Source organism: Bacteroides sp. AF39-16AC, assembly GCF_003602735.1.
GTDB lineage: Bacteria > Bacteroidota > Bacteroidia > Bacteroidales > Bacteroidaceae > Bacteroides > Bacteroides uniformis.
Map to the genome: position 1 here is coordinate 833 of NZ_QTLN01000025.1, position 57,671 is coordinate 58,503.

General features: G+C 48.8%; 42 protein-coding genes and 1 pseudogene (1 of these 43 cut by a window edge). 22 read left to right on the plus strand and 21 right to left on the minus strand.

The features are described 5' to 3' along the window. Positions 1-134 precede the first annotated feature (134 nt). A complete protein-coding gene (locus DW039_RS21115; protein WP_004291538.1) occupies positions 135-545 on the minus strand; it encodes a hypothetical protein in 411 nt (136 codons plus the stop codon). Positions 546-651: 106 nt separating this feature from the next. Here DW039_RS21115 and DW039_RS21520 point away from each other — a divergent pair, with 106 nt between their 5' ends. After that, positions 652-864, plus strand: coding sequence for a hypothetical protein (locus tag DW039_RS21520; RefSeq protein ID WP_007567577.1), 213 nt, complete (start codon positions 652-654; stop codon positions 862-864). 135 nt (positions 865-999) lie between these two features. Beyond that, entirely contained in the window at positions 1,000-2,421 is a 1,422-nt protein-coding gene (locus DW039_RS16935) for a sialate O-acetylesterase (RefSeq protein ID WP_044468314.1), read from the plus strand. A gap of 153 nt (positions 2,422-2,574) precedes the next feature. Here the strand turns inward: DW039_RS16935 and DW039_RS16940 are convergent, their stop codons facing one another. Next, positions 2,575-5,109 (minus strand): glycoside hydrolase family 9 protein, encoded by a 2,535-nt coding sequence (locus tag DW039_RS16940; protein ID WP_005831008.1) that lies wholly within the window; start codon positions 5,107-5,109, stop codon positions 2,575-2,577. Positions 5,110-5,448: 339 nt separating this feature from the next. Here DW039_RS16940 and DW039_RS16945 point away from each other — a divergent pair, with 339 nt between their 5' ends. From DW039_RS16945 to DW039_RS16955, 3 genes are read left to right on the plus strand one after another with little or no spacing between them, the layout of a single operon-like run. Next, positions 5,449-6,702 carry an AGE family epimerase/isomerase gene (locus DW039_RS16945; RefSeq protein WP_008662425.1) on the plus strand — a complete coding sequence of 418 codons (1,254 nt, stop codon included), beginning with the start codon at positions 5,449-5,451 and terminating at the stop codon, positions 6,700-6,702. A gap of 23 nt (positions 6,703-6,725) precedes the next feature. Continuing rightward, positions 6,726-8,600: a hypothetical protein gene (locus tag DW039_RS16950; RefSeq protein ID WP_229031923.1), complete on the plus strand. Its 1,875-nt coding sequence runs from the start codon at positions 6,726-6,728 to the stop codon at positions 8,598-8,600. 40 nt (positions 8,601-8,640) lie between these two features. Then, a complete protein-coding gene (locus tag DW039_RS16955) occupies positions 8,641-10,371 on the plus strand; it encodes a glycoside hydrolase family 9 protein (RefSeq protein WP_005831000.1) in 1,731 nt (576 codons plus the stop codon). 5 nt (positions 10,372-10,376) lie between these two features. Here DW039_RS16955 and DW039_RS16960 read toward each other — a convergent pair whose 3' ends face one another. Further along, a complete protein-coding gene (locus tag DW039_RS16960) occupies positions 10,377-14,282 on the minus strand; it encodes a two-component regulator propeller domain-containing protein (protein WP_120382163.1) in 3,906 nt (1,301 codons plus the stop codon). A 256-nt stretch (positions 14,283-14,538) separates the two neighbouring features. Between DW039_RS16960 and DW039_RS16965 the strand changes: the two genes are divergently transcribed. From DW039_RS16965 to DW039_RS16990, 6 genes are all read left to right on the plus strand, one after another. After that, positions 14,539-16,914, plus strand: a complete 2,376-nt coding sequence (locus tag DW039_RS16965) for a TIM-barrel domain-containing protein (protein WP_005830996.1) — start codon at positions 14,539-14,541, stop codon at positions 16,912-16,914. 211 nt (positions 16,915-17,125) lie between these two features. Next, a complete protein-coding gene (locus DW039_RS16970; protein ID WP_211475851.1) occupies positions 17,126-20,299 on the plus strand; it encodes a TonB-dependent receptor in 3,174 nt (1,057 codons plus the stop codon). Between the two features lie 24 nt (positions 20,300-20,323). Beyond that, positions 20,324-22,003 carry a RagB/SusD family nutrient uptake outer membrane protein gene (locus DW039_RS16975; RefSeq protein ID WP_057253926.1) on the plus strand — a complete coding sequence of 560 codons (1,680 nt, stop codon included), beginning with the start codon at positions 20,324-20,326 and terminating at the stop codon, positions 22,001-22,003. A 202-nt stretch (positions 22,004-22,205) separates the two neighbouring features. After that, positions 22,206-23,450, plus strand: coding sequence for an AGE family epimerase/isomerase (locus tag DW039_RS16980; protein WP_035447357.1), 1,245 nt, complete (start codon positions 22,206-22,208; stop codon positions 23,448-23,450). A gap of 5 nt (positions 23,451-23,455) precedes the next feature. Then, positions 23,456-25,984, plus strand: a complete 2,529-nt coding sequence (locus DW039_RS16985) for a glycoside hydrolase family 9 protein (protein WP_005830988.1) — start codon at positions 23,456-23,458, stop codon at positions 25,982-25,984. Continuing rightward, the gene (locus DW039_RS16990; protein WP_172679951.1) at positions 25,974-27,863 is read left to right on the plus strand and encodes a hypothetical protein; all 1,890 of its coding nucleotides are present in this window, start codon (positions 25,974-25,976) and stop codon (positions 27,861-27,863) included. Before DW039_RS16985 ends, DW039_RS16990 begins: the two co-directional genes overlap by 11 nt. A gap of 82 nt (positions 27,864-27,945) precedes the next feature. Here the strand turns inward: DW039_RS16990 and DW039_RS16995 are convergent, their stop codons facing one another. The 9 genes from DW039_RS16995 to epsC form a co-directional block, all read right to left on the minus strand. Further along, positions 27,946-28,755 carry a metal ABC transporter ATP-binding protein gene (locus DW039_RS16995; RefSeq protein WP_005830985.1) on the minus strand — a complete coding sequence of 270 codons (810 nt, stop codon included), beginning with the start codon at positions 28,753-28,755 and terminating at the stop codon, positions 27,946-27,948. A gap of 34 nt (positions 28,756-28,789) precedes the next feature. Then, complete coding sequence (locus tag DW039_RS17000; RefSeq protein ID WP_005830983.1) at positions 28,790-29,692, minus strand: metal ABC transporter solute-binding protein, Zn/Mn family; 903 nt, start codon at positions 29,690-29,692, stop codon at positions 28,790-28,792. 70 nt (positions 29,693-29,762) lie between these two features. Continuing rightward, positions 29,763-30,449, minus strand: coding sequence for a tRNA (5-methylaminomethyl-2-thiouridine)(34)-methyltransferase MnmD (gene mnmD, locus DW039_RS17005; protein WP_118931119.1), 687 nt, complete (start codon positions 30,447-30,449; stop codon positions 29,763-29,765). Between the two features lie 162 nt (positions 30,450-30,611). Then, positions 30,612-31,091, minus strand: a complete 480-nt coding sequence (locus tag DW039_RS17010) for a YqaA family protein (RefSeq protein WP_117879068.1) — start codon at positions 31,089-31,091, stop codon at positions 30,612-30,614. Beyond that, the gene (locus DW039_RS17015; protein WP_005834261.1) at positions 31,076-32,071 is read right to left on the minus strand and encodes a hypothetical protein; all 996 of its coding nucleotides are present in this window, start codon (positions 32,069-32,071) and stop codon (positions 31,076-31,078) included. Before DW039_RS17015 ends, DW039_RS17010 begins: the two co-directional genes overlap by 16 nt. Then, positions 32,072-33,346: a phosphoribosylamine--glycine ligase gene (gene purD, locus DW039_RS17020; RefSeq protein WP_117879067.1), complete on the minus strand. Its 1,275-nt coding sequence runs from the start codon at positions 33,344-33,346 to the stop codon at positions 32,072-32,074. It abuts the gene before it with no gap. A 183-nt stretch (positions 33,347-33,529) separates the two neighbouring features. Further along, positions 33,530-35,755, minus strand: coding sequence for a DPP IV N-terminal domain-containing protein (locus DW039_RS17025; protein WP_005838013.1), 2,226 nt, complete (start codon positions 35,753-35,755; stop codon positions 33,530-33,532). 20 nt (positions 35,756-35,775) lie between these two features. Continuing rightward, positions 35,776-37,275, minus strand: a complete 1,500-nt coding sequence (locus DW039_RS17030; RefSeq protein WP_120382164.1) for a THUMP domain-containing protein — start codon at positions 37,273-37,275, stop codon at positions 35,776-35,778. Positions 37,276-37,463: 188 nt separating this feature from the next. Next, positions 37,464-38,363 (minus strand): serine O-acetyltransferase EpsC, encoded by a 900-nt coding sequence (epsC, locus tag DW039_RS17035; RefSeq protein WP_120382165.1) that lies wholly within the window; start codon positions 38,361-38,363, stop codon positions 37,464-37,466. 220 nt (positions 38,364-38,583) lie between these two features. On the opposite strand from epsC, the gene cysK reads away from it, so the two are divergent. Further along, on the plus strand, positions 38,584-39,531 hold the full coding sequence (gene cysK / locus DW039_RS17040) for a cysteine synthase A (protein ID WP_120382166.1): 948 nt from the start codon (positions 38,584-38,586) through the stop codon (positions 39,529-39,531). A gap of 63 nt (positions 39,532-39,594) precedes the next feature. Here the strand turns inward: cysK and DW039_RS17045 are convergent, their stop codons facing one another. Further along, on the minus strand, positions 39,595-40,071 hold the full coding sequence (locus tag DW039_RS17045) for a pyridoxamine 5'-phosphate oxidase family protein (RefSeq protein WP_120382167.1): 477 nt from the start codon (positions 40,069-40,071) through the stop codon (positions 39,595-39,597). Between the two features lie 71 nt (positions 40,072-40,142). After that, the gene (gene rnr, locus DW039_RS17050; protein ID WP_120382168.1) at positions 40,143-42,287 is read right to left on the minus strand and encodes a ribonuclease R; all 2,145 of its coding nucleotides are present in this window, start codon (positions 42,285-42,287) and stop codon (positions 40,143-40,145) included. A gap of 226 nt (positions 42,288-42,513) precedes the next feature. Here rnr and DW039_RS17055 point away from each other — a divergent pair, with 226 nt between their 5' ends. From DW039_RS17055 to DW039_RS17065, 3 genes are all read left to right on the plus strand, one after another. Beyond that, a complete protein-coding gene (locus tag DW039_RS17055; RefSeq protein ID WP_034523299.1) occupies positions 42,514-43,452 on the plus strand; it encodes a cation diffusion facilitator family transporter in 939 nt (312 codons plus the stop codon). Positions 43,453-43,513: 61 nt separating this feature from the next. Next, positions 43,514-44,521 (plus strand): NAD(P)-dependent oxidoreductase, encoded by a 1,008-nt coding sequence (locus tag DW039_RS17060; RefSeq protein ID WP_005830955.1) that lies wholly within the window; start codon positions 43,514-43,516, stop codon positions 44,519-44,521. Further along, positions 44,512-45,477: a phosphatase PAP2 family protein gene (locus DW039_RS17065; protein ID WP_057253901.1), complete on the plus strand. Its 966-nt coding sequence runs from the start codon at positions 44,512-44,514 to the stop codon at positions 45,475-45,477. The genes DW039_RS17060 and DW039_RS17065 overlap by 10 nt, the downstream gene beginning before the upstream one ends. On the opposite strand, the gene DW039_RS21435 is transcribed toward DW039_RS17065, so the two are convergent. From DW039_RS21435 to dusB, 3 genes are all read right to left on the minus strand, one after another. Beyond that, on the minus strand, positions 45,474-45,599 hold the full coding sequence (locus DW039_RS21435; protein WP_005834280.1) for a hypothetical protein: 126 nt from the start codon (positions 45,597-45,599) through the stop codon (positions 45,474-45,476). The genes DW039_RS17065 and DW039_RS21435 overlap by 4 nt on opposite strands. A 10-nt stretch (positions 45,600-45,609) precedes the next feature. Next, positions 45,610-45,855 (minus strand): hypothetical protein, encoded by a 246-nt coding sequence (locus tag DW039_RS17070; RefSeq protein ID WP_155519597.1) that lies wholly within the window; start codon positions 45,853-45,855, stop codon positions 45,610-45,612. 104 nt (positions 45,856-45,959) lie between these two features. Beyond that, entirely contained in the window at positions 45,960-46,940 is a 981-nt protein-coding gene (gene dusB / locus DW039_RS17075) for a tRNA dihydrouridine synthase DusB (protein WP_005834282.1), read from the minus strand. 69 nt (positions 46,941-47,009) lie between these two features. On the opposite strand from dusB, the gene DW039_RS17080 reads away from it, so the two are divergent. Genes DW039_RS17080 through dprA form a run of 3 tightly spaced genes read left to right on the plus strand, consistent with a single transcriptional unit; the run spans position 47,010 to position 49,880 of the window. Then, positions 47,010-48,302, plus strand: a complete 1,293-nt coding sequence (locus DW039_RS17080; RefSeq protein WP_005830944.1) for a peptidase U32 family protein — start codon at positions 47,010-47,012, stop codon at positions 48,300-48,302. 31 nt (positions 48,303-48,333) lie between these two features. Next, on the plus strand, positions 48,334-48,750 hold the full coding sequence (locus DW039_RS17085; RefSeq protein WP_119979743.1) for a thioesterase family protein: 417 nt from the start codon (positions 48,334-48,336) through the stop codon (positions 48,748-48,750). Between the two features lie 11 nt (positions 48,751-48,761). Beyond that, entirely contained in the window at positions 48,762-49,880 is a 1,119-nt protein-coding gene (dprA, locus tag DW039_RS17090) for a DNA-processing protein DprA (RefSeq protein ID WP_120382169.1), read from the plus strand. 19 nt (positions 49,881-49,899) lie between these two features. On the opposite strand, the gene DW039_RS17095 is transcribed toward dprA, so the two are convergent. Beyond that, a complete protein-coding gene (locus DW039_RS17095) occupies positions 49,900-50,703 on the minus strand; it encodes a glycerophosphodiester phosphodiesterase family protein (protein WP_098032018.1) in 804 nt (267 codons plus the stop codon). 536 nt (positions 50,704-51,239) lie between these two features. Between DW039_RS17095 and DW039_RS17100 the strand changes: the two are divergent. The 4 genes and pseudogenes from DW039_RS17100 to DW039_RS17115 all read left to right on the plus strand — a co-directional run. Further along, positions 51,240-51,755: pseudogene (locus DW039_RS17100) on the plus strand (DUF3575 domain-containing protein); the annotation flags it as partial. Then, the gene (locus tag DW039_RS17105) at positions 51,731-52,735 is read left to right on the plus strand and encodes a DUF5119 domain-containing protein (RefSeq protein ID WP_120173010.1); all 1,005 of its coding nucleotides are present in this window, start codon (positions 51,731-51,733) and stop codon (positions 52,733-52,735) included. The pseudogene DW039_RS17100 and the gene DW039_RS17105, both read left to right, overlap by 25 nt. A gap of 45 nt (positions 52,736-52,780) precedes the next feature. After that, entirely contained in the window at positions 52,781-53,749 is a 969-nt protein-coding gene (locus tag DW039_RS17110; protein ID WP_120382170.1) for a fimbrillin family protein, read from the plus strand. Positions 53,750-53,893: 144 nt separating this feature from the next. Continuing rightward, a complete protein-coding gene (locus DW039_RS17115) occupies positions 53,894-54,757 on the plus strand; it encodes a helix-turn-helix transcriptional regulator (RefSeq protein ID WP_005834297.1) in 864 nt (287 codons plus the stop codon). Positions 54,758-54,895: 138 nt separating this feature from the next. On the opposite strand, the gene DW039_RS17120 is transcribed toward DW039_RS17115, so the two are convergent. The 3 genes in view from DW039_RS17120 to DW039_RS17130 are tightly spaced (at most 36 nt apart) and all read right to left on the minus strand, a layout consistent with a single transcriptional unit that may run on beyond the window. Next, positions 54,896-55,651: a succinate dehydrogenase/fumarate reductase iron-sulfur subunit gene (locus DW039_RS17120; RefSeq protein WP_005830925.1), complete on the minus strand. Its 756-nt coding sequence runs from the start codon at positions 55,649-55,651 to the stop codon at positions 54,896-54,898. 33 nt (positions 55,652-55,684) lie between these two features. Further along, the gene (locus tag DW039_RS17125; protein WP_120382171.1) at positions 55,685-57,631 is read right to left on the minus strand and encodes a fumarate reductase/succinate dehydrogenase flavoprotein subunit; all 1,947 of its coding nucleotides are present in this window, start codon (positions 57,629-57,631) and stop codon (positions 55,685-55,687) included. Between the two features lie 36 nt (positions 57,632-57,667). Further along, on the minus strand, positions 57,668-57,671 hold the final stretch of the coding sequence (locus tag DW039_RS17130; RefSeq protein WP_120382172.1) for a succinate dehydrogenase/fumarate reductase cytochrome b subunit. The gene runs 695 nt beyond the window's last position; 4 of the gene's 699 nt are visible here — the last part of the coding sequence; its start codon lies off the right edge, out of view; the stop codon is at positions 57,668-57,670.

Genomic DNA, 57,671 nt, shown 5'->3' on the forward strand with positions numbered 1-57,671 from the left:
TTTTATGCGGATTCAAGAGCTGAGGGAGTTGAGTTTCAAACTATCTTATCTGCCTCTCGTTTATCCGACATTTTTTTTATGCGTCTTTCTGTCGCATCGGTCGTTTTCGTTTCGGGTGCTTGAAAAGGTAGGGATTAGGGAATGCAAGGTTTTTCGGTCAAAATACTACCCGCAGGGCTGGAGATTTTTACCGAAAACAGGAGGCTTGACCTTGCTTTCCCGTCCAATCCCGGAATTACCTTTGCGCCCAGAACGAAAATGACTGACTGATGCGGCTTACTGAAAGGCGCAAAATGGAGGTAAACGAAAACAGAGGCAGATTGTGTAGAAAAAAACTTCAGGGGAAAATCCGTAAAAAAAAGAATCACCAAAAGGAAAAAGACATCACCGGAAGCGTGAAAAGGGCAAACCACAACAAAGGAAGTATGATTGTTTCCGATCCGACGGAACTTGTTCAGCCGGGTGGCAACAATCATTCTTCCCGGTTTGTCCGGCTGTGTGTGGGCGCCTGTTTCATTCATGGGGCAGGCTGACACACTCTGCATTCACTTTCCGCTTCCGGCAAAAGAGACAGCGAAAAAAGAAAAATCATTTGAAAACCCGTAAAAGCACCTCTTGGCATAGGCGCAAAAGAAAGGGGCATTGCTTCATCTGTCTAAACATCGTTTAGGCGTGAGGCAATGCCCTTTTCTCCAGCTATGCGGTAGTCGGCACACGTTTGTTCCAAACTCGTTTTGGGCAATGGTGTGCCGACGGACAATACCGCTTTTACGGAAAATTCTTATGAATGAGGGGATAAAAAACGGGAGTTTATATCAAAATCTCGAATTAAATAGCTACTTTTGCATACGAAGAGTTCTTTGAAGGTTACGCAACGCGCAGAAGGATAATGCAGTAGATAACTAACTAAATCGTAACCTATTACTATCAAGAGCAATTAACCTACGCTCATTTCCAATAAATTACACTCTTTTCGTAACTTCATGCAGCAAATATACTATGAAAAGTAAGACTCTTGCATTGATTCTATTATGTTGCGCCGCCTCGCTGGGCGCCAAAGTAAAGCTGCCTGCACTGGTAGGCGACAACATGATACTCCAGCAGCAGACTGAAGTGAAACTGTGGGGAACGGCTGCACCGAAAGCCGAAGTACGCGTCACGCCTTCGTGGAATGGACAGACAACGACTTGCCGTGCCGATAAGGATGGCCATTGGCTGCTTGCCGTGAAAACTCCGGCAGCAGGGTACACGCTTTATGAGATAACCTTTGATGACGGAGAAAAAACTACGTTGAAGAATATCCTAATCGGTGAAGTATGGCTTGCCTCCGGCCAGAGCAATATGGAAATGCCCCTGAAAGGCTTTGCCGGCTGTTGCATCATGAATGGAGCAGATGATATTATAGCTTCTGCCGAAAACAAAGGCGTGCGTATGTTCACCGTTTCCAAGCACCAGACTTATGAACCGCAAACCGACTGCAAAGGTAGCTGGAACATATCTTCCATAGAAACCGCACCCGATTTCAGTGCAACAGCTTACTATTTCGCAACTTCACTGAGCCGTGCCCTCCGTATTCCCGTGGGTATCATCAGCAGTGCCTACGGTGGAGCCACTGTGGAAGGTTGGATAAGCCGGGAGTTGCTGGAAAACTATCCGGACATTTCCCTCAACCCCGATTCCATCGAACGCCTGCACCCCATGCACCGCCCCATGCTGATGTACAATGCCATGCTGAAGCCGCTTCAGAACTATACCATAAAGGGATTCATCTGGTATCAAGGCGAGTCTAACGTAGGCCGTCATGAAACATACGCCGAGCGTTTGGCCGATATGGTGCAGCTGTGGCGCAAAGAATGGGGACTGGGCGAATTGCCTTTCTACTTTGCCGAAATAGCGCCGTACGCCTATGGAGGTACCCAGCAAGAGAAAGCTGCTTACCTACGTGAAGCGCAATTCCGTGCCCAAAGCCTGATTCCGAACAGTGCCATGATTTCTACAAACGACCTTGTAGAGCCTTATGAGATATACAATATCCATCCCCGCAACAAGACGAAGGTGGGCCAACGTTTGAGTTATCTGGCATTGAACCTCACCTATGGATTGAAGCAGATACACTGTTTCGGCCCACAATATAAGTCATGGACCGCTAAAGGCAATGAAGCCTGGGTCTCTTTCGACCACCTGGAAATGGGTATCTGCCGTAACTATGACCTTCGTGGCTTCGAAGTGGCAGGCGAGGACCGTGTGTTCCATCCTGCCGACAAAGTATGGCTGCACTGGCAGACGAATGAAGTGGTAATCTCTTCAGAAAAGGTATCCCATCCCGTCAGCGTGCGCTACTGTTTCCATGATTTCCAGATTGGTACGATGATTGGCGGAAATGAATTGCCTACCATTCCGTTCCGTACGGATAATTGGTGAAAGAATGGAAAGTAGATAAACACTTTCATTATACTATAATATTAGGCGCGGGTTACGCGGAATCCATGGATGCAGTAAACTAAATCCGTGAAATCCGTGTAATCCGCGCCTAAAAGAAAACATCCAGAGGGTTTTGTTCCCCCTCTGTCTTTCTTATTGTTTCAGCAACTGTTCTGCTGCAAGTACCAGGAACATATAGTGGGATGAACCTCCTCCCAGCACATATTCAGTTTGCTGCCAGAGGAACGGGAACGTGAGGAGTTCCGGGAAGTCGGGACGGATAAGAGCTGTACCGGAAATGACTCCACCGGGAATATACGACCAGTCTGCGCGGTTCAGTCCGTAGCCCACAGTGGCTGATTGTGCGCCGACACCCGAGGCGAAGGAAGCTTGGTTGGAGCCCGGGTGGCATCCGAGAATGAAGTTGAGGGCATTGAATACCGGTGCTTTCGGGAATATTTCCGGATAGGCGGTTGTCAGGAAGTAGTGCTGGAAGCCGAAACGCTGTATATCCCAGCCTGCACCCCAGATATGTGGACGGTAGGGAATGCCGTAAGGAGTCTCCTGCACTTGCTTGTTCAGCTCTTGTTCATATCCGGTCAGAGCTTTGCGGAAAGCGGTGGAGAAAGCTTTGGCTTTCTTGTTCTTCATTTGTGCAAACTGTTTTTCCACACGTGCCGTGTACCAGCCGATGCGGCCTATCTGCTTGATGATGAGCTCTTTGTTGTCCAGAATGAAGTCCATATAGGGTTGTTCGCCCGTGGTGAGGTACAGTTCTACGGCTGCCTGCACTTTGGGGAACAAGGCTCTGTTGTTGCCGTTTCCGGTAGAAGCATATACTTTGCGGGCAATGTCGAGACAATGTACACTCAATGTATCATTGAAGCCTTTCAATACGCGTGATACGGCAGCAAGTTGGGCGGCTGTCGACAGTTCTCGTCCGGGGTTGTCTTCTGTAAATATCCAACGGTCGTCTTCATTACCGATTTTTCCGTCCGTCATGGCGGCGGCATCACCCAGAAGTACGTATTGGCGAAGGTCGTTGCAGATGATTCCCCGGTAGAGACGTCCCAGTGCCAGGTAGCCGTTGACTACCGTAAGGGCGCCGTTCTCTACTTGTTGCAGCAAGTCATTCTTACCGTCGGGCTGGTGGATTTCCGTCACACGGTTTATCTGGTCGATGGAAGTCACGTCGAGATTCGGGTGGAAAGCTTCGTAGGCCAGTGCCAGGATATAGGATTCTCCGGCTTGGGATTCGATGCGGAGGTCAAAGTCTCCGGCATCGTGCCAGCCGCCTATGTTCACTCCGGGAACCACTTCACCCGGTTTGAACTTGGACAGGCCCTCTTTCTGGTCGTAGCCGTCGATATGATTGTGTGCCGGTGCCATCTGGGCATCGTCCATGTGGCAGCAGTCGTGCCATACGCGGTATTTTTCGTTGACGCGCATGTGGCACATCTGTACGGGAAGGAAGTATTCCAGTACGGGCTGCCATACGCCGCGGGCATATACGTCATTGTCGATGCGGAAGATAGGGGATACGGAGGTATCGTATTTAATCTTGTAGAGTCCCGGTTCCTTCACATCCGTGAAGTCCACCTTCAGATAGTTGTATCTCAGGAACTTGCCCCAATTGGCAGGAGTGACGTTCTTGACCACTTTCTCGCCGTCTGCGTCAATGCGGATGATTTGTGCCGTTTCCTTTCTATTGTCACGTATATCCATTTCGATGACGGCTTCCTTGTCCTGGGCGGGATGATAACCTATCTGTGAAGTCTGGATAACCGGCTGATACATCCAGTCGGCCACTACGTTCGGAGTGATAATCCATTTGACGGCCCCTTTGGTGACACCCGGTTTTATGTTGCTGCGCAGTACGAACCAGCCGTTATTGTGGTTCATACGCCCGTCAAACAGTTGTAGGTCACCACTCAATGATTCGATGGTTACTTTGTTGTAAGGGTCGTCGGGGCGGGAGGTAAACTTACGGCCTTTGGCATAAGGTTCGCTGATGATGTCGTCGGCCACAATCGGGCTGTAACCTTTTCCTATCAGTTTGTCCATGTCTGCCAGCGATTGCTTGCCGTCATGATAATTTCCCGTATGCAGATAGTTGGGTTGGGTTGTCATTAGGGGAGAGTTGGGTTGTTGCGGGAAGATGCCGCTCTGACCGTCCATAATCCAGGGCTTGCCGAAGAGGGAACCCGGGAAGAATTCAAGGTTGAAGCCCACTTTTCCGATGAATTCCTGGGGAATGGGGCGGTCAAGGTCTACGGTCACCTCTATGTTTTTACCTTTGCTTTCCACGTTTACCGTATATATAAGGTGGAGGTCCGGGTAAATCATCGGGTTGAATCCGGTGAGATGGCGTGAGGAGTCGGGATAGCACAGCGTGGCGGTGATGCTGTTGTCACCGAGCTTCCGGTCGAGCTGTTTCGGTACGGGCTGCCATTGTCCGGGTGTGGCTTCCAGACGGATATCTCCATTCGTCGCCACACGGTGTCCGTTCATGATGATACATACCCCTCCTTGGTGTCCTTCGGGATAGATATCATCAAAAGCCATGATGTCGACTCCCTGATTCTTGAAATAACCGGAGGATGTCAGCTTGAAGTCTTGCGCATGCAGCGCACTGCTGCCGCAAAGCAGTGCCAAGACTGATGCAAATAGGAAATGTTTCTTTCTCATAGTATCTATTTTTGAGTTACAAAATTTTCTACTAATATACGGACTAAAAAGGAAACGGATGGCTTTTGTTTGTAGCCAATAACGTTATGAAATGTGTCTTTTTCCTCTATTTTTATGATATTCATTGTTATATTTGTCAGACAATGGCGCTTGAGCTGCCGGATACCCACGTTTGAGCCAATAGAAGCTGATGTCTGGTAAAACAAGGACTCAGTACCCAAAAATAGCCTTTATCGGAACCAATTGTATCCCTTGAAAAAGGATGGCAATGAGTAGTGTCCATTTGTTTTTTTGTACATTTGCAATGTAACTATGGCTAACTCCTTAAATCGCTATATTATGAAACGTATGTTTTCCGTTTTTTTGCTGATTACAGTATGGTTGCTGGTTACACCTTTCCTGCAAGCACAGTCACACGTAGACAAGGTTTTAAAAGATGAAATAACCTCGGACTTGAAAGAGAATATCCTCTCTTTTTGGGAAAGATACAGCGTAGATTCTTCCGGAGGCTTTTATGGTTCATTGGGACGTGACGGTGCCCCGATAGCGGATGCTCCCAAAGGTGGTGTACTGAATGCCCGCATCCTTTGGACTTTTTCAACCGCCTACCGGATGTATGGCGATACTGCCTACCGTAAATTGGCTGACAGGGCGCAACGGTATTTCATAGATCACTTCATTGATTCGCAGTATGGAGGCGTATATTGGCTGATAAAAGCGGACGGTACCCCATTGGATACGAACAAGCAGACTTACGGCTGCTCTTATGCTATCTATGGGTTGTCCGAACATTTCAGGGCAACGGGCAACAATGAAAGCCTGCAAAAAGCCATAGAGCTTTATCGGATAATGGAGAGCAAAGTCAAAGATCCCGTAAATGATGGCTATATAGAATCCTTTACCCGCGAATGGGGAACTCCCCAAAAGCTGGGGTATGATGGAGATGGCATTGCTGCCAAAACAATGAATACACATATCCATGTATTAGAGGCATACACGGCTTTATATAAAGTATGGAAGGATAACAGCCTTTGCAAGCGCCTTGCAAAAGTAATAGACTTAATAACAACCAGGCTGTACAACCCACAAACACATCACTTGATATCATACTGTGATTTAAATTGGAATAATCTGGATGACATCGACTCTTACGGGCATGATATCGAAACTTCTTGGCTGCTGACGGAAGCTGCAGAGGCTCTGGGTGACCCGGAGGTTATCGGGAGGTGCAGGAAGGTAGCATTGGAACTTGCAGATGCTTCCTTGAAGGAGGGCATCAACCCGATGGGAGCTATGATGTATGAACGACATAAGGACAAAATCAGGAAGGACGCTTCCTGGTGGTGCCAAGCGGAAACTGTGGTCGGCTGTATCAATGCCTGGCAACTGACTGGTGAACAATCTTATCTGGACAGTGCCGTCCGCACCTGGAACTTCATCAAATCACGGATGATAGACAAGGAGTATGGTGAATGGTTCAGAACGGTGCTGGAAGATGGAACTCCCCGCTACAAGGAGCCTAAAGCAAGTATGTGGAATTGTCCTTATCATAACAGCCGTATGGGGTTTGAGATTGATACCAGACTGAAATGACAACCTTTTATAGATTTGATATTATGAAGAATTTACGAATTTTCCAGTTTGGAATAGTTGTATTGCTGTGTGGTATATTATCTCTGCCGCTTTCTGCCCAGACGGAAGTGATGGCATGGAGCAATATCACGGGTGTCCGCGTAGACGGTGAATTGATAGACTTTGAGTCATCCCTGCGTGTCGGAACCTTGAAAGGAGATATGGAGATTACCGGAAAGGAGAAGCAGGTCCGTCCCGTTTTCCATCGTGAGGGGAATATGCAGGAAGTGACGGCTACTCTGCGAGGTGTAAAGTTCCATCAGAAAGTGACCGATAAGGGAAAAGGCTTGGTGGAGATTTCTATTGATGCGCTGTCGGACACTACTTTGAACCAGGCAGCCTATTACTGTATTGCTTTAAGTCCGGAAAACTACATTGATGCCAAAGTAAGGGTAAGTGGCAGGAAGCTGACCGTTACTTCGGCCAATAGGAAGTTGGAATTCAAGTTCAATAAGTCTGTAAAGGCCACGGTTGAAAAAGAGTCTACCGGTACTGTTGTGTATATCTCGCTAATGCCGATTCTGAAAAAGGCTGGGAGAACAGCATTGTCTATGGAACTGCATGCTTCCGGAGTGATAGATCACAGTGACGCGGAAATTACATTGGATATGCAGAATCCGGGAAGTTTGTTTGCAGGCTTTGGAGGGAATTTCCGCCTGCAGAATCCTGCTGCCGACCCTAAAGTGATAGATTACTGTCTGGAAAACTTGCGCGTAGCTTATGGCCGTGTGGAATTTCCGTGGAGATTGTGGCAACCCGAAGAAGAATCCGATCCTATTGCCGTGGCACAGAATGGGGGACTGAACAAGCGGGTGGAGGAAAGTCTCCTCATGGCAAAGCGCTTGAAGGCGATGGGAATGCCGGTAATACTAAGCTGTTGGTTTCCGCCTGCATGGGCCATTGACGGAGGTCCTGCAAGTTATGCCCGTCAAGGTGGTGTCATTGCTTATCGTCTGGATAACCGGAAAAAGGAGAAGATTTATAAATCCATGGCAGATTATCTGTTGTATGCCAAACGGTATTATGGTATTGAGTTCTCCATGTTCTCGTTCAATGAATCGGATTTGGGTATTGATGTCCTCCACACTCCGCAGGAGCATGCAGATTTCATTAAGGAGTTCGGTGCTTATCTGGCAGGGTTGAATCTTCCTACCCGCATGCTGCTTGGCGACAATTCGGATGCCACTACTTTCGATTTTATCCTTCCTGCTTTGAACAATCCTGAGACTCATAAGTATATTGGTGCAGTTTCTTTCCATTCATGGCGTGGTTGTGATGATGTTACGTTAAGGAAGTGGGCGGGTGCTGCCAAAGAGATTAATGTACTACTCTTGGTTGGTGAGGGTAGTACGGATGCCGCTGCTCATGGTTATGCCGAGATATTCAATGAGTCGACGTTTGCACTTTATGAAATCAATCTGTATACACGTATTTGTGCGATTTGCCAACCATTGTCCATCTTGCAGTGGCAGCTCACTTCAGACTATTCGTTGTTGTGGGGAGACGGCATTTATGGCTCCAAAGGTCCTTTGCGTCCTACACAACGTTTCTGGAACATTAAGCAGCTGGCCTCCACTCCGGCCGATGCCTTGGCTATTCCAGTCAGTAGCAGCAAGAAAAATGTAAACTGTGCGGCTTTCGGAAATATGGTGCGCGGAGAATATGCCGTCCATATGGTCAATAATGGGGCGGATTGCGAGGCTGTCATCTCCGGTATCCCTGCAGAAGTGAAGGAACTGAAAGTCTATGTGACCAATACAAAGGACTGCATGAAGGAAACTGCAGTGAAGGTGGAGAATGGACTGGTACGGGTACACTTGCCGGCTATCAGTTTCATTACCTTATTGTCGGATAAATAATTTTGAAATGGAATAATATTAATATATAAAGAATAGTGATATGAATATAACTACATGTCTGTTTACAGTTCTGGGAGGAATGGCCACTTTAGGGCATCCTTCAGAAACTGTACGTTTGAATCAGTTAGGGTATTATCCCCAGCAGGAAAAAGTAGCTGTGGTGAATGCCGGTGAGGTACGTGAATTTACCATAGTAGATGCAGCCACGGGCAATCGGCTACTTTCCGGCAAACCCGGATATACCGCTTCATCCGCTTGGTCGGATAGGAGCAGGACAATATTGGATTTCAGTGACATCACGGTACCGGGAAGATATCTTCTGTTGGTTAACGGCGATTCAGTGGCATTCGAAGTAAAGGAAAAGGTGCTGTCCCCTTTGGCCGATGCCGCTTTGAAATCTTTCTATTACCAACGTACGGGTATGCCCATCGAAGCGACTTATGCGGGTCGGTGGAGCCGTCCGGCAGGCCATCCAGATGACAAGGTGCTGGTACATCCCAATGCTGCCGGGCCGGAACGTAAGGCGGGAGCGGTGATTTCTTCTCCGGGAGGATGGTATGATGCCGGAGATTATAACAAGTACATTGTGAACTCCGCTTATTCCATCGGATTGATGCAGGCGATTTATGCCCGCTTTCCTGACTATTTTATCCGTCAACGGGTGAACATCCCGGAAAGCGGAAACCACACGCCCGATTTGCTGGACGAGATGTACTATAACCTGAAATGGATGCTGACCATGCAAGACCCTGCCGACGGAGGAGTCTACCACAAGCTGACTACCCCTTCGTTCGAGGGATTTATCAAGCCTACGGAGTGTAAGCAGCCCCGTTATGTAGTTCAGAAATCAGTAACGGCGGCATTGGACTATGCTGCGGCTTTAGCGCAAGCTTCCGTGTTGTTTGCTCCTTACGAAGAGGATTATCCTGGCTTTTCGGAAGTGGCTTTGCAGGCTGCCGAACGTGCTTACGCCTGGGCAGAAGCGCATCCGCAAGCGCTCTATCATCAGGACCTCCTCAACAAGCAATATCAACCTGCCGTGGTTACGGGAGCTTACGGTGATCGTAGTGCCGATGACGAATTCTTCTGGGCGGCTTCCGAGCTCTATCTTGCTACGGGAAAGCCCGTTTACCGGGAACAAGTGAAGAAGCATCTGCCCACTGCATATAAGACTCCTTCTTGGGGCAATACCACTGCGTTGGGCGTGTTTGCCTGGCTGCAACCGGGCAGGGAATATCAGGGTGAAGACGTGGAGTTGGCAAATGCCATGAAAGACCTGCTACTGGACTATGCTGCCGAGGCTGTGCGGGGTGCTGACCGCTCTCCTTTCCACGCTCCTTACGGCAACGATGCCAAAGATTTCTTTTGGGGATGCCTTGCCGAAGGGTGTGCTAACCAAGCCACTTCACTGGTTTGCGCCTATTTGCTTACGGGTGAGAAGTCGTACCTGACGAACGCCTACCGCAATATGGACTACATTTTAGGAAAGAATGCCACGGGATATTGTTATGTCACCGGTTTCGGGATGAAAAGTCCTCTGTATCCGCACCATCGTCTTTCTGCATCGGATGATATAGAGGCACCTCTTCCCGGTTTCCTTGTTGGCGGTCCCAATCCTGGCCAACAAGACGGTGTACCCTATCCTTCCAATCTGCCGGATGAGTCTTATGCAGATGTGGAAGGTTCGTATGCTTCCAATGAAATAGCCATTAATTGGAGTGCTGCTTTGGTGGCGTTGGTGTCTTCGTTGGATGCTTTGATGTCAAAATAATGTTTCTATTCAGCCTGCTGCCTTATAAATTCGGATGGGCTGATGTTGAACTCTTCTTTAAAATGTTTGGAGAATATCTTGGGGGAGTTATACCCCAAGGTATATGCAATTTCCGAAACTTGCATCTGGCTTTCTGTCAAGAGTTGTTGTGCACGTTTCATACGGATGGTCCTGATGAATTCGATGGGTTTCTTTCCCGTTATCTTAATCATTTTCTTGTAGAAATAGCTGCGTGATATATTCAGGCTGCTGGCAAGCTCCTCGACGGAAAACTCGGTTTCGCTGATATTGTCCTCTACAATCTGGATGGCTTTTTCCACCAGCTGCTGGTCAAGGGGAGTGATGGTGATACGGCTTGGCTCGATTTTAATGTCCTGATTGAATATTTCCTGACGTTTGACGTTCATCTCGATAATCTTGTTGATGCGCAGCTTGAGGACTTCCATATTGAAAGGCTTGGTGATATAGTCGTCTGCGCCAACGCTAAGCCCTTCCAATTGGTGTTCTTCACTTGCCTTAGCTGTCAGGAGGATAATGGGGATATGGGAGTAGCGTATGTCATTCTTGATGGTTGAACATAGTTCCAGACCATCCATCTCGGGCATCATGATGTCACTGACCACTAAATCAATATCTTCCTTTTCCAGTACATTCAGTGCATGTTTTCCGTTTGTGGCTTTTAATACATGATACTGCCTGGCAAGACTTTCAGAGAGAAATTTCAAGAAGTCGTAGTTGTCATCTACGAGTAGTATGGTGAATGGATGGGATTCTTCTTTTATTTCCGGTCCTTCGACCGGTTCTCCGTTTTTGGTTTCATTACTGTTCTGGTGTAGGGGTAGGGCAATCAGGAATACAGAACCACAAGGCTGGTTATCCCTGACACAGACAGTACCCTGATGCATCTTTACGTATTCGGAAACAATGTGCAGTCCAATGCCGCTGCCTCCGTTGTTCGACTGGTTTTTGCCCGACTGATAGAATCTTTGGAATATTTTCTCCTTGGCTTCATCCTCTATGCCGCAACCGGTGTCGGTAAAGGTCAGTTCCAGATTTGTGCCTCTTACGGCAATATCCAGTGAGATGCTTCCTTTATTGGGAGTGAACTTGAATGCATTTGACAGGATATTTGTGCATATCTTGCGTATCTTGTCATAGTCGAAATCCATGAATACAGAATGTTGTGGAGCGGTAAGGCTATAGCTGATGTTCCGTTTCTGTGCTATCGGATCGAAAGAGTGGAATATTTCACTCAGAATGATAAGGATGTTGTCATGTTTGCATTTCAGGGTTTCAGCCTTGGCATCCAGCTTTCTGAAATCCAGCAGTTGGTTAATCAGTTCCAGCAGATAGTCGGCATTTTGTTTGACCATATCCAGAATGCCTTTACGATATTCGGGATGGTCTACGAAAAACTCTTCAAGCGGATTGATGATAAGTGACAAGGGGGTCCGCAGTTCGTGACTTATGTTGGCAAAGAACTGCAGTTTCATATTGTTGATTTTCTGCTGCCTTTCATTTTCCACCTCGATGGCCTGCATGATTTGTTTCTGCTTTTGGCGTAAGCGCAGATTGCGGATAATGGACAGAAGGATGCACAAAACGATACCGCTATATATGGTATAAGCCCACCAAGTGCGCCACCAAGGAGGGAGTATCTTTATTTTCAGTTCCTTGACGTTGGGGCTCCATATGCCTTGTGAGTTGCATGCCTTGACGGATAAAGTATAGTTTCCGGCAGTCAGCATGGATAGGTTTACTTTGTTGTTTTCAGCATAAATCCAGTTGGAATGAATCTTATAGGCATATTTTATCTTATCCGTTTCCACCAGGTCGAGGGCAGAGAAGGACAGAGTGAATGAATTTTCCTTTTCAGTGAAGGAAAGATGTTGTGCACATTCAAGTGAGCTGCCGTTCAGGATGTCCGGATGGGTCATTCCGGATTTGAGCTCAATACCGGTAAGGTAAATATTGGCATCATAACTTGTGGTCAGGATGTCTTGTGGAATGATAGTCTGGTAACCTTGTGGCGTGCCTATCAGTATATTGCCGTTCTGTAGCTTGAGGATGGCGTGGACATTGGTATCGTTGCATATCAGTCCGTCGCTTACGGAGTAGTTCACGATGGCGTATGTACCGTTTGTTATTTTGATTCGTGAGATGCCGTTGCCGGTACCAATCCACATCTGGTTGTTGTTGTCTTCCGTGACGGCTCTGACGAGGTTGGCGGCAAGTCCGTTTTTCTGGTCAAGGAAGTAGATGGAGTCGTTCTTCTGGTTCCATATACTCAGTCCGTGTGGATGTCCTATCCAAAGAAGGTCCCGGCTGTCCTTATAGACAGTGAGCATATTGTTCTCCTTGAAGCGGCCGGCTTCGGCGTAGATATTATAGGCTTGGGTTTCCGTATCGATGATAATGAGTCCTCCTTTGGTCGCTACGTAAAGGGTACTGTCTTTATCATAGTACATATCTCGGACAAAGAATTCTCCCGGACGGTACAAGATGGTGTCAAACTGCTCGGTTTCCGGATTTAACCTCTGTATGTATCCTTTCATGGTACCTATCCAGATGTATCCGTGTTTGTCTACCTTTACTGTATACACATTGTTCTCGAGAAGCTGGCTGTTACTTACTGTGTATTGTTTGATTTGCCCTTTCGAGTAGCATAGCAGTCCTTTCTGGAAGGTGCCTATCCATAGGCGGTTTTTGGAGTCGATGGATAAGTCGACTACAATATTGGCGGGAGTTGCTATCTTTTCGTATGAATCGGTCACTAGTGAACGTCGGATTAGTCCCGTACCGTCTGTTCCGTAGTAAATGTATTCCTGGCTGGTGTCTTCGCAGAAGGTCAGGATATCATCATATTCCAGGGATTTGTTGCATAGTATGATTTGGGACATGGGGCTATAATAGGAAATACCGTGTTTGAAATTCCCTATGTATATGGTTCCGTCTTTGTCCCGGTAAATGGTATTCAGATTGTTGCTGGCAATGGTGTGCGGTTTCAATGGATTGTGCACCAAGTTGGTAAGCGATTTGGTCAGGGTGTTGTAAACGAACAGCCCCATATGGCTGGTAAGTATCCATACGTTGCCGTCTCCCAGGTCGAGGATGCGTTGCACGCGATTGTACTGTATGTGAGTGTTATTGTTCAGGCTGATGTCCTCCCATTGCTGTGTAAAACTGTTCTTGTGCAAAAGTAGGCTGTTTTGGAAGGTGTATACCCATAGGCTTTCGTTTTGGTCTATGTAAATGTGTGGCTCATGATTCTCCAGCAAAGGTCTATAGATGGTGGGAATGGCTATTTCCTTGACTTCGGAAGTCTGCTTGCTGATACTGTATAGGGTACCGTTGGAGTACATTATATAAATGAACTGGACACCTATATAGAGGTTTGAAATCTTTTCAACTGCCAGTGGATAGGCTTTGATGGAGCTGTTGTCCATGCTTCGTATGTAAAGTTTGGAATAGTCGTAGGCCCAAAACTCATTCTTGGATGTTTTTCCCATCCTCAGAATGTTTTTACTGGGGATTTGCAGCCCATCGAGTATGGGTTTATAGTCATTGTCGAATTTACCGGTCTTATAATTATAGATACTGTAGCCGCTGGAAGTCCTTATCCATACATTGTCGTCCGGTCCTTCGAAAATTTCGCTGATGGCATCGTCCGGCAGGTCGGAGTTGTTCTGGTAATACTGCTGGAAGGAGTAGCCGTCGTATTTGTTGAGTCCTGATTCTGTCCCCACCCAGAGGAATCCCCTATTGTCTCTGTAGATGCTTCGGACACTGTTGTTGGAGAGTCCTTCTGTTGTAGAGAGCTGCTTGAACATGACAGCCGGCGGGATTTCCGCTGAGTTACCTTGAACAGTAAGGAGGAAGGCCAGGTTGCATATTAGGAGCAGTTGTTTCATGTATTTTCTTTATTAGAAGGATTAACAATATTGTAACTGCAAACTTAAATATAATCCTTCGAACGAGCAAGGAAAGATTTGCGTATTCGTGTGGGATGATATCCTCCGTTTGGTGAAAAATAGTATGCATTTTGTTTCCAATGGCCCTATATGGGTTCTATGAAACAAAACCGGATATTAAAAGACATTTTTAAGGCATCTGTGTTTCCTTTAAGAAAAATACATTTGCAGGCGAGATCATTTAAATCCTAATAGTATGAAGAAAGAACTTTTAGCAGTGGCGATGCTGTTGTTTGCCGGTGGCAATCTGTTGGCACAGCCACATGTCAATGACGGTACTTCGTATTTGATGAACCAACCTCTGGACATGAGTACCGATTTCCGTGACTTGAGTAATACCTTGTTTTTTGCAGATCACCTGGAGTCATTCGATGCCAAGTCGGGTGAAGGGCTGGTGAATTGGAAACGCGGGCATCTGATGCCCCGCCAAGCCTTCAATACCAACGGTGCACAGCCCCGTAAAATGAGAATGCTCGATTTCCCCTTCACTGCCTATGAAAATGACCCTAACCTCAAATTCAAGATTGACTTTGTAACTCCGCGTACGGTACGTATCCGTATGCTAACGACCCCGGTGGAACCCAAACCTGCCGCTTCCATCATGTTGGCAAAGGAACCGGGCAGGGATGGAAGCTGGAAAGTTACCGAGACGAATGACAAGATTATCTATTCCAGCGACTATGGAACCATTCAGATTAACAAGAATCCTTGGAGAATCGTCTTGAAGGATAAAGCCGGACGTATCTTGAGCCAGACTGCCGCTTTGAGCGACGCGGACTCTACGCAGGTAAAATATACGCCGTTCTGTTTTGTGAAGCGGGGAAGCGACAATGCTCGCCGCATCAATCCGGTATTTACCTTGACTGCAGATGAAATGATTTTTGGTTGCGGAGAGTCTGCCACTGGGCTGAACAAGGCCGGACAGAAGGTGAACTTGTTCGTTACAGACCCACAAGGGCCTGAGACGGACCAGATGTACAAACCGATTCCTTTCTTTATGAGTAACCGGGGATATGGTATGTTTATGCATACATCCGCTCCCGTGACTTGTGATTTTGGTGCTACCTATATTGGGCTGAACAAAATGTTCATGGGTGACGAGAACCTGGATTTGTTCGTTTTCTTCGGCGAGCCGAAAGATATTCTGGACGAGTACACCGATTTGGTAGGAAAGCCGGGCATGCCCCCCTTGTGGTCTTTCGGTACGTGGATGAGCCGTATTACCTATTTCAGTGAAAAGGAAGGTTATGATGTAGCGGCCAATATCCGTAAGAACAAGTATCCGTGCGATGTTATCCATTTCGATACCGGCTGGTTTGATGTGGACTGGCAGTGTGACTATAAATTCTCCGAGAACCGTTTCCAGAATCCACAGCAGATGTTGAAGGATTTGAGGTCTCAAGGTTTCCATGTATGTTTGTGGCAGTTGCCTTATTTCACTCCTAAAAACCGTTATTTCTCTGAACTGATAGAGAAAGACATGTATGTGAAAAATGGAAATGGTGAACTTCCCTACGAAGATGTGGTGCTTGATTTTTCCAATCCGGAAACAGTAAAGTGGTATCAGGACAAACTGGCGGGATTGCTGAATATCGGTGTCAGTGCCATTAAAGTAGACTTTGGCGAGGCTGCTCCACTGAATGGTATTTACGCTTCCGGCAAGAGCGGATGGTATGAGCATAACCTCTATCCGGTGCGTTATGATATGGCAGTGTCCGAGATAACCAAGAAGTTGCACAACGAGAATATAATGTGGGCACGTGCCGCATGGGCTGGTTCCCAGCGTTATCCATTGCATTGGGGCGGTGATGCTGCAACTACGAACACGGGTCTGCTGGGTACGCTTCGTGCAGGCTTGTCCTTCGGCTTGTCCGGTTTCTCCTTCTGGAGCCATGATATGGGCGGCTTTGTAAAATCCACTCCGGAGGACTTGTATTGCCGCTGGATACCGTTCGGTTTTCTTACTTCCCATACCCGCGCGCATGGGGCACCTCCGACAGAGCCGTGGTTGTACGACAGCAAGCGTGTGCAGGATGTCTTCCGCAAGAGTGCGGAGATGAAGTACCGTCTGATGCCTTATGTGTATGCTCAGGCTAAGGAATGTACAGAAAAGGGCTTACCGATGCTAAGAGCCTTGTTTGTAGAATTCCCCGATGATCCGGGAGCATGGAAAGTGGATGACGAGTATCTCTTCGGTTCGCAGATTCTGGTTGCCCCCTTGCTTGAATCCGGTATGACGGGCCGCACAGTTTACCTTCCCGAAGGAAAATGGATAGACTACCAGACAGAGAAAGTCTACGAAGGCGGATGGCACCGGATTGAAGCAGGCAGTCTGCCGATAATCATGCTGGTACGTGACGGTTCGGTACTTCCTCATCTGAAGTTGGCGCAGTCCACTGCTGAGATGGATTGGAGCAAAATGAGCCTGAAGGTATACAGTGCTGACAAGAAGCAGGCAGAAGGATTGGTTTGTCTACCTGCCGACAACCGTATTCAGGTTGTGAAAGTGGATTGTGGAAAGGCCAAACCGCAACTGTTGAACCAGATTGAAGGCACTTCCTTGAGTTTCTGAACTTAATCTTTGAAAATCTATATTGAATTCACCCCTGTCGGTATGGAAGAGAAAGGGATATAGTTACCGAAATCTGTGCCACTATGGTGGCACAGATGTGCCTTCCCAATGGCACGGCAGTGCCTCTATAGTGGCACAAAATTGTGTCGCATATCTTTTTCCCGATGTGCTTATGACCGGGGTATTTGTTAAACCTAAGTATTTAGTATTTATGAGAAATGTGATGAAGTATTTGGGTATCATGTCAGTATCGCTGGCATGTGCCGGACCTCTCTTTGCAACAAGCGTACAGCCGTTTGCAGGTGTCACTGTCGTACAGCAGAGTGTAGTTACTGTGAAGGGCCAAGTGGTGGATGAGAAAGGCGAGCCCATCATCGGTGCCAATGTCATTGTGGAAGGTACGACAAACGGTATGATTACCGATTTGGACGGTAACTTCTCCTTGCAGTGTCCCGTAGGTTCTACGCTGAAGACCAGTTACATCGGTTATCTGGCGCGAACGGTCAAAGTAACCGGGAATATGAATGCTCTGAAAATTACTTTAAAGGAGGATACCGAAACCTTGGATGAGGTAGTTGTTGTGGGCTACGGTACGATGAAGAAATCCGACCTCACCGGTTCTGTGGCTTCCGTGAATGCGGAGGAAATGATGAAGCGGAATCCGGTGAACTTGGGACAAGGTTTGCAGGGAGCTGCGGCAGGTGTATCTGTCATCCGTTCTTCCGGTGACCCGGAAGGAGGTTTCTCCATCCGTATCCGCGGTGTGGCAACCGTGAATGGTTCTGCCGACCCACTCTATGTAGTGGACGGTGTGCAGGTAGGAACTTCCATCGATTTCTTGAATCCTAATGATGTAGAGTCCATCGAAATTCTGAAGGATGCTTCGGCTACGGCAATCTATGGTACTCGCGGTGCCAATGGCGTCATTATGATTACTACCAAGAACGGTGGTAAGGGGAAGGCAAAGGTGAACTTTTCGGCCAACTATGCCCTCCAGTTCAATTCGAATAAGATTGATGTGGCTGATGCGGGCTTGTTTGCAAGTGCTGTACGTTCCGCCGTCAAGAATGACGGTATTGCCATGACCAATCTGGCATATGGCGAGGATTACATAGGCAGACTGAACAGCATTGACTGGCAGGATGAAATGTCACGCACGGCATTACAGCAGAACTATAACCTTTCTGCTTCGGGAGGCAGCGAAAATACCCAAGCCAACTTATCTCTGGGTTATTTGAACAACCAGGGTATCGTGATTGAGTCGAATTTTAAACGCTTGACGGCACGCGCTAATATCACTCACAAAGTGAAAGACTTTCTGCATGTAGGCTTGAACTTGAACTATGCACATTCGGAAAAGATGGGAGGAGGCAACCTGAGAAACTATGCACAAGCCATTCCAACCATGGATTATGTAGAGGACGGTGTTTTCTATTCCATGCCTATTGTGTTGCCCGACGGTACTTGGGGACATTACAAGAAAGAAGGCAATGGAGACGTGAACAAGGGAGCTGACAATCTGGTTGCTGCTGCCAAGACTGCCGACAGTATTAATAAATGGGACCGTATGCTTGCTAGTGCTTTCCTACAACTCGATTTGTACAAAGGGTTGACTTTCAAGACTATTGCCAGTTATAATTATTATACAAAAGGTTATAATGGCTATACAGCCTATAATGATAGAACCTTTGGAACTCAAGACCGTAAGGACTCGTTCTCGCTGAACCAGAGCCAGTCCACTTCACTCGGTCTGGAAGCGTTCTTGAACTATGACTGGTCCAATGAGCATCACCGCGTAAGTGCAATGGCCGGTTTCTCTACCAGCGATACGAACGGTGCCTGGCTGAATTCCAGTGCCAACGATTTCCCGGCAGACAACATCCGCAAAATTTCATTGACCAATGACCCATCGTCTAAGCAAACGGATGGTGGGCTGGATTTGAAGACAAGATTCCTTTCTTACTTCGGCCGTCTGACTTATACTTTGAACGACCGCTATATTGTGACTGCAACGGTACGCCGCGACGGTTCTTCGAACTTTGGTGCCGGCAATCGTTATGGTACATTCCCTTCCGCTTCTGTAGCTTGGCGTCTTTCCGAGGAAAAGTTCATTAAGGATTTAGAACTGTTCAGTAACTTGAAGTTGCGTGCCGGATGGGGACAGACCGGTAATGCGGGCAATGGTACCAACTTGTCCATAGCACAGTTGTCTTCGGCAAATGCAATGTACTGGTTCTTTAATGGTTCGAGTGTGATTAACGGTGCCGGTATTGCCCAGCAGAAAGAAATTGATACCAACCTGAAATGGGAAACCAATGAGCAGACAAATATCGGTATTGACTTTGCCTTTATGAACAATGAGCTTTCTTTCTCTGCCGATTACTTTATCCGTGACGCAAAGGATCTGCTTCTGTATCGCCAGATTCGTCCTTCCACCGGTTTCTCCAATGTCTATACTAATGCGGGACATATCCGTAACTCAGGTTTCGAGTTTACTGCTGCGTGGAACAAGAGCTTCAGCGATTGGAATATCGGCATAAGACTGAATGGGTCTACCCTGAAGAACGAGGCTATTGAAGTCGGCGATCCGATATTCAGCAAGTCAGGTTCAGCACAAGATGGCGACAACTGGGACAACCACTCCATTACACAGAACGGCTATCCTGTAGGTTCCTACTATGGCTGGAAGGTAGAAGGCATTTTCAGAACCCAGGCCGAAATTGATGAAATGAATAGGCTGGCGGTTGAAAAGGGAGTTGAAAGTGGTGTATATCAGGACAAGACTACCCAGCCCGGCGACTATAAGTTTGTTGATTTGAATGGTGACGGGCAGATTACCGATGCCGACCGTACTGTTATAGGCAATGGATATCCCAAGTTCACTTACGGAATGAACCTTACCGCTTCCTGGAAAAACTTTGATTTCTCGATGAACTTGTACGGTGTAGCCGGTATGGATATCCTTTCTTATTCTTCGGCCCGCTTGACCTCAGTCTATGCACCCGACGGCGGTTATCAGAATGTACTGAAGGAATATATCAATAATGCATGGTCATCTTCGAATACCGGCGCCAAATATCCGCGTATCACCAAGACAGACTATAATAAGAACATGCGTGTGTCCGACGCCTACATCCAGAAGGGGGATTATCTGAAGATTTCAAATATTCAGATAGGATATACATTCCCGAAGAATGTGCTGAAACCGGTGAAAATGGAAAATGCACGCGTATTTGCCAGTGTCGACAATGTATGTACCATCTCTTCGTACAATAAGTTCGGCGATCCGGAAGTTGGTGACTCCAATGTATTGTATTCGGGATTTGACGGAGGACGTTATCCGTTCCCGATGTCGGTTACTTTCGGTCTGAGTGTACAGTTCTAATACTAACGGATAAAAAATATGATTATGAAAAACTTATATAAACTGTTGATCGGTGTGCTGGCCTTAAGCACCGTAACGTCTTGTGACGATTATTTGGAAGTGGATCATTACGATATTCTTCCGGCAGATTTCATGTTTAAAACGGAGGAGAATGTCCTTTCCGGATTGAACGGACTTTATGATACCTTTTATACGGACCAGCACGGTTCCGGTGATGACGAAACATGGGGATTCAAGCCTCAGGTATTTGCTGCCAACCATTCTACGATGGACTGTCAGGCTTCCGGTTGGGATGCGGAATGGCAGCGTCATGCCTGGAAACCCGATAAGGGTTCCCTGGAGACTGCATGGCGGATGAGTTATCGTGCAGTGGACCGTGCAAACCGTTTCCTGGCTGGCCTGGAGACGGCGGATGCCTCTATATTTGCGGACAGCAATTCCAAGACCGTTTATGAAGCGCAAGCACGTGCCATCCGCGGTTATAACTACCTTTACCTGACGAAACTTTTCGGAAGGGTACCGATGTTGCTTACCGGTGAAACCTATACTACTTCGGTAGGAAAGGCACGTCCGGAATCCGTGGATGAGACTTATGCGGCTATCGAGGAAGATTTGTCTTTTGGACGCGACCATCTGGACTGGTTACCCATGAATGGTGAATACGGACGTATAACCAAGGGGTTCTGCAAAGCTTATTTGGCCGAGCTGTATATGTTGAAGAAAGACTTTACGAAAGCCAAGACGGAACTAAAGGATATAGTGGACAGTGGAACCTATTCATTGGAGCCCTGCTTCGGTAACCTGCATGCCTGGGATACACATTGGACCAAAGAATCTGTATTTGAGGTGATGTATCATGAACAAGGATATATGGGCTGGGGAGCCGATTCGTCTTCAGATGCCATGATGTGGTACGGATATATGTGTGCGGCACCCGAATGGGGAGGCTGGGGGTCTCTCTGTCTTTCTTGGGAGTTTGTACGTTCCTTTGAACCGGGTGACAAACGCCGCCAATACTCTGCTGTTGCCAAAGGGGATACGCATCCCATTACCGGGCAGACTGTAGGGGTGACAAGTGGTTTTGACGGTCTTTTCCAAGGTTCCGAAAATATGCCTACTGTTTATTCCTTGAAATACTGGAGATGCAAGCCAGGTGAGAACAACAAAGTATTCAATCCTATTTCGTTGACTTTGAAGCGTTATGCAGGCATCATGCTCGACTATGCAGAATGTTGTTTCGAGACAGGTGACAACGCTACCGGATGGAACATGATACGTCAGATACGTAACCGTGCTTGGGGTAATTTGGAGATGGGAGCGACGATGATTGACCTACCCGCCGACATGTTGAATACCCAGACGGTGGAAGTGCCGGATGCAGAGACCTATTATACAAGCTATAAAGCAGCCAAAGGCTATACTTCTCCGGTATGGAAGGTGGCGCTGATTATAGAGCGTCGCCATGAATTCAATGCCGAGTTCTCGCTTTACCATGATTTGTGCCGTATGGGTATGTGCAAAGAATGGTTTGCCGCCGAATATCCGAAAACAGTAGCCAACTCTTCACAAGAGGCTTGTCTGCAGACTGGTGACTCATTCCGTTTCTTTGAGCACGAGGCTTATCAGGAAATCTTCCCGATTCCGACGAATGAGATTCTGACCAACCCGCTCATCAATCAGGCTGACCAGAATCCGGGATATTGATAAATTATAAATAAACACTTAATAATAAAATATTTGTGAGTGAAATGTCAGGCACCAGTAGTTGTTGTGATAGACGTCAGGGTCTGTCGTGATGAAAGCCGGTGTCTGACATGACAAACACCAGTACTTGAGACGACGAACACCAGTTTCTGATAAACGGGGAATTATACAAGGAAAAGTTTGATGGTTTTAGAGAATAATTATGGAAAGGAAGATGTTTTATTGGATAGCACTGCTGGTTGCGTCTTGTCTGGCAGGCTGCCGGTCGCATTCAGGGGAGACAGATATGCAGACACGCATGCGTACAGAGATTGTCACGAATGTCAGAGACAGCGTGTTGCCGTTTTGGATGGATTATGCAGTGGCTCCCGACGGCGGTTTTTATGGAACTGTATTGCGGAATGGTACTCCGGTAGTGGATGCTCCGAGAGGAGGGGTTCTGAATGCCCGGATTCTGTGGAGTTTTTCTGCCGCATACCGTACGTTTAAGGATGAGGCTTATCTGAAGCTTGCGGATAAATCGCAACGCTACTTCATTGATACATTTATAGACAAGGAACATGGTGGGGTATATTGGCTGGTCAATCCTGACGGTGAGGTGCTGAATGCTTCCAAATATACGTATGCCATGACCTACGCCATCTATGGGCTGGCTGAACACTATCTGGCAACAGGTAACAGCGAGAGTCTGGATATGGCTGTCGGTTTATATCATACCTTGGAGGAGAAAGGCCGCGAACCGCAATATGACGGTTATGTGGAATCTTTTACTGAAGATTGGAAACAACTGGATAATTATGATAACAATGCACCCAAGACTATGAATGCGCATTTGCACGTGCTGGAGGCTTATACCCTTTTATATCAGTGCTGGAAAGACGACGGACTGAGGAAAAGACTCGAATTCTGCACCGAGTTGTTTATGGACCGCATTTATGACTCTTCAAAGAGACATTTTAATTTGTTCTTTGATAATGCATGGAACAGTCTGGTTGAGATGGACTCTTATGGACATGATGTAGAGGCGGGATGGCTGCTTTGTGAGGCTGCCCGTGTGTTAGAAGACCGGCAACTGATGGATAGGGCGAATCGGCTTGCGCTGGATGTGACGGATGCTTGCTTGGCGGAAGGACTGAGTGACAAAGGGTATATGATGTATGAAAAGAAGGGCGGAAGAACAACCGGGCATGCCTCATGGTGGGGCCAGATTGAAACGATGATAGCTTGTGTCAATGCCTGGCAAATCAGCGGGAATGACGTTTATCTGCAATCGGCCGATACGGTTTGGACTTTCGTAAAGGACTGTATGATAGACCGGGAATACGGTGAATGGTACAGTGATTGTTTTGATGGAGAACCCAAGAAGGATACTCCCAAAGTGAGTATGTGGCGTTGCCCATATCATACGGTACGCTTGGGAGTAGAAATACATAATCGTTTAAAATAGTATTTATGAAAAAATTTATAGCAGGTGCAGCATCACTGATGCTTTGTATGGGGCTGCACGCCCAGGATTTCAGAATCAATCCATCGGGATATTTTGAGAATGGCGGGGCCAATGTGATGGTGTTCAGTGACGTCTACCCTGAAGGACACCAGGGAGGACTGACCCTTGTTTTGAATGGAGACCGCAGGGCTGCCAATGGAGATGTGCGCTTTGAAATCTCGCAAGGGCAGTGGCAGGGATTGCCCAAGATGAGAAGCCGGGTGGTGGATGAGGCTGACAATGAAATCCGTGTCACATTGAGTTATCCGGATTCGGCCAAACACATGGCAGGCTTTAATCCGATGCTTTATCCGGATTTTGTTTTTGGCTATACCATTAAGGTCAAAGGCGAGAAGGATTATCTGGTATTGACCGTTGATTTGGACCAACCAGTGCCCGAGCGGTTTGCCGGCAAGTTGGGCTTTAATCTGGAATTGGTACCTTCCACTTTGCTGGGCAAGCCGTGGATTATGGACAACCGGACGGGAGTCTTTCCCCACCAGGCGATGGGGCCCACCATGAAACAGTCTTCCAATATGGAGCATATCGGAGATTTCAATCCTGACGGGAAAGCTGATTTGGACCAGTTGCTGTTGGATAGAAAGACTTATAACCCGATGATTGCCGATGATATCGTCTCTGCTCCTTTGGCCGCAGGGAAAAAGTTTGTACTCAATCCTCAGGATGATTTGGCAAAGATTACGATTGAAAGTGAGAAAGGAGACTTGTTGCTGTATGATGGAAGGATAAATCATAACAACGGTTGGTTTGTGCTCCGTTCGGAGTTCCCGGCAGGGACAAAGGAAGGTGCGGTGAAATGGATAATCCGTCCGACAGTCACTAAAGACTGGCGTTATGCACCGGTGGTGCAAGCCTCTCAAGTAGGTTACCATCCTGGACAGAAGAAAGTGGCTGTCATAGAGTTGGATAAACGGGATACAGACTTCAAGCAACCTGCCCTTTATCGCATTGCTGCCGATGGCAGGAAACTGGTAAAGCAGCAGGCTGCCAAGGATTGGGGAGATTTCCAACGCTACCACTATCTGCAGTTCGATTTCACGGAAGTGACGGAAGAAGGGCTCTATCAGGTAATGTACGGCGATGCTGCTTCTCCGGTGTTCCGCATTGCCAAAGATGTGTGGGACAAGGGTATCTGGCAGGCAGAGGTGGAATACTTTTTGCCGGTACAGATGTGCCACATGCGTGTGAACGAAAAATACCGTGTATGGCATGACTTCTGTCATCATGACGATGCACGTATGGCCAAAACCGATATCAACCATATAGACGGATATACTCAGGGAACCTCTACTCTTTGTAAGTACCAGCCGGGTGATTTGGTTCCAGGGCTGAATGTGGGTGGATGGCACGATGCGGGGGACTATGACCTGCGTGTGGAATCCCAGGCAGGCGAGGCCTATATACTTGCCATGGCTTGTGAGAACTTTGGTACCTATTGGGACGAGACTTCCATAGATTTTGAAAAGAAGATAGTCGAGATTCACCAGCCGGATGGAAAGAATGACTTGTTGCAGCAGGTGGAAAACGGTGCTTTGACGATAGTGGCGGGTTGGAAGGCTCTGGGGCGTCTCTACAGAGGGATTCTGTGTCCTACCGTACGCCAGTATGCACACTTGGGTGATGCGTCGGCCCATACAGACCATGTCAGTGGGACTGCCGACGACCGCTGGGTGTTTACGGAAGACAACCCTGGTAGGGAACTTCAGGTAGCCGCTTGGCTGGCAGGTATTTCACGTGTCTTGAAGGGACATAACGATGCATTGGGAGCGGATTGTCTGGAGATAGCCCGTGAATTGTTCAGGATTACCCGCTGCGACAACAACCGGGTGCTGACAGCCAAGGTACATGCTGCCGTAGAACTTTATCTGGCGACAAAGGAAGTGGAGTACCGTGATTTCGTTTTGCAGCAGCAGGATTTCATCTGCAAGAATATCCGTCAGACGGGTTGGTTCATCGGACGTTTCGACAAAGCTGTGGGAAATGCACGTTTCAGCAAGGCTGTTCGCAAAGCACTGCCGGAGTTGCAGGCTATGTATCAGGAGTATAGCAGTAAAACTCCGTATGGAGTGCCGCATGACAGAGGTAACCGTTCTTCCGGTTCATGGGAACCCCAGCATCTGGGCTACAATTACTGTTACCTGCATGCTGCCTATCCTGACTTGTTTGCACCGGACTATATTTTCAATGCTGTCCAATACCTGCTCGGTATGCATCCGGGACGTAATCAGGCAGCGTTTGTAACGGGAGTCGGTGCCGAAACGATGAAAGCCGCCTATGGTGTCAACCGTGCCGACTGGTCTTATATTCCGGGTGGAGTGTCTCCGGGTACAAATCTGATTCGTCCCGACTTGCCCGAATTACTTCATTTCCCGTTCTTATGGCAGGAAGGTGAGTACTGTTTGGGCGGACATGCTACGTGGTTTATGTATATGGTATTGGCATCTCAGAAAATATTGAATGGTAATGAACAGTAAAATAAAGGTAGATAAGTTTGTAATTGTAGCTTTTCTGCTCTGCATGGTCTGCACTATGGCCATGCAGGCAAAAGCTTATGACAATTTTAAGGTATCGGTCTATGTACGTGCCTACGAGGTAGACAAGATGAAGGACATCCATTGGCTGGATTCGACTTGGAATGTGATTTCACAACAGTTGGAAGTGGACAAGATTTATTTGGAAACACATCGTGATTTACTGATTGTGGATGACGCCACCCTGGAGCAAGCTAAGAAATTTTTCCATGACCGGGGAATAGAGACTGCCGGAGGAATTACCTACACCATCAACGAGGCGAACAGTTTCGAGACGTTCTGCTATTCCAATCCCGAGCATCGTGAGATGGTGCGAAAGATTGCAGAACATACGGCAAAGCACTTTGACGAGTTTATTCTGGATGACTTTTTCTTCACCAGTTGCAAGTCGGACATAGAGATAAAAGCCAAAGGTACGCAGAGCTGGACGGAATACCGTTTGAAGCTGATGACTGAAGCCGGGCGCGACCTTGTGCTGAAACCTGCCAAGAAGGTGAATCCTCGTGTAAAGGTAATCATCAAGTATCCCAACTGGTACGACCATTTCCAAGGTTTGGGCTTTAATCTGGAGGAAGGTCCCCAACTCTTTGACGGTGTCTGGACGGGTACCGAAACAAGGGACCCTGCCGGCAACCAGCATCTGCAGAATTATCTAAGCTATAATATTATCCGTTATTTTGATAATCTGCGTCCGGGCTACAATGGTGGAGGATGGGTGGACTCCGGTGGACTGAATCTGGGTATGGACCGCTATGCTGAGCAGCTGCATCTGACCATGCTTGCCAAGGCTCCCGAAATCATTCTCTTTGCCTATAACCAGCTTCTGGGCGTGAAGTTGTCTCCCAGGTTCCGTACCCCTTGGCAGGGCATGGGCACCAGCTTTAATTATGATGAGATGACTGCCCCTATCCGGCAGAAGAACGGAACTTCCATAGAGCCTACCACCATGGCACGCATTGCGGATGTTGTATTGAAACAGACTGATAAACTGGTAGGTAAGTTGGGTAACCCCATTGGCATCAAGTCCTACAAGCCTTTTCATGTGGCGGGTGATGATTTCTTGCAGAATTATCTGGGCATGATAGGTTTGCCGATGGATATACGTCCCGTTTTTCCGAAAGACCAACAAGTGGTGCTGCTGACTGCCCAGGCGGCTCAAGCTCCGGAGCTCATGACCGACATTAGGAAGCAATTGCAAAGCGGACGGGATGTGGTGATTACAAGCGGCTTGCTGAAAGCCATTCCTGAAAAAATTGCCGAAATAGTAGAGTTGCGTTGTACCGATTTGAAAGCTCTTGTCAATGATTTTGGCCGATATGGACAAGCCGGACGCGATTTATTGATACCGCAGGTTCAGTATTATACGAATGATGCTTGGGAAGTAGTCAGTGCGGGCCGTCCGTTGACGGGAGGAGTATCGGGGTATCCTATTTTGTTGAGAGCTCCCTATGCCGCCGGCAATCTATATGTATTGACCATTCCCGATGATATGGGAAATTTATATGATTTTCCGGCAAAAGCCTTGAATGAGATTCGCCGCATTATGAGTAGGGATATGGATATCTATCTGGAGGCTCCCTCCAAAGTCGGATTGTTTGTGTATGACAATAAAACACTGGTGGTGGAGAACTTCAATGATGAACCGGTGGAAGTGCGTATTGTTACCGATGATGAGGTGACGAGGTTGGAAAATCTGGAGAATGGAGATATTCTGGCTCCCCTTCCTGCCGAACCCGTACAGAGCAGGCGTCCGGTGACACCAAAGAACTCTTTCCGTTTGTCATTACTACCCCATTCGTATAAGGCTTTCCAATATAAATGACGGGTAAGAAGATTGTCGGATAGTTATTCGGAAGGGTAACGGGAGGTCGGTTCTACAATGGGTCGGCCTCCTTTGCTTCCAGTCATCCGTGAGAATGCTTGTGTTCTTTCAATATCCTGTGCGGCAGTGTCCCGTGCCCCAGCAACTCTATCGGGCAGTTGAAGTTGCGTTCCAGCCATTCTTCCGTAACGCCGGTATCGGGATGGTAGTCCAGGGTTTCGTTGACGCAGGCAATGGACTTGACTTGCTGCAACACCGTGCCGATGTCGTGGCTGACGAGAATAATGGCGCAATCCTTGTTTATCTCTGCCAGCAGTTCGTAGAGGCGGGCTTCGAAACGCTTGTCGATGTATGTGCTGGGTTCGTCGAGAATCACCACCTGCGGGTCGGAGATGATGGCACGGCCCAGGAGGGCACGTTGCAACTGTCCGCCGCTCAAAGCGCCGATGGCACGCTGCTCCATGCCTTCCAGCCCCATGCGGGCTATCACGGCAGAGGCTTTCTCGCGGTGTCGGGCGGTGAAGCGTGAAGCCAGCGGCTTCTTGCTGCTGAGTCCTGAAAGGATGACCTCCTCTACGGTGATGGGAAATTTCCGGTCGATGCTGCTGTACTGGGGCAAGTAACCCATGGATAATTGACAATTGACAGTTGATAATTGACAATTGGCAATTTCGGAGGGGGATGGAGGGCAGGAGTGATATAGAATCTCCCCGGTAGTGGGTTTCAGCAGTCCCAGTATACATTTGATAAGGGTAGTCTTTCCACCACCGTTGGGACCGATGATACCCAGAAAATCACGTTCGTAGATAGTCAGGTTTATATCATGCAGTACGGTCCGGTTATCGTATCCGGCGCTGAGGTTCTTTATCTCTATAATGGGGGATGCAGGCATAGCTTCTTCTTCGTTAAATGGACAGAATCATCGTTTACTCTTTTACAAGCGCTCTGGCCGTATTCATCATCTCCTCCTCCCAGTCGTATGAGAGGGGATTGATAGCCACTACCCGGGTTCCGGTCTGCTGGGCGATAAGGTCGGCATTGCGGCGGTCGAATTCCGGCTGTACAAAGATGATGCGTACCTTCTCCTTCTTGCAGGAGTTTATCAGGCTCTTCAGATGGGCGGGGGAGGGCTCCTTTCCACCTGCCTCGATAGGAATCTGGTTCAGGTTGTAGTCGCGGGCAAAGTAGGAAAGTGCCGGATGATAAATCATGAAGGCACGGTCGGCATTCGGGCTGGAAAGCATCTGGCAGATGAGGCTGTCTGTATGCTCTATCTGCCGGATGAGTACGTTGTAACGTTCCATGTAGACGCTTTCATTGGCTTTGTCTATGGCGCAGAGTGCATTCAGAATGTTTCCGGCAATGATTTGGGCGTTGATGGTGGAATTCCAGATGTGGGGTTCCACACCACCGGCGTGCGTATGGCCTTCGTGTACATGCCCGTCTTTATGATGATGTGCATGGGTATCGTCCAGAATGAGTTCCACATTCTCGGACATATCGAAGAATTGCAGGTGGGGAGCATTGTCCGTCAGTTTTTCCGTCCATGTCTGCTCGAAACCGATGTAGCCGATGCGGAAATAGGCCTTGCTTTGGGCAAGGTCGACAAGCTGCTGGGGCGTGGGGTCGTAGGTTTCCGGACTTGAACCTTTGGGCACCATGCTGACGACGGTGAATTCATCGCCGGCAATGGCTTCGGTGAAATACCGCAGCGGCTCGATGGTGACGGTAATCACGGGTTTATCGTCATTCTTCTTGTTCTGTTGGCCTCCTTGCTTGCACGAGAAGAGCAAGGTGGCTATGAGGAGTAAAAAACAAAACTTTTTCATTTACAATTTACTATTTACAATTTACAATTTGGCTGCGCTGTGGCAGGGGGCATCAACTATCCATTATCAACTATTCCTTATCCATTATCACTTCCTCTTTCCTTCCCCTCAGTATCTCCCGTTTCCCTCCGGGGGGACCTGGGAGACGCTCTACCTTGAATCCTACGGCTTGCAGCATGCGGCGTATTACTCCTTTGGCGCAGTAGGTGGTCAGCACGCCATCGGTGCTCATGGCGGCATGGATATTCCGGAAGACTTTTTCCTCCCACATTCCCGGTTGCTTTTCGGGTGCAAAGGCATCGAAGTAGACAACATCGAACGGAGATTTATTAATCATTAACAAACTGTCAATGCTTATTGTTTCGACATCTGCCCGCACTTTTCTCAGTGTGAAATAAGGAGTTATGGCAACTTCTTCTTCCCACGCAGCCCGATGCAGTTCCTCGAACAGAGGATTGTCGCTATATTTTAGCGCATCCACCTCCGGCCATGCAAGCGGATAGAGTTCGATACCGGTATAGTGCACTGGTCTCTTTTCCTTTTCGGCAGTTTCCAGTGTAAGCAGGGCATTCAGCCCGGTGCCGAAACCGATTTCAAGGATATGCGGGCGGGCAGTAGCGGATACTTTCAGTCCCATGTCGATGAAGATGTGCTGTGACTCTGTACGTGCCCCTTTTACCGAATGATAATGTTCATTCAGTTCCGGTACAAACAGTGTCGCACTTCCGTCTTCCGTCTTCTCTATGATTCGTTGCATCACTTCTGCTTTTGTTGAATGTTTTTATTTTATTTAATTCTCTGTGGTTCAGTGTGCTGTTGCGTCTATATATCCAGCGTGCTGCATCTATACATCCAGCACGTTGCATCTATACATCCAACGCGTTGCATCTATACATCCATTGCTCAAACCCACTACATGTCAATAATTCATCATCGAAATGGCTCCTTGCAGTGCCCACAGCATAGCTATGTAGCGCACCAGCTTCCCTGCAAACATGGAAGTGGTGGTCAGCATCAGATTACTGCGCATGAAGCCCAGTGCAATGGCTATGGCCTCTCCCACAAAAGGCAGAAAGGCGAAGGAAGCCATCAGTGCCCCTTTCCCTTGGAGGAAATGCTGCATCCGTTCTATCTTTTCCCTTTTTACCTTGAAATATTTCTCAATCCAGTCTATACGTCCCAGACGTCCCATGTAGTAGCACGTCATGCCTCCCAGCGTATTTCCCAAGGTGGCAGAGAGTACGCACAGTGCCGGGCTCAGACCGACCTTGACCAGTGCTACCATCACTATCTCGGAACTGAACGGAATGATGCTTCCTGCCAATAGGGCAGAGATGAACAGACCGACATATCCCCAGTCAATCAGCAGCTGTACGAGTGTATCTACAAAAGCGTCCATATGTTGAATCCTAATAGAATGAATAATCCGATAAATGCACAAATGAAGAATATATTGGAACTGCGGCTATTTGTCAGTACAAACAAGTGTCCCGCCAGGATGCTGACACCGATGAGCAGGAAGGACATCAGGTGGACACTCAATACCGGTTGCAGTCCGATATAGACAAAGATGCAGAAATTCAGCAGGATGAGGAAGTGTAGATAGCTTCGGGTGCGTATCTTGTCTTCATAGCCGGCAATGAGACAGTGTGCCGCGCTGACGATGAACAGAACAAGGAGATACCCGAGGGTGGCGAGTTCCCACGGCTGATAGTCGAACCGGGTGGGAGCGAAGGTCACCAGCTCGCGGAAGGGTTGGCAGAAGAGTTCCATTTGCCCGTAGTAGAGGGCGTGTCCCAGCAACAGCCAGTAGGGTACGCTCCATCCTACCAAGGAAGCGAAGAAACTTTTGGGTTGGAGAGACTGGAAGTTGTAGGCACCTATCCAGAAGATGGGGACAAACAGCATGAGCTGCGGAAAAAGCAGGCTGCCCAGTCCGATGAAGACAAAGGCGTGGAAGAGACTGCCTGTGGGCCGTGCCTGCTGGTAGCTCTTGAAGAGGAAAAACAGTGCCACCAGGAAGGAGGCGGCTGCCAAGTCTCCCGCATACAGCATGTGCAGGCTGGGGCAGACGGATATCAGCAGGAAGTAGACAGAAGTCTGTACCGATGCCCGCATCCGGATGATGGCGAACGTATTGTTGAGCTGTATTAGGAAGTACCCGATGACGGCATACAGAATAAAGCTGAAGAGACGGTTTGCCCAGGTGGGGATGCAGAAGTCGCAGAATGTTTCCCAAAGGGAATATCCGCTTTGCTGTGTCTCCGTCTCGGGCAACAGAACAGCGGTCAGTATCCAGCAGGATACTGAAATCAGGATAGCGGTGGGTAGTGTGAACCGCCCTGCCGTTATCCGGTTCTGGAATCTCTTCGTTCTCATTTATAAGTCAAATCCGATGTCGCGACGGAAATATTTCTTCTCGAAGTTTATCATGTCGGCCACGCGGTAGCTCTTCTGCAAGGCTTCTTCCTTCGTTTCACCATAGGAGCAGACGGCGATGACACGGCCACCGGAGGTTACGGTCTGTCCGTCTTTGGTGGCTGTTCCGGCATGGAAGAGGATGCTGTCTGTTTCGGCAGCCTTCTCGAATCCGGTCATCACCTTGCCCTTTTCGTAGGCTTCCGGATATCCTCCGCTCACCAGCATGACGCAAGCGGCTGTGCGTGGGTCGAATTCCAGTGTACGCTGGTCGAGGTCGCCCTGGGCAACGCCTTCGAGTAGGTCTACCAGGTCGCTCTTGATACGCAGCATTACACTTTCGGTTTCGGGGTCGCCCATGCGGACGTTGTATTCAATCACCATCGGTTCGCCCTTCACGTTGATAAGTCCCAGGAAGATGAAGCCTTGGTAGCCGATTTCTTCTTCCAGCAGACCGTTTACGGTAGGTTCGATGATGCGGGTGCGTACTTTTTCCATAAATGTTTCGTCGGCAAAAGGTACGGGAGTAACGCTGCCCATACCGCCGGTGTTGAGGCCTTTGTCGCCTTCGCCGATACGCTTGTAATCTTTGGCTACGGGCAATACCTTATAGTGGCGGCCGTCTGTCATCACGAATACGGAGCATTCGATGCCGCTGAGGAACTCTTCAATGACTACCGTGGCGCTGGCATCGCCGAACATGCCGCCCAGCATTTCCTTCAGCTCTTTCTGAGCTTCTTCCAGTGTGGGGAGAATCAGCACGCCCTTGCCTGCACACAGTCCGTCGGCCTTCAGTACGTAAGGCGCTTCGAGGGAAGCGAGGAAGTCGAGTCCCTCCTGCAAGTTGTCGGCGGTGATGCTCTTGTAGCGGGCAGTGGGGATGTTGTGGCGCATCATGAAGCCTTTGGCAAATTCCTTGCTACCTTCCAGTGTAGCACCTTTGGCGGTGGGGCCGATGATGTCGATATGGCAGGTGGCAGGGTCTTCCTTGAAGCTGTCGAAGATGCCTTGTACCAACGGGTCTTCGGGACCCACAACAATCATGTCGATTTCTTTCTCAAGGGCAAAGGCCTTGAGTGCGGGAAAGTCTGTCGCCTTCAGGTTCACATTCTCGCCTGCTTCGCTTGTACCTGCATTGCCGGGCGCAATATATAGTTTCTCTACTTTCGGGCTTTGGGCAATCTTCCATGCCAGAGCGTGTTCGCGGCCACCGGAGCCTAATAATAATACTTTCATGGGTTCATTTACAATTTACAATGTACAATTTGTCTGTGCTGTGGGGCATCAGGTAAGTTGTACAGATTGTTATACTTAATGATTTATTCTCTCTTTTATTCTCTTCTTTCTTCTACCATCTACTCCCTATTTGCACGCCCGCACTGCATAGCAAATTGTACATTGTATATGGTACATTGTACATTAAAGATATTCTTCAAAATATCTTGTTATCTTCTCGTGCAGATGCACACGGTCGCGTCCCAGGACGTTGTGCTTGTGCGTGGGATAGATAAACAAATCGGGATAGGTACGGGCATCCACGCACGCCTTCATGAATGAAAGGGTGTGCTGCGGCACGCAGGTGTCGTCGTGGTCGTCGTGTATGATGAGCAGATGTCCTTTCAAGTTACCGGCAAGGTTTTTCAGATTTGTCTGCTTGTAGCCTTCCGGGTTCGCTTGCGGAGTGTCCATATAGCGCTCACCGTACATTATCTCGTAGTATCCCCAGTCGATAACCGGTCCACCGGCAACGCCTACCTTGAAAATTTCGGGATAGCGCAGCATCAGCGCTGTAGTCATGTGTCCTCCGAAGCTCCAGCCGTGCACGCCGATACGCTCTCCGTCCACATAAGGCTGGCTTTTCAGGAATTCTACGCCCTTCACCTGGTCTTTGCCCTCTTCGATGCCCAGCTGGCGGAAGGTGGCGTTTTCAAACTCCAGTCCACGGTTGCTGCTGCCACGGTTGTCGAGGCTGAACATGATGTAGCCTTTGTTTGCCATGTAGATGTCCCAGCCGCGGGCATCGTTCATCCAGCCGTTCGTTATCATCTGGGCGTGCGGGCCGCCGTATACGTAGACGATGGCGGGATACTTCTTTGCCGGGTCGAAGTCGGCAGGCTTTATCAGGCGGTAGTACAAGTCTGTCTTGCCGTCGGCGGCTTTGATGGTGCCTACTTCTATGCTGGGCATTTCAAAGCCTTCGTAGGGGTTCTTGGCTGTCAGCAGTGTGTGTTCCCGTTGTTTTTTCGGGTTGGTGGACATCAGTTTTATGATACGGGGGCAAGTGGGCGAAGAGGCATTGTCGATGAGGTAAGTTCCCATGAAACCGGAGATTTGTGCCGAGTGCATGCCGGTTGGGTCTCCTATCAAGCTGCGTTTGCCATTCTTCAGGTTGACAGCGTAAAGGTTGCTCTGCAAAGGAGAGATTTCCGTACTCTTGATGATGAGCTCTTTCGTGTTCCGGTTAAAACCTACGATGTCTTGTACAAGCCAAGGGCCGGAGGTGAGTTGCTTCAGCAGTTCCCCTTCCGTATTGTATAGGTATAGGTGGTTGAAACCGTCACGCTGGCTTTGATAGATGAACTTGTGGCTGTCCCATGGCAGGAATAGAATGGGAGATTGCGGCTCCACATATTTGGGATGTCTCTCTTCGATGAGCACTTGTTGCAGCTCTCCGCTTTCGGCATCGTACCGGCACAGTTTGGAGTGATTCTGGTCTCGGTTTAGCTCTATCAGATAGAGGCTTTTGCCATCCGGTGCCCAGGTGATGTTGGTGAAGTAGCGGTCTTTGGGGTCGCCCATGTCCAGGTAGATGGTCTTTTGAGTAGCCGGATTGTAGATACCTACCTTTACCTGATGGCTGAGCATGCCGGCCATGGGGTAACGTATTTTATCCACCAGCGCTATTCTTGCCGTGATGTCAACCAATGGATAGGGGGTAACCATGCTTTCGTTCATTCGATAGAAAGCCAGCAGGTCCCCGGCAGGATTCCAGAAAGTGCCTTTTGAAATGCCGAATTCATTGCGGTGCACACTTTGACCGCAGACGATGCCTTCCGGTTCGTTGGTGACTTTCAGGGTTTGCCCGTCACCGGTCATCACATAGAGATTATTGCCGATAGTATAAGCCAAATGGCGGCTTACTTCGTTCCAATCCTCATTTTCGGCTTGGGCGGGGCAAGGCTGGCTCCAGATGACTTTTTTCTTCTTCCAGTCGACGAGGGCACGGTACTTGCCGGTGTTCAGCAGTAGGAGTGGGTCTATTTGGACTTGAATACCCAGATTGACGCCTCGGGGTACGTTGACAGCCTTTGCAGCATGAAAGTGACGCAGTTTTCCAAGTCCTTTTTCTTCCAGCAGCGCGTTGGCTTCTTCCAATGTGATGGCAGTGAATTTCTCTCCGGGCTTGGCACCTAATCCTTTGACAGCCCATGTACCTTCTATATTGTCGATGCCAAGTTCCAGACAAGCGGCATCGCCCCACCACTGGTACCACTTGTTTTCGGCAGTATGGTAGGTTTCACCTCCGGGAATAAGGTCTTCCAGGGTCGGCTTTTTCAGTTCTTGTGCCATGACGTTTGTTGTAAACAGAGCAGGCACTGCCATCAGCAGTGCAAGAATGCTCTTACTTATTTTCTTTGCATTCATTCTCCTTGTCATTGTTCGTGTTATTCTTCTTCCTTCTTTCCCGCCTCTCTTCTTTTTCTTTCCGGGTAAGATTCACCTGACCTTGTTCTGCGTTCTCCACCGAATTCGCGTCTTTCCCTCGGTCTGAACTCCCGTTTTTCCCTGTCTTTGAACTCTCTTCTTTCACGCGGACGGAATTCGCGCTTTTCGCTGTCCTTGAATTCTCTTGGTCTGCGTTCACCGTTGAATTCGCGTCTTTCGCCACCGAATTCACGTCTCTCTCCGCTGAATCGGGGACGGAATTCGCGTCTTTCTCCGGGTTTGAACTCTTTCCTTTCTCCTGAAGCCGGACGAAATTCTTTGCGCTCCTTGCTCAACTCCTCGCCTTCGGCACGAAATTCCTTGTACTTTCCATCGAAGATTTCGTACTGGCGGAATTCGCATTCCAGCGCACCATTGAATAAAGGTATCTTGGAGGTGGCTTTTAGCCCGATTTGGTCGAAGCACTCTTCCCGGTAAGAAAGAATCCATGCGGTGTTGCCCGTAAAGGCATGTTTCAGACGCTCGCCAATCATGGAGTAAAGGCCCAGCAGGTCGTTGGTAGAGATACGCTCACCGTAGGGAGGATTGGTGATGATGATGGATTTCTCCGCAGGTTGCTCGAATTGCTGGAAAGGTTGCAGCTTCAATACCACGTCCTTGCTTACGCCGGCAGCCTTTATATTGTGTGTGGCAATTTCGTTTGCCTTCGGGCTGTTGTCGTAACCGTATATCTTATGCGTAAATTCACGTTCCTGGCTGTCGTCATTGTATATCGTGTCGAACAGCTCCTGGTCAAAATCCACCCACTTCTCGAAAGCGAACTCCTTGCGGAATACGCCCGGAGCGATGTTGCGTGCAATCAGCGCCGCTTCGATGGGAATGGTTCCCGAACCACACATCGGGTCTATCAGGTCGCATTCGCCACGCCAGCCGGTCATCAATATCATGCCGGCGGCCAGCACCTCATTCAGCGGGGCCTCTACTGCTTCCTGGCGATAACCGCGGCGGTGCAGCGATTCGCCGCTGGAGTCGAGAGACAGCGTACATTTGGTTTCGGCAATGTGTATGTTCAGCAGCACGTCCGGTTTGTTGACACGCACGCCGGGACGTTCGCCGGTCTTCTCGCGGAAATAGTCCACGATGGCATCCTTCACCTTGTAGGAAACGAACTTGGAATGACGGAACTCTTCACTGAATACAACCGCGTCCACGGCAAAGGTCTTGTCCGTATCCAGATAGTCTTCCCATCGGATGGCTTTAATCTGTTCGTAAACCTCGTCGGCATCTTTGGCTGTGAAGTGTTTGATGGGTTTCAGTATCCGGATGGCTGTACGCAGGCAGAAGTTTGCCTTGTACATCATTTCCTTATCACCACTGAAAGATACCATGCGGCGGCCTATTTCTATTTCGTTGGCGCCCAGTGCAGTCAGCTCTTGTGCCAGTACCTCTTCCAGTCCTTGGAAGGTTTTGGCAATCATTTCAAAAGATTGTTCGCTCATCTATTTATTTACTATTTTACTGTTTTTATTCTATTGTTTATCAGTAGTTTGCCTCCCGCTTGTCAGGCACTGGCGTCTGTTGGCTCAGACACCGGTGTCTGTTGTGTTGGACACTTGTGTCTGACGTGACAGACACAAGTGCCTGACAAATGCAGCAATATTGCCTTTTAAATGAGGTTTGAGGCTTCTCATTTCTTCGCCTTTGTCTGTACAATTCTCGCTCCTGCCGGAACATCCTCCGTCACCCAGATATTGCCGCCCACAGTGGCTCCTTGTCCGATGGTGATGCGTCCCAATATGGTGGCGTTGGAATAGACTATCACATTGTCTTCCAGAATGGGATGGCGGGGAATACCCTTGATGGGCTTGCCGTCTTCGTCCAGCGGGAAGCTCTTGGCACCGAGGGTTACACCCTGGTACAGCTTTACGTTGTTGCCGATGATGCAGGTCTCGCCGATTACCACACCCGTACCATGGTCGATGGTAAAATAACCGCCTATTTCCGCTCCCGGATGGATATCGATTCCTGTTTCACTATGTGCCATCTCGGTGATGATGCGGGGAATGAGGGGGACACCCAACTTGAGCAGTTCGTGTGCGATGCGGTAGTTGCTGATGGCTCGGATGGCCGGATAACAGCTGATGACTTCGCCGAACGACTGTGCGGCGGGGTCACCATTGTAGGCAGCCTCCACATCTGTGGCAAGCATCCGTCTCATGGCCGGCAGGTTGCTGATGAATTTGGCAGCCAATAAAGCGGCTTCTTCCCGTTGGAGCTCGGTACAACAATTGCATTCGCCATCGCCTGCAAAGCAGAGTCCGGCAAGGATTTGTTCGGTCAGCAGGTCGAACAAGCGCTCCACGTTGACACCGATATGGTAAGTCACCGTGCGGCTGTTGACCGTGGAATTTCCGAAATATCCGGGGAAGATGATGGCCCGCGCCAGTTCGATGATGTCGCGCAGCGCTTTTGCCGAAGGCAGCGGATTGCCGTCCGTATGCTGGTGAAACAGTCCCTTGTATGATTCGCTTTCCGATAGCTCATCGACTGCTTGTGTCAAAATGTGGGTAAAGTTGAGTGGACTCATTATGATATCCTTAAGTTTAAAAGTGGAGGCAAAGATAGGAAATACTCGTCAAATATCCTACATATCCCTCATTTATAGTACATATTTACCATATTTGTGGTATTTCCCACGAACCGATTTTGCGCTACTTTTGTCTTGTAAGAAATAACGTACCTCATTCCACTCCGGATTGTTAGTCTTTTCACTTAGGGGGAATGAGGGTTTTTAAAACAGTTGGATTATGAAGAAGATAGCAGAACGCCTTACCGACCTGGTAGGCAACACTCCCTTGTTGGAGTTGAATAATTATAACAAGAATAAGGGGCTGAAAGCCCGTGTTATCGTCAAATTGGAATATTTTAACCCTGCCGGCAGTGTGAAGGACCGCGTGGCGCTTGCCATGATAGAAGATGCTGAGGCAAAAGGGCTGTTGAAGCCCGGTGCCACCCTCATAGAACCTACCAGTGGGAATACGGGTGTAGGGCTGGCTTTTGTGGCTGCTGCCAAAGGTTACAAGCTGATACTGACAATGCCCGACACAATGAGTCTGGAACGCCGCAACCTCTTGAAAGCTTTCGGTGCGGAACTGGTGCTGACTCCGGGTGCCGACGGTATGAAAGGTGCCATAGCCCGTGCCGAGGAACTGAAGGCCGCCAACCCCGGTTCGCTGATTTTGCAGCAATTCGATAATCCTGCCAATCCGGCAATGCACGAGCGTACTACGGGACAGGAAATCTGGCGTGATACGGACGGTCGGGTGGATATTTTTGTGGCAGGTGTAGGTACGGGAGGCACGGTGAGCGGAGTGGGCGCAGCCTTGAAAGCCAATAACCCGAAGGTAAGGATTGTGGCTGTGGAGCCCGAAGATTCTCCCGTACTTTCCGGTGGAAAGCCCGGTCCCCATAAAATACAAGGTATCGGTGCGGGATTTGTGCCGAAGAACTATAACAGTGCCGTGATAGACGGAGTGCTGCAGGTATCCAATGATGATGCCATCCGTACGGGTCGCGAACTGGCGAAGTATGAGGGATTGCTGGTCGGCATCTCTTCGGGGGCTGCCGTTGCTGCGGCTGCCCGCCTGGCAAGGTTGCCCGAAAATGAGGGTAAGACGATTGTCGTGCTGCTGCCCGATACGGGAGAACGGTATCTTTCGACGCTGTTGTATGCGTTTGAGGAATACCCGTTGTAAGAGTAAACATTTCTGCCGGTTATCCGCTCCATCAATGTGGAGCAGGTAACCGGCAGATGGTATTTATAGTTCGCTTGGTCTTAACCCGAACGACCGGCAGCTCATTTTCTCTACTTTCACTTCCCATATCTTGACATTACGTACGGCAGGTTCGGCATATTTGCATTCATTCTCCGTATATTGCTTCATCAGCATGTCGAGTACGCGTCGCTTCTCTTCCATGTCTTCCACGAAGTGTACTTTCCCACGACAGATAACACTGCGCGACTTCATGCTGTAGCTGCATGCCACTTGCCGGTGCATATAGACCAGTTCGTGTCCTTCGCAGAAGGTGATGCAAACTTGCGGGTGCTTTGTTATCATCTCCACTTTACTGCCTTCCGGGCCGGAATGCAAGTATATCACTCCGTCTTGATAGGCAAAGTTCATGGGAACCGCATATGGGTTTCCTTCAAGGTCTGTGATGCCCACTATGCAGTATGGGCATTTGCGGATAATTTCCTCAATCTGTGTAGGGTCTGTAATAGTAATTGTCTTCATCGTGCAGGTCTCATCCCCGGTCTCTCTCTGAAAGAAAGGGACTGGGGATGATTTTAAATTATAGGGTTATTCTATACCAGTGCAAAATCCAGTTGCTTCTTCTCCAGATTGGCGCGTGCCACTTTGACGGTGATGGCGTCTCCCAGGCTGTATATCCGGTTTTTGCGGCGTCCGCGCAGGCAGTAGTTCTTTTCGTCGAATTCGTAATAGTCATCGTCGAGGTCGCGGATAGGAATCATGCCTTCGCACTTGTTCTCATTCAGCTCCACGTAGAGTCCCCATTCCGTTACGCCGGAGATGACGCCGTCGAAGGTCTGTCCCAGGCGTTCGGTCATGAATTCTACTTGCTTGTACTTGATGGAGGCGCGTTCTGCATTGGCGGCTATCTGCTCCATGCTGCTGCTGTGCTCGCAGAGGGCTTCGTATTTCTGTTCGGACACGGTGCGGCCTCCCTGGTCCAAGTACTTGGTGAGCAGACGGTGCACCATCATATCCGGATAGCGGCGGATGGGCGAGGTGAAATGGGTGTAGTAATCGAAAGCCAGACCATAGTGCCCCACGTTATGTACGGAGTAGCGTGCCTTCTGCATGGCGCGGATGGAGACGGTTTCAATCAAGTTCTCCTCCTTCTTGCCCTGGATGTCGTCCAACAGGTGGTTGATAGACTTGGAGATGTCGGTCTTTGTACCGCTGGTACGCAGCTTGTAGCCGAAACGGGCAATGAACTGTGCCAGATTGTCCAGCTTTTCCGGGTCGGGGAGGTCATGGATACGGTAAGGCAGCACTTTGGCTTTCTTGCCTTTGGGCACACGGCCTATCTTTTCGGCTACGGTACGGTTGGCAAGCAGCATGAACTCCTCTATCAGCTTGTTGGCATCTTTCGACTCCTTGAAGTAGACGCTGACGGGTTTGCCCTTCTCGTCAATTTCGAACTTCACTTCGTAGCGGTCGAAGTTGATGGCTCCTGCCTTAAAGCGGTTCTCACGCAATATTTTGGCAAGCTTATCCAGTTGGAGCACTTCTTCCTGGAAGTCTCCTTTGCCGGTTTCTATAATCTCCTGGGCTTCTTCGTAGGTGAAGCGGCGGTCGCTCTTGATGACGGTATGTACCACGCGTGAGTTCTTCACTTCGCCTTTTTCCGTCATTTCAAAGATGACGGAGTAGGCAAGCTTCTCTTCGTCGGGGCGGAGTGAACAGATGAAATTACACAACCGTTCGGGGAGCATCGGGATGGTGCGGTCTACGAGGTAGACGGATGTGGCACGCTTCTCGGCTTCCTTGTCTATGATGCCGCTCTCTTTCACGTAATGGGTCACGTCGGCGATATGTACGCCCACTTCCCAAAGTCCCTCTTTCAGTTTGCGGATGGAGAGGGCGTCGTCGAAGTCCTTGGCATCTTTGGGGTCGATGGTGAAGGTGGTTACGCCCCGGAAGTCCTCGCGTCGGGCTATTTCATCGGCGGAGATTTCGGCGGGTATCTTGTCAGCGGCTTTCTCTACGGCAGCTGGATAGACATAAGGCAGCCCGAATTCCGCGAGGATGGCATGCATCTCGGTGGTGTTGTCTCCGGCGCGTCCCAGGATGTCGATTACCTGACCGATGGGGTTTTTGGCTTTGTCGGGCCATTCCACCACCTTTACGATGGCTTTGTCGCCCGTTTTGCCGCCTTTCAGTTTCTCTTTGGGGATGAAGATGTCGTTGGCAAGCGTACGGTTTTCCGTTACAAGGAAAGCGTATGACTTGGCAACTTCCAGGGTACCCACGAAGGTGTCGTTGGCACGTTCCAGTATCTCGATGACTTCTCCTTCGGCTTCGCGTCCGCGGCGCTTGGCATAGAAGGCGATACGCACTTTATCATTGTTCATGGCGTGTGCCGAGTTGCGTTCGGCTATGAATATCGGTTCACCTCCATCTTCGGGGATGAAGGAGTTCTTGCCATTGCTTTTGCGCTGGAAGGTTCCGGTCATTTCCACGCCGTGGTTGTTCAGTTTGTATTTGTGCTTGTCCACTTCTGTGATGTAGTCGTCCATCGACAGTTCGGACAAGATGTCCATGCACAGCATCTTCAGCGGATGTGTGGTGAGGTGGAGTTGTTCAAAGATGTATTTCAGGGATAATACTTCGTCTTGCTTTGTGTGGAAGAATTCCAGCAGTACTTTGACGAGCTCTTTCTTCTTCATGCGTTTGCCGGCTTTCTTTTCTTTCTTTTTGGCCATAATGTTATGATGTATTTTATGTATAAATAGAGATTCTGTGTCAATCTGTGTAATCTGTGGTGATTACCTCTTGCAAAGTAAACAAATAAATACGTTCCTTCGTTCACTCAGACTTCAAAATATTATCATTCTATTGAAAATAATGAAGGAACGACAGATTGTAATGGATTTATGTACTATATTTGCACACAAAGTGAAGATAGGCTGTACCTTAGACGAAAAGCAGATGGAAATGCAAACTCTGAACAAAAAAGCAGATGCCACACGGGAAAAAGACATTTACCGGGTGACGGTTGTGGGAAGTGTGGTAAACTTTCTCTTGCTTGTCTTCAAATTCTTTGCAGGTATTGTAGGTCACAGTGCCGCCATGCTGGCGGATGCGGTACATTCTTTGTCGGATTTCATTACAGATATTATTGTCATTGTTTTTGTGCGCATTTCGGCAAAGCCCGAAGATGAAGGACACGATTACGGTCATGGCAAGTACGAGACGCTGGCAACTGCCATTATCGGTATTTTTCTGTTGTTTGTGGGATTCGGCATTTTCTGGAACGGGGCTTCCTCCATTTACCGTTTCCTGCAAGGCGGCTCTCTGCAGGAACCCGGTATACTGGCACTGGTGGCTGCATTGGTATCCATCGTTTTCAAGGAAGTGCTTTATCAATATACCGTATTCAAGGGCAGGAAGTTGAATTCGCAGGCGGTTGTTGCCAATGCCTGGCATCACCGGAGTGACGCGTTTTCGTCCATAGGCACGGCAGCGGGTATAGGTGGCGCCATTCTTTTGGGTGACCATTGGCGGGTGCTGGACCCGGTGGCAGCGGTTATTGTCAGCTTCTTCATTATGAAGGTGGCTGTGCAGTTGTTGATACCGTGTGTGGACGAACTGTTGGAGAAATCATTGCCTGCCGAGGTGGAGGATGAGATACTGAAGACGATTCTCTCTTTTCCCGGTATCAGCTCGCCGCATCACCTTCGTACGCGCCGCATCGGCAGTTATTGTGCCATCGAGGTGCATGTGCGTATGGATGGCAGCATCTCGCTGGAGGAAGCCCACGAGACGGCAACGGCGGTGGAGAACAAGTTGAAAAGGCAGTTCGGCAAAGGAACACTGGTCAGCATCCATGTGGAGCCGGTGAAGAAGAGTAACGAGGCGACAGAGTAACACAAGGAGCGTCAAGGTGACGGACCGGATGAAAAGTAATTAGTAATTTGTAACTGAAGAAGTGGAATCGATTTTAATTACAGGAGCAAGCGGATTTATCGGAAGTTTCATCGTGGAGGAGGCGTTGAAGCGCAAGTTCGGTGTGTGGGCGGGTGTACGTTCGTCCAGCAGCCGCGAGTATCTGCGTGACCGCAAGATACATTTCCTCGAACTGGACTTTGCGCACCCCAATGAACTGAGGGCACAACTCTCGGGACATAAAGGGACCTACAATAAGTTTGATTATATTGTCCATTGTGCCGGTGTGACGAAGTGTGTGGACAAGAACGAATTCGATTTGGTGAATTATCTGCAGACCAAATACTTCATCGATACGCTGAGGGAGCTGAACATGATTCCCAAGCAGTTTATCTTCATCAGTACGCTGAGTGTGTTCGGCCCGGTACGCGAGAGGACCTACGACCCGATTATGGAGAGTGACCCCCCTTCACCCAATACCGCCTACGGACTCAGTAAACTGAAAACAGAACTTTATTTGCAGAGTATTCCGGGTTTCCCCTACGTCATCTACCGGCCGACGGGTGTATACGGGCCGCGTGAGAAGGATTATTATCTTATGGCAAAGTCCATCCGGCAGCATACGGACTTTTCTGTAGGCTTCTGCCGCCAGGACTTGACGTTTGTATATGTAAAGGATATCGTGCAGGCCGTCTTCCTCGGGATAGAGAAGCAGGTGTCCCGCCGCGCCTATTTCCTGGCTGACGGGAAGGTGTATAGCAGCCGTGCTTTTTCCGATTTGATAAGGAAAGAATTGGGCAATCCGTTTGTTATTCGCTTGAGATGTCCGTTAATTGTATTGAAAGTCGTATCTTTGCTCGCTGAATTTTGGGCGAAGCGGCAGAACAAGACCAGTACGCTCAATTCGGACAAGTATAGAATAATGAAACAACGCAACTGGCAGTGTGACATCACACCGGCCGTCGAGGAACTGGGCTTCAGTCCTGAGTACGACCTGGAACGGGGTGTAAAGGAAACCATTGCCTGGTATAAGGATAAGGGATGGCTTTAGATTTATTTAAAAGGGTAGAAACCCGTAAGGGGCTTTTTGCGGTAGAGAAGATTACGCTGATATACAATTTGCTGACTTCCATTCTCATTCTGTTTCTTTTTCAGGAAATGGATCATCCGGTGCAGATGCTTGCAGACCGTGTTGTCATTGCGGGTATGACGTTCCTGCTGATGTATCTTTACCGGCTGGCACCCTGCAAGTTCTCTGCCTTTGTGCGCATAGCCATCCAGATGTCACTGCTTTCCTATTGGTATCCCGACACCTTTGAGTTCAACCGGATATTCCCCAATCTCGACCACATGTTCGCGTCGGTGGAGCAGTGGATGTTTGGCGGACAGCCTGCTGTGTGGTTCTGTGAAAGGTTTCCGCAGATGTGGGTGAGCGAGCCGTTTAATATGGGGTACTTCTTCTATTATCCGATGATTCTGCTGGTGGTGGTGTGGTATTTCCTTTATCGTTTCGACCTTTTCGAGAAGGTTTCGTTCGTTATCGTCACCGCTTTCTTCATCTATTACCTTATTTATATCTTCGTCCCCGTTGCCGGGCCGCAGTTCTACTTTCCCGCCATTGGAAGCGACCATGTGGCGCAAGGTATCTTTCCGTCCATCGGTGACTATTTCCATCACCATCAGGAACTTCTTCCCGGTCCGGGCTATGAGCACGGCTTCTTCTACAACCTGGTGGAGAGTTCCCAGCAGGTGGGTGAGCGCCCCACGGCTGCTTTTCCCAGTTCGCACGTCGGAATGTCTACGGTACTGATGATTATGGCATGGCGTGGCAGCAAGCGTCTGTTTGCCTGCTTGTTTCCTTTCTATCTGCTGTTGTGCGGGGCTACGGTCTATATCCAGGCACATTACCTGATAGACTCTATCGTGGGTTTCGTATCGGCTTTCGGCATTTATATCCTGGCCACGTGGATGTTCAAGCGATGGTTTGCGCAGCCGATGTTCCGCTAGTCGGGCACGGTGATTATCTTTCCACTGTCTGTGGGCAATACCAATGTACGCGGATAAACTTCTGCCGGAAGTGAATGCTGGAAGTTTACGATGAGCTGTTTGAGCAGTTTTTTCTTTTTCATAAAGACATATTTATGGGATTCTTTCTTTCTTGGGAAGACGAATATAGGGACTTGTTTCTTTCTGCCAAAGAAACAATGTTTTTTTTCTTGCCTCCTTGTTGGCAAGGTTTTGCCTTCCCATTGGCAAGGCTTTGCCACCGCGTTGGCAAAACTTTGCCATAGGCATGGCAAAAGTTTGCCAAGGGCAAGGCAAGTGGTTGGCAAAATTTCTTGCTGACAGACAGTGAGTTATGCGGATGGCAACAAAGCCTGTCATCTGCGTCTGAATACTCCCCCCCTCTCAGAAGCTATTCAAGAAGGAGCGTGAGGATGATTGCTCAAGTATCGGACTCGATGGTAAAAATCGTATGCGGTTTTCTCCTATGGCAGCAACGGCTCTATCTCTTCGAAGATGCGGTACAGTTCCTCCTTCGTCTCTGCCCGCAGCATGGCTATCCGGGTGTCGCGGAAATTGGGAATCCCTTTGAAGAGCGGGCTTGCTGCCAGGTGGCGGCGCACGTGCAGTATGCCCCGTCGTTCATCCAGCAGGTTGACGCTGTCTTCCACTTCCTGGCGGAGTACGTTCAGCCGCCATTCGGAACTCAGCGGAGGGAGTTCTTCGCCCGTCTCCAAATAATGCTTCACTTCCTTAAAGAACCACGGGCGGCCGAAGCTGGCACGGCCTATCATGATGGCGTCCACACCGTAGAGGTCGAAGCATTCTTTGGCCCGTTGGGGAGTGGTGATATCACCGTTGCCGATGATGGGAATGTGCATGCGTGGGTTCTTTTTCACCTCGCCGATAAGTGTCCAGTCCGCCTCGCCGGTATACATCTGGGCGCGGGTACGGCCGTGGATGGTGAGGGCGGCAATGCCGCAGTCCTGCAACTGCTCGGCAAGGTCTACGATGATTTTACTGTTGGCATCCCAGCCCAGGCGGGTCTTCACGGTGACGGGAATCTTCACGGCATCTACCACGGCACGAGTGATTTCCAGCATCAGCGGAATGTTCTGTAGCATACCGGCACCGGCACCCTTGCCGGCAACGCGCTTCACGGGGCAGCCGAAGTTGATGTCCAGCGTGTCCGGATGTGCCTGCTCCACAATGCGGGCGGCTTCTACCATGGTAGCGGTGTCCCGTCCGTATATCTGTATGGCTACGGGCCGCTCTTCATCGCTGATGTTCAGTTTCTGCTGGGTCTTGCCTACGGAGCGTATCAAGGCATCGGCAGAAACGAACTCGGTATATACCATGTCTGCTCCGAAGTGCTTGCACATCAGGCGGAAAGCAGGGTCGGTGACGTCCTCCATCGGGGCGAGGAATACGGGGCGTGGGCCCAGGTCTATATCTTTAATCTTCATAATCTAAGCGGATTTGTCCGCAAAAGTACAGAAAAAAGCCTACCTTTGCATACTCTAATTCAAAAAGAAATGATGAAACACTCAATCAGTGACTTCGAAATCATGGCACCGGTAGGCTCGCGCGAATCTCTCGCAGCAGCCATACAAGCAGGTGCCGACTCCATCTATTTCGGTATCGAGAACCTGAACATGCGTGCCCGTTCGGCAAATACCTTCACTATCGACGATTTGCGGGAGATAGCCCGGACGTGCGACGAACATGGCATGAAGAGCTACCTCACCGTCAATACCATTATATACGACCATGACATTCCGCTGATGCGTACCATTGTAGATGCGGCAAAGGCGGCAGGCATCTCGGCAGTCATTGCCGCTGATGTGGCAGTGATGAGTTATGCCCGGCAGATAGGGCAGGAGGTACACCTCAGCACACAGCTCAACATCAGCAACGTGGAAGCCCTGCGCTTCTATGCGCAGTTTGCCGATGTGGTGGTGCTGGCGCGTGAGTTGAATCTGGAGCAAGTGGCAGAAATCTACCGCCATATCCGTGAGGAGAATATCTGTGGACCCAGCGGAGAGCAGATACGTATAGAGATGTTCTGCCACGGTGCCCTTTGCATGGCAGTCAGCGGAAAGTGTTATCTCTCATTGCATGAGATGAACCACTCTGCCAACCGTGGTGCTTGCATGCAGGTATGCCGCCGTAGTTATACGGTGCGCGACAAGGAGACGGATGTGGAATTGGAGGTGGACAACCAATACATCATGTCCCCCAAAGACTTAAAAACTATCCACTTCATGAACAAGATGCTGGATGCAGGTGTTCGTGTTTTCAAAATAGAAGGACGTGCCCGCGGACCCGAGTACGTGCGCACGGTAGTGGAGTGTTACAAAGAAGCCATCCGTTCCTATCTGGACGATACATTCACCGATGAGAAAATTGCCCGGTGGGACGAACGTTTGAAGACGGTCTTCAATCGTGGTTTCTGGGACGGCTACTACCTGGGACAACGCTTGGGCGAATGGACCAAGAACTACGGCTCTGCCGCTACGGAACGTAAAATCTATGTGGGTAAGGGCATCCGCTACTTCTCAAACATCGGTGTGGCAGAGTTCCTGGTAGAAGCAGCCGAAGTGAGCGTAGGCGACAAGTTGCTGATTACGGGTCCCACAACGGGTGCCGAATTCGTCACTTTGGACGAGGCACGCGTCGATTTGAAACCCGTGCAGACTGTAAAGAAAGGCCAGCATTTCTCGATGAAATCGGTGAAAATACGTCCCAGTGACAAACTCTACAAGCTGGTCAGCGTAGAGGAACTGAAGAAGTTCAAAGGCTTGGATGTGGAGAAACAACGTGGCTAAGTATCAAATAGTAAATAGTCCAATAGTAAATATGAATTATATCTATGAACTTCCCATGAAGGTGCGCGACTATGAATGCGACCTGCAAGGCATCGTCAATAATGCCAATTATCAGCATTATCTGGAGCATACGCGCCATGAGTTTCTGTTGAGTGCCGGCGTCAGCTTTGCCGGACTGCACGAGCAGGGGGTAGACCCGGTAGTGGCACGTATCAATATGGCTTTCAAGACTCCCCTGAGGAGTGGTGACGAGTTTGTCTCCAAACTCTACATGAAGAAGGAGGGTATCAAGTACGTCTTTTACCAAGATATCTTCCGTGCTTCCGACGGCAAAGTCTGCCTCAAAGGCGTGGTAGAGACCGTGTGTGTAGTCAATGGCCGGTTGAGCGACAGCGAACTGTTCGACCGCCTTTTTGCCCCTTATCTCAACCTGTGTAAGTCCGTGTAATCTTTGGTGGAATGAACAGTGACGAACGGATTTGCAGTATAGCTCTCACACTTTGCCCCGGTATAGGACATATCGGGGCAAAGCGTTTAATAGAGGGTACGGGCAGTGCTGCCGAAGTATTCAGTCGGCGGAAGGAGCTCCCCGAAATCATGCCCGGTGTGAATCCGGGGGTAGTGACGGCTCTTGATTGTCCCGCTGCCTTTCTGCGTGCCGAGCAGGAGATGGAGTTTGTAGAGAAGAATCGTCTTTCCTGCCTGACGTTGAAGGATGAGGCTTACCCTTCGCGCTTGCGTGAATGTGAAGATGCGCCGATTGTACTTTTCTTTAAAGGAAACACCGATTTCAACCGCCTGCATGTCATCGATATGGTAGGTACACGTCGTGCCACCGATTACGGCAAGCAATTCTGTGCCGACTTCCTGCGCGATTTGGCCGTTCTTTGTCCCGATGTGCTGGTAGTAAGCGGACTGGCCTACGGGATAGATATCCATGCCCATCGGGTCGCTTTGGCAAATCATCTCCCTACCATTGCTGTCCTTGCTCACGGACTGGACCGCATTTATCCGTATGTCCACCGGAAAACAGCCATCGACATGCTGGCACAAGGTGGACTGCTGACCGAATTCCTTACCGGGACGAATCCGGACAAGCATAACTTTGTTAGCCGTAACCGTATTGTGGCGGGTATGAGTGATGCTACCATTGTGGTGGAGTCTGCCGCAAAGGGAGGTTCCCTTATCACTGCAGAGTTGGCGGAGGGATACCATCGTGACTGTTTTGCCGTTCCGGGACGTGTTACGGACGAATCTTCCATCGGTTGCAACCGGTTGATACGCGACAACAAGGCCGCCCTTATCCAGAGTGCGGAAGAGTTTGTGCAGATTATGGGCTGGGCCGTAGCGGAGCAGCCTGCCCGGACAGAAGGTATCCAGCGTAATCTCTTCCCGGAACTGACGGAAGAGGAGGAGCTCGTTGTGCGTATTCTTATGCGGCAGGGAGACCTCCATATCAATGCGATGGTGGTGGAAGCGGACATACCCGTCAACCGGATGAGTGCCTTGCTTTTTGAGTTGGAGATGAAGGGAGTGGTCAAGGCAATGGTGGGCGGTGTCTATCACTTGCTGACTTGAGCGCGGCAGGTCTCTTGCCTTACATGGACGGTTTCCCGTATTTCATGATGAACTTTTCCGGGTGGTCCGTCGCTATGATGTCTACCCCCAGGTCGACTGCCTTCTGGTTCTCTTCCGTCTTGTCGTCCAGCCCCAGGACGAGTGCCAGTACCTGCAGGTTGTGCTCACGGCATTTCTTTACGAATTGCGGGGTAAGGGAGTCAATCCAGACGACAGCGATGTCGGGGTGCAGTTCCTTTACGACATGCTCTATGTCTTTTTCACTTTTGATGTAGGCTTGCAGGGTTCTTACCTCGGGTGCCATCTTTCTGAAGCATTTGGCATGATACTCCTTGCTGAAGGTGAAGTTGCAGTTTTCCAGCATGCCTTCGTCCTTTATCAGATTCAGTAATTGGTGCAGACCGCCGTTGCGGTAGTCGATGGTGATTCTTAAACCGTGCTCTTTGGCCTTGCGTAGCAGGTCGGTAAGACGTAGTACCCGTTGTCCGGCAAATCGGGGCGCAAACCAAGAGCCGGCATCCAGTGTGTCGATGTCGGCGGACAGCCATTGGGAGATGGCGCCGGTACCGTTGGTGGTACGGTCGAGGGTGGAATCGTGCAGTACGTAGAAGACACTGTCCTTACTGATGCAGACATCGCATTCTATATTGCCTACACCGTATTTGATGCACGAATCTACGGATGCCATTGTGTTTTCGGGAGCGATGGTGGCGGCACCACGGTGTGCGCTGGTTAGGGGTATCTTGGTGGTGGCAGCAGGCCGTTGGGAACATCCTGCGGTAAGTAGGATTATGGAAAGCAATGCGAGTACCGGTTTTTTCATAATGGGCTCAAGTGGTGATGTTTTCTTCTTTAACAGTTATAAAAGCCATCGAAGATAGCTATTTTTTGTCATTCGGAGAAACGTATGGGCATAAAAAAAGGAGTACCGCTGTACTCCAACCTTTGTTAACCTTAAATCTAATACTATGAAAAAAATCACATTACAAATGTAAGGTTCCCGTTGTTATCTTCCAAATTTCAGAATGTTCCTGCTACTTCTTTTGTATTTCTTTCACTGAATTTTACTGTTTTCGCACACGGATTGACTTTTTGAGAGAGAAGAATCTATTCACAGCGTCCCGGATAAGGCAGAAGTTGCAAATCTGTTTCAATCGTTTCACAGAACCTTTCAGCCTTTGAAAAGAGTGATGGAAAGTGATTTTTATTCGGTAATTATCTTCTACTTTTGTTTGTATACAACGCGAAATTATGGGAAAACGCATTTTTATATATGTCTTTTGGCTACTCCTTTTTTGCATGATGTCGGGGCAGGTAATAGGGCAGAATAAGTCGGTAGAATCCCATAGCCATACTTGTAAAACGGTGCTGGCGTTAAAAAATAATTTGCTTTACGACCTGGCCTTGGCTCCGAACATAGAAGTGGAGCTGCCATTGAGAAAGAGGTGGTCTTTGAATGTTGAGTACAAATGTCCTTGGTGGTCTGACAGCGGATGTGGTTTCTGTTATCAGTTCCTTTCGGGAGGGACAGAGGTACGTTACTGGTTGGGAAACCGCTATACGCATGGAATATTGTTCGGACATTTCCTGGGAGCATATGCCGAAGGAGGTACCTATGATTTTCAGTTGAAAAAGGAGAAGGGATACCGGGGGAAGTATTACGCTGCTGCAGGAATAACTTATGGATACGTGCGTCCACTGGCTCGGCATCTGGCGATTGAATTCAGTGTGGGCATTGGATACTTGGATACGGAGTACAGGAAATATACTTCTTATGGAAATGACTTGGTTTGGGTCAGTAGTGGAAAGTATCACTTTATCGGGCCGACAAAAGCAAAAATTTCTTTGGTATGGCTTCTAACGTCGGGGAGATGAGTGGTATGAAAGATGCACGGCATATGATTCTCTGGCTGTTCTTCGGACTGTTGCCAATGCTGGGAAGCTGTGACTTCCGCGATATGCTGGATGATTATCCCGTTAGCGGAGTACAGATTAAACTGGATTGGAAAGGAGTGACGGATAAGCTGCCGCAGACCATGCGGATTATCTTCTATCCGAAAGATACTCAGGGGAGAAAGGTTGAAAGTTATCTGCCTGCCGGAGGGGGTGAGGTGAAGGTACCGCCGGGGAAGTATGCGGTGGTGACCTATAACTTCAATACGGAGAGTATACAGATACGGGGCGACGAGAGTTATGAGACGATTGAGGCTTTTACGGGACACTGTACGGGGCTGGATGTACACGAAAATATGGTTTGGTCGCCCGACCCTTTGTATGTGGTGGCTTTGGACGAGGTGGAAATAGGGCAGAGTGATGTGGCGCTTCCGTTGGACTGGAAGCCGGAAGCGGTAGTGGACCATTATTCCTTTGATATAAAGGTGGAAGGATGGGATAGAATATCGAGCATCATCTGCCATGTGGACGGCTTGAACGGAAGTTACTTTATAGGCAACCGTGCTTGCCATTTGAGCGAGGTACCTATATGTGTGGATACAAAGCGTGAAAACGGGCTTTTATGGGGGTATTTCTCCAGTTTTGTATTACTGAAAGATACCAAGACCCGTGCGGATAGTCCTATGTTGCTGACACTGAAGATTGTGAAACGAGATAAAACGGTTCAAGAGGTGAAGGTAGACATCACGGAAGTGATTGAAACAGCTCCTCCCTCGGGAGGAGGCGAAGAAGAACCTGATGTGGGCGTTCCTGGGTCGGAAATCCATATCGAGGTTCCCGTACCGGAGGACAAGGTTGTAGTGGATGATTTGGAACCGGGAACCGATGAAGGAGATGGAGGGATTGGTGGCGATGTGGACGATTGGGATGATGAGACGGATGTGGAGCTACCGGTGAATTGATAGCAAACAGACAAATAAATATATTAACTTTAATAACAGACAATTATGAAGAAGGTTTTATTTTTGGCTTTGGCTGCAGCAGCAGTAATGAGTTGCTCGGAAAGTGAGGAGATAGAGAATGCCGGACAAAAGGCGGAGATTAAATTGGGAACAGTAGTGGGTAACACTACGAGAGCCGCAGTGACTGATTTGCCGGAATTGCAGAAGGTAGGGTTCACTGTGTATGCTTATAATACGGGAGCAACAACAATGGCCTCCGTTGCGACTTTTGATGCGATGAAGGAATTCATGACAGATGTTAAAGTAACCTATAGTGCTCCCGACTGGAGTTTGACTGGGGGAACATATTATTGGCCAATGACGGATAACTTGCAGTTCTTTGCTTACGGGAATCCGGGTACCGGAGCCTTGACGTACAATCAACCGGCTGCTGGTGCTATATATCCTTCCATTACTTATACGGTAGCAGATGTAGCTGCCCAAACGGACTTGGTAGCCGCGAAAGTGACGGATGCAACCAAGGCATCAAATGCCAGTGGGGTATCTTTGAAATTCGGCCATATACTGACCCAAATAAATTTCACTGTCAAGGCAGCCGACGCTTTGACTTATAAACTGAAAACACTTACAATATCCGGCGTGCACAATAAGGGAACTTATGGTTTTGATGATTCAACATGGAAGTCACAGGAAGGAACAGCCACTTATGCACATACGATTGACGATGGTGCATTGGAAGTGAATACAACGGGTGTGGAAGTGAATACAGCCTGGATGTTGATGCCCCAGACGTTGGATACGAACGCCAAAATCAATGTTGTCTATGACATCTATGAGAAAGACGTTCTTCTTGATACTGTAACTTCCGCCATTGACTTGAATGATACACAAGCCTGGGGTGAAGGCAAAAAGATACGTTATACGCTGACGCTGGCCAATAAGGCGGCAAAAGTAACCTTTGTACCTGAAGTTGGTCCATGGAGTACGGCTGATGATACGAACGTGGAAAAATAAAACGGCACTGTCCGCAATAAAAAACTGAATTACTTCTATTTTATTCATTCCCCGAAACTTCTTTATGAAAGTTTTCGGGGAATGTTTCTTTTATGAGTATTATTTATCTATTTTTGTCACTGCAACAAACAAATCTACTTGCCGATGCCCAACTCTTCTGCTTGCAGAGGTAAAAAACAATGCGCTCAATGTCCCAAGGCTGTGGACAATGCAATAATATATGCTTCCCACCTCAGAGGATTCCATCTGCCGGCGCGAAAGTGTGAGGAAAATATTATAATTTTCCTGCTGAAAGGAGAAGTGCTTGTCAACAGTAAGGAGTATGCGGGAACTGTGTTGCATGCAGGTGAGTTCATCCTTCAAGCTATTGGTTCCAAGTACGAAATACTTGCCATGACGGATGTGGAATGCGTTTGTTACCGGTTCAGTAAGCCTGAATTCTTCTGTGAGGACCGGTATAACCATATTATGAAAGAGGTTACCCCTCCATTGATATTCTATCCTTTGACCATTACTCCCGAGTTGCAGCTCTTTCTGGAAAGTTCCAAGGCCTATTTGTCCGAGGAGAAGATTTGCCGGGAAATGCTTTGTTTCAAACGGAAAGAACTTGCTTTCATTCTTGGAAATTACTACTCCGACTATGAGCTTTCCATGCTGATACATCCTCTTGCCCAGTATACTAATTCCTTCCACTACTTTGTCTTGCAGAATCATGCCAAAGTCAAGACGGTAGAGGAACTTGCCCAGTTGGGAGGATATACAGTAGCTACTTTCCGGCGTATATTCAATTCTGTTTTTCATCAACCGGTGTACGAGTGGATGATGGAACGGAGGAAGGAAAGCGTGGTTTATGAACTTCGTTATACGGATGCTTCTATATCAGAGATTTGCTATAAATATGGCTTTGAATCGCTGCCTCATTTTTCCAATTTCTGCAAAAAGAATTTCGGGGCTTCTCCCCGTAGCTTGCGTGCCGGCAATTTATCTGAAGTAAACGGCATGTCATAAAAAAACTCCTCCGGCGGTTTCCCGGCAGAGGAGTCTCTTGTGATATTAATCAAATATAGTGAAAGCTGAGTGATAAATCTGAGCTTGCTCAAAAGGTTTATCCGAAGCGCATCCTATATTATTTGCAGAAAGACCGGATTAGTCTTTCAGTTTCGCAATGATAAAGTCGCGGTTCAGGCGAGCAATGTTGCTGATGGAAACATTCTTCGGGCATTCAGCTTCGCACGCACGAGTGTTTGTACAGTTACCGAAACCGAGTTCGTCCATCTTGCTCAACATAGCCTTGGCACGGCGCAATGCTTCCGGTTTGCCTTGGGGCAACAGGTTCAGCTGGCTCACCTTGGCAGAAACGAACAGCATAGCAGAACCGTTCTTACAAGCAGCCACACAAGCACCACAACCGATACAGCTGGCAGCATCCATAGCCTCGTCAGCGATGGGCTTCGGAATCAGGATAGCGTTGGCATCCTGGGGAGCACCGGTACGTACGCTGACGTAGCCGCCTGCCTGCATAATCTTGTCGTAGGCCGTACGGTCGACCATCAAGTCCTTGATAACCGGGAAACCGGCAGAGCGCCACGGTTCAACAGTGATGGTATCGCCGTCGTTGAAACGACGCATATAAATCTGGCAAGTCGTAGCGCCGGTTGCAGGACCGTGGGGATGTCCGTTGATGTAGAGCGAACACATACCGCAGATACCTTCGCGGCAGTCGTGGTCGAATACAACCGGTTCTTTACCTTCAGAAATCAGCTGTTCGTTCAAGATATCCAGCATTTCGAGGAATGAAGTATCGCCCGGGATATCTTTCATTTGGTATGTTTCAAAAGCGCCTTTTGCTTTCGGACCCTTCTGGCGCCATACCTTGAGCGTAAATGATATATTTTTATCCATTTTCTTTAATTCTTTAAATGTTCAACTTCCCGATTAGCTCTTGTAGTTACGAGTCTGTACCTTGATTGCTTCGTAAACCAGCGGCTCTTTCAGCAATACCGGTTCCTTTTCGTCAGAACCCTGATATTCCCAGCAAGCCACGTAGAAGTAGTTTTCATCGTCACGCTTGGCTTCGCCTTCTTCAGTCTGATATTCTTCACGGAAGTGACCGCCGCAGCTTTCGTTACGGTTCAGTGCATCGTAAGCAACCAGCTCGCCCATAGTGATGAAGTCGTACAGACGGATAGCCTTGTCGAGTTCTACATTCATACCTTCCTTGTCGCCCGGGATGAACAGTTCTTTCTCGAACTCCTTGCGGACTTCTTTCAGCTTCTTCAGACCTTCCTTCAAGCCTTCGGCCGTACGTCCCATACCTACATATTCCCACATAATGTGGCCCAGTTCCTTGTGGATAGAGTCTACAGACTTCTTACCCTTGATGTTCATCATCCAGTCAATCTTCTCCTGAACGGCCTTTTCTGCAGCTGCAAATTCGGGCAGGTCGGTAGAGAAACGGGGAACTGTAATCTGGTCGGCCAGGTAATTCTGGATAGTGTAAGGCAATACGAAGTAACCGTCGGCCAGACCTTGCATCAGCGCAGAAGCACCGAGGCGGTTTGCACCGTGGTCGGAGAAGTTACATTCACCAATAGCGAACAGACCCTTGATGGAGGTCATCAGTTCATAGTCAACCCAGATACCGCCCATGGTATAGTGGATAGCCGGATAAATCATCATCGGGTTTTCGTATGGGCTGACATCAGTGATTTCTTCATACATATCGAAGAGGTTGCCGTAACGTTGTGCAACGACATCTTTACCCAGACGGTTGATAGCTTCGGAGAAGTCAAGGAATACGGCAAGGCCGGTGTTGTTCACGCCATAACCCTTGTCGCAGCGTTCTTTGGCTGCGCGGCTGGCAACGTCACGCGGAACGAGGTTACCGAATGCCGGATAACGGCGTTCCAGGTAGTAGTCGCGGTCTTCCTCGGGAATATCTTTTCCTTGCAGTGTACCTTCCTGCAGTTTCTTGGCATCTTCCAGCTTCTTCGGAACCCAGATACGACCATCGTTACGCAGAGATTCGGACATCAAAGTCAGCTTAGACTGCTTGTCACCGTGAACCGGGATACAAGTGGGGTGAATCTGTACGTAAGCAGGGTTGGCAAACCAGGCACCTTTACGGTAGCAAGCCATTGCTGCAGAGCAGTTACATGCCATTGCATTGGTAGAAAGGAAGTAGGCATTGCCGTAACCACCGGTAGCGATTACCACAGCGTGGGCGGCAAAACGTTCCAATTTACCGGTAACGAGGTTCTTTGCAATGATACCGCGGGCACGTCCGTCAATGAGGACAACGTCTTCCATTTCGTAGCGGGTATACAGTTTCACAGTGCCTACGTTCACCTGGCGGCTCAATGCAGAGTATGCACCCAGCAACAGCTGCTGTCCGGTCTGACCCTTGGCATAGAAAGTACGGGATACCTGAGCACCACCGAAAGAACGGTTGTCCAGTGTACCGCCGTATTCGCGGGCGAAAGGAACACCTTGTGCAACGCATTGGTCGATAATATTGTTGGATACTTCAGCCAGACGGTAAACGTTGGCTTCGCGGGCACGGTAGTCGCCACCCTTTACTGTATCGTAGAACAGACGGTATACAGAGTCACCGTCGTTTTGGTAATTCTTAGCAGCATTGATACCACCTTGTGCAGCGATGGAGTGTGCACGGCGCGGAGAGTCCTGGATGCAGAAGTTGAATACTCTGAAACCCATTTCGCCCAGAGAGGCGGCAGCACTGGCACCGGCAAGTCCGGTTCCTACTACGATGATGTCCAGACGACGTTTGTTGGCAGGGTTTACTAATTTTTGGTGAGCCTTATAATTGGTCCATTTCTCAGCCACCGGTCCTTCCGGTATTTTAGAATCTATCTTAGTCATAATGCAATTTACAATTTAGTCATTTACAATTTGAATTTAG

Coding starts and splice junctions, on each gene's coding strand:
- DW039_RS16990 (WP_172679951.1), top strand. CDS start 25,974: ATGAACAGTAAAATAAAGGTAGATAAGTTTGTAATTGTAGCTTTTCTG.
- DW039_RS17055 (WP_034523299.1), top strand. CDS start 42,514: ATGGAAATGCAAACTCTGAACAAAAAAGCAGATGCCACACGGGAAAAA.
- DW039_RS17110 (WP_120382170.1), top strand. CDS start 52,781: ATGAAGAAGGTTTTATTTTTGGCTTTGGCTGCAGCAGCAGTAATGAGT.
- DW039_RS17095 (WP_098032018.1), bottom strand. CDS start 50,703: ATGAAAAAACCGGTACTCGCATTGCTTTCCATAATCCTACTTACCGCA.
- DW039_RS16975 (WP_057253926.1), top strand. CDS start 20,324: ATGAAAAACTTATATAAACTGTTGATCGGTGTGCTGGCCTTAAGCACC.
- DW039_RS17085 (WP_119979743.1), top strand. CDS start 48,334: ATGAATTATATCTATGAACTTCCCATGAAGGTGCGCGACTATGAATGC.
- DW039_RS16980 (WP_035447357.1), top strand. CDS start 22,206: ATGGAAAGGAAGATGTTTTATTGGATAGCACTGCTGGTTGCGTCTTGT.
- DW039_RS21115 (WP_004291538.1), bottom strand. CDS start 545: ATGCAGAGTGTGTCAGCCTGCCCCATGAATGAAACAGGCGCCCACACA.
- DW039_RS17120 (WP_005830925.1), bottom strand. CDS start 55,651: ATGGATAAAAATATATCATTTACGCTCAAGGTATGGCGCCAGAAGGGT.
- DW039_RS16940 (WP_005831008.1), bottom strand. CDS start 5,109: ATGAGAAAGAAACATTTCCTATTTGCATCAGTCTTGGCACTGCTTTGC.
- DW039_RS16955 (WP_005831000.1), top strand. CDS start 8,641: ATGAATATAACTACATGTCTGTTTACAGTTCTGGGAGGAATGGCCACT.
- DW039_RS16970 (WP_211475851.1), top strand. CDS start 17,126: ATGAGAAATGTGATGAAGTATTTGGGTATCATGTCAGTATCGCTGGCA.
- DW039_RS16950 (WP_229031923.1), top strand. CDS start 6,726: ATGAAGAATTTACGAATTTTCCAGTTTGGAATAGTTGTATTGCTGTGT.
- DW039_RS21435 (WP_005834280.1), bottom strand. CDS start 45,599: ATGAAAAAGAAAAAACTGCTCAAACAGCTCATCGTAAACTTCCAGCAT.
- DW039_RS17070 (WP_155519597.1), bottom strand. CDS start 45,855: ATGACAGGCTTTGTTGCCATCCGCATAACTCACTGTCTGTCAGCAAGA.
- DW039_RS16960 (WP_120382163.1), bottom strand. CDS start 14,282: ATGAAACAACTGCTCCTAATATGCAACCTGGCCTTCCTCCTTACTGTT.
- mnmD (WP_118931119.1), bottom strand. CDS start 30,449: ATGCAACGAATCATAGAGAAGACGGAAGACGGAAGTGCGACACTGTTT.
- DW039_RS17000 (WP_005830983.1), bottom strand. CDS start 29,692: ATGAAAAAGTTTTGTTTTTTACTCCTCATAGCCACCTTGCTCTTCTCG.
- DW039_RS17115 (WP_005834297.1), top strand. CDS start 53,894: ATGCCCAACTCTTCTGCTTGCAGAGGTAAAAAACAATGCGCTCAATGT.
- dusB (WP_005834282.1), bottom strand. CDS start 46,940: ATGAAGATTAAAGATATAGACCTGGGCCCACGCCCCGTATTCCTCGCC.
- DW039_RS17065 (WP_057253901.1), top strand. CDS start 44,512: ATGGCTTTAGATTTATTTAAAAGGGTAGAAACCCGTAAGGGGCTTTTT.
- DW039_RS16985 (WP_005830988.1), top strand. CDS start 23,456: ATGAAAAAATTTATAGCAGGTGCAGCATCACTGATGCTTTGTATGGGG.
- DW039_RS17030 (WP_120382164.1), bottom strand. CDS start 37,275: ATGAGCGAACAATCTTTTGAAATGATTGCCAAAACCTTCCAAGGACTG.
- rnr (WP_120382168.1), bottom strand. CDS start 42,287: ATGGCCAAAAAGAAAGAAAAGAAAGCCGGCAAACGCATGAAGAAGAAA.
- epsC (WP_120382165.1), bottom strand. CDS start 38,363: ATGAGTCCACTCAACTTTACCCACATTTTGACACAAGCAGTCGATGAG.
- DW039_RS16945 (WP_008662425.1), top strand. CDS start 5,449: ATGAAACGTATGTTTTCCGTTTTTTTGCTGATTACAGTATGGTTGCTG.
- DW039_RS17080 (WP_005830944.1), top strand. CDS start 47,010: ATGATGAAACACTCAATCAGTGACTTCGAAATCATGGCACCGGTAGGC.
- DW039_RS17125 (WP_120382171.1), bottom strand. CDS start 57,631: ATGACTAAGATAGATTCTAAAATACCGGAAGGACCGGTGGCTGAGAAA.
- DW039_RS17045 (WP_120382167.1), bottom strand. CDS start 40,071: ATGAAGACAATTACTATTACAGACCCTACACAGATTGAGGAAATTATC.
- purD (WP_117879067.1), bottom strand. CDS start 33,346: ATGAAAGTATTATTATTAGGCTCCGGTGGCCGCGAACACGCTCTGGCA.
- DW039_RS16935 (WP_044468314.1), top strand. CDS start 1,000: ATGAAAAGTAAGACTCTTGCATTGATTCTATTATGTTGCGCCGCCTCG.
- cysK (WP_120382166.1), top strand. CDS start 38,584: ATGAAGAAGATAGCAGAACGCCTTACCGACCTGGTAGGCAACACTCCC.
- DW039_RS17010 (WP_117879068.1), bottom strand. CDS start 31,091: ATGGACGCTTTTGTAGATACACTCGTACAGCTGCTGATTGACTGGGGA.
- DW039_RS17105 (WP_120173010.1), top strand. CDS start 51,731: ATGGCTTCTAACGTCGGGGAGATGAGTGGTATGAAAGATGCACGGCAT.
- DW039_RS16995 (WP_005830985.1), bottom strand. CDS start 28,755: ATGCCTGCATCCCCCATTATAGAGATAAAGAACCTCAGCGCCGGATAC.
- DW039_RS16965 (WP_005830996.1), top strand. CDS start 14,539: ATGAAGAAAGAACTTTTAGCAGTGGCGATGCTGTTGTTTGCCGGTGGC.
- DW039_RS17015 (WP_005834261.1), bottom strand. CDS start 32,071: ATGAGAACGAAGAGATTCCAGAACCGGATAACGGCAGGGCGGTTCACA.
- dprA (WP_120382169.1), top strand. CDS start 48,762: ATGAACAGTGACGAACGGATTTGCAGTATAGCTCTCACACTTTGCCCC.
- DW039_RS17025 (WP_005838013.1), bottom strand. CDS start 35,755: ATGAATGCAAAGAAAATAAGTAAGAGCATTCTTGCACTGCTGATGGCA.